The organism is Halomonas stenophila (assembly GCF_014192275.1).
GTDB lineage: Bacteria > Pseudomonadota > Gammaproteobacteria > Pseudomonadales > Halomonadaceae > Halomonas > Halomonas stenophila.
Genome location: NZ_JACHXR010000004.1, coordinates 112162 through 169499, shown reverse-complemented (window position 1 = coordinate 169499; position 57338 = coordinate 112162). Strand labels below are relative to the sequence as shown.

At 68.9% G+C, this 57338-nt stretch carries 46 protein-coding genes and 1 pseudogene (2 of these 47 only partly in view); 20 read left to right on the top strand and 27 right to left on the bottom strand.

Annotated features, from left to right (window positions below; translation table 11 throughout):
• From FHR97_RS20500 to FHR97_RS09195, 8 genes are all read right to left on the bottom strand, one after another.
• A protein-coding gene (locus tag FHR97_RS20500) for a tetratricopeptide repeat protein (RefSeq protein WP_183383506.1) crosses the window boundary here: on the bottom strand, window positions 1-2484 show its 5' portion. The gene continues 282 nt to the left of window position 1, outside the view; only the first 2484 of its 2766 coding nucleotides appear in the window; it begins with the start codon at window positions 2482-2484; its stop codon lies beyond the left edge, outside the window.
• A gap of 44 nt (window positions 2485-2528) precedes the next feature.
• A complete protein-coding gene (locus FHR97_RS09225) occupies window positions 2529-3788 on the bottom strand; it encodes an alginate lyase family protein (protein WP_221187747.1) in 1260 nt (419 codons plus the stop codon).
• A 63-nt stretch (window positions 3789-3851) separates the two neighbouring features.
• Window positions 3852-4742, bottom strand: a complete 891-nt coding sequence (locus FHR97_RS09220; protein WP_183383504.1) for a polysaccharide lyase — start codon at window positions 4740-4742, stop codon at window positions 3852-3854.
• Between the two features lie 65 nt (window positions 4743-4807).
• Window positions 4808-6379: a PilZ domain-containing protein gene (locus FHR97_RS09215; protein ID WP_183383503.1), complete on the bottom strand. Its 1572-nt coding sequence runs from the start codon at window positions 6377-6379 to the stop codon at window positions 4808-4810.
• Window positions 6380-6420: 41 nt separating this feature from the next.
• Window positions 6421-8358, bottom strand: coding sequence for a glycosyltransferase (locus tag FHR97_RS09210; RefSeq protein WP_183383502.1), 1938 nt, complete (start codon window positions 8356-8358; stop codon window positions 6421-6423).
• Window positions 8359-8369: 11 nt separating this feature from the next.
• Window positions 8370-9716, bottom strand: coding sequence for a UDP-glucose dehydrogenase family protein (locus FHR97_RS09205; RefSeq protein ID WP_183383501.1), 1347 nt, complete (start codon window positions 9714-9716; stop codon window positions 8370-8372).
• Window positions 9717-10289: 573 nt separating this feature from the next.
• A complete protein-coding gene (locus tag FHR97_RS09200) occupies window positions 10290-11951 on the bottom strand; it encodes a BCCT family transporter (RefSeq protein WP_425486076.1) in 1662 nt (553 codons plus the stop codon).
• 42 nt (window positions 11952-11993) lie between these two features.
• On the bottom strand, window positions 11994-12419 hold the full coding sequence (locus FHR97_RS09195; protein ID WP_183383500.1) for a universal stress protein: 426 nt from the start codon (window positions 12417-12419) through the stop codon (window positions 11994-11996).
• A 470-nt stretch (window positions 12420-12889) separates the two neighbouring features.
• Between FHR97_RS09195 and FHR97_RS09190 the strand changes: the two genes are divergently transcribed.
• From FHR97_RS09190 to FHR97_RS09140, 11 genes and pseudogenes are all read left to right on the top strand, one after another.
• Window positions 12890-14224 (top strand): flavin-containing monooxygenase, encoded by a 1335-nt coding sequence (locus FHR97_RS09190; protein ID WP_183383499.1) that lies wholly within the window; start codon window positions 12890-12892, stop codon window positions 14222-14224.
• A complete protein-coding gene (locus FHR97_RS09185; RefSeq protein WP_183383498.1) occupies window positions 14224-14652 on the top strand; it encodes a RidA family protein in 429 nt (142 codons plus the stop codon). Before FHR97_RS09190 ends, FHR97_RS09185 begins: the two co-directional genes overlap by 1 nt.
• Window positions 14649-15323, top strand: coding sequence for a DUF1028 domain-containing protein (locus tag FHR97_RS09180; RefSeq protein ID WP_183383497.1), 675 nt, complete (start codon window positions 14649-14651; stop codon window positions 15321-15323). Before FHR97_RS09185 ends, FHR97_RS09180 begins: the two co-directional genes overlap by 4 nt.
• Before the next feature lie 205 nt (window positions 15324-15528).
• The gene (gene argE, locus FHR97_RS09175; RefSeq protein ID WP_183383496.1) at window positions 15529-16752 is read left to right on the top strand and encodes an acetylornithine deacetylase; all 1224 of its coding nucleotides are present in this window, start codon (window positions 15529-15531) and stop codon (window positions 16750-16752) included.
• Between the two features lie 66 nt (window positions 16753-16818).
• A complete protein-coding gene (locus FHR97_RS09170) occupies window positions 16819-17769 on the top strand; it encodes a LysR family transcriptional regulator (protein ID WP_183383495.1) in 951 nt (316 codons plus the stop codon).
• Window positions 17770-17972: 203 nt separating this feature from the next.
• On the top strand, window positions 17973-19460 hold the full coding sequence (locus FHR97_RS09165; protein ID WP_183383494.1) for an aldehyde dehydrogenase: 1488 nt from the start codon (window positions 17973-17975) through the stop codon (window positions 19458-19460).
• A gap of 73 nt (window positions 19461-19533) precedes the next feature.
• A complete protein-coding gene (locus FHR97_RS09160) occupies window positions 19534-20946 on the top strand; it encodes an APC family permease (protein WP_183383493.1) in 1413 nt (470 codons plus the stop codon).
• Window positions 20947-21005: 59 nt separating this feature from the next.
• On the top strand, window positions 21006-22415 hold the full coding sequence (locus FHR97_RS09155; protein ID WP_183383492.1) for an aminotransferase: 1410 nt from the start codon (window positions 21006-21008) through the stop codon (window positions 22413-22415).
• Between the two features lie 41 nt (window positions 22416-22456).
• Window positions 22457-22647: pseudogene (locus tag FHR97_RS09150) on the top strand (IS1380 family transposase); the annotation flags it as partial.
• 688 nt (window positions 22648-23335) lie between these two features.
• Window positions 23336-24331 carry a DUF2795 domain-containing protein gene (locus FHR97_RS09145; RefSeq protein WP_183383491.1) on the top strand — a complete coding sequence of 332 codons (996 nt, stop codon included), beginning with the start codon at window positions 23336-23338 and terminating at the stop codon, window positions 24329-24331.
• A complete protein-coding gene (locus FHR97_RS09140) occupies window positions 24331-24846 on the top strand; it encodes a DUF2795 domain-containing protein (RefSeq protein ID WP_183383490.1) in 516 nt (171 codons plus the stop codon). The genes FHR97_RS09145 and FHR97_RS09140 overlap by 1 nt, the downstream gene beginning before the upstream one ends.
• Before the next feature lie 767 nt (window positions 24847-25613).
• On the opposite strand, the gene FHR97_RS09135 is transcribed toward FHR97_RS09140, so the two are convergent.
• Window positions 25614-26489, bottom strand: coding sequence for an AEC family transporter (locus FHR97_RS09135; RefSeq protein WP_183383489.1), 876 nt, complete (start codon window positions 26487-26489; stop codon window positions 25614-25616).
• 54 nt (window positions 26490-26543) lie between these two features.
• Window positions 26544-26786: a hypothetical protein gene (locus FHR97_RS20295; RefSeq protein ID WP_246403880.1), complete on the bottom strand. Its 243-nt coding sequence runs from the start codon at window positions 26784-26786 to the stop codon at window positions 26544-26546.
• A 255-nt stretch (window positions 26787-27041) separates the two neighbouring features.
• On the opposite strand from FHR97_RS20295, the gene FHR97_RS09125 reads away from it, so the two are divergent.
• Genes FHR97_RS09125 through proX form a run of 3 tightly spaced genes read left to right on the top strand, consistent with a single transcriptional unit; the run spans window position 27042 to window position 30332 of the window.
• Window positions 27042-28289, top strand: coding sequence for a betaine/proline/choline family ABC transporter ATP-binding protein (locus FHR97_RS09125; protein ID WP_183383488.1), 1248 nt, complete (start codon window positions 27042-27044; stop codon window positions 28287-28289).
• A 2-nt stretch (window positions 28290-28291) separates the two neighbouring features.
• Window positions 28292-29224 (top strand): ABC transporter permease, encoded by a 933-nt coding sequence (locus FHR97_RS09120; protein WP_221187745.1) that lies wholly within the window; start codon window positions 28292-28294, stop codon window positions 29222-29224.
• Window positions 29225-29276: 52 nt separating this feature from the next.
• Window positions 29277-30332: a glycine betaine/L-proline ABC transporter substrate-binding protein ProX gene (gene proX, locus FHR97_RS09115; RefSeq protein WP_221187744.1), complete on the top strand. Its 1056-nt coding sequence runs from the start codon at window positions 29277-29279 to the stop codon at window positions 30330-30332.
• A gap of 79 nt (window positions 30333-30411) precedes the next feature.
• Here the strand turns inward: proX and FHR97_RS09110 are convergent, their stop codons facing one another.
• Window positions 30412-30972 carry a PRC-barrel domain-containing protein gene (locus FHR97_RS09110; protein ID WP_183383486.1) on the bottom strand — a complete coding sequence of 187 codons (561 nt, stop codon included), beginning with the start codon at window positions 30970-30972 and terminating at the stop codon, window positions 30412-30414.
• A gap of 183 nt (window positions 30973-31155) precedes the next feature.
• Here FHR97_RS09110 and FHR97_RS09105 point away from each other — a divergent pair, with 183 nt between their 5' ends.
• From FHR97_RS09105 to FHR97_RS09090, 4 genes are read left to right on the top strand one after another with little or no spacing between them, the layout of a single operon-like run.
• Window positions 31156-32136, top strand: a complete 981-nt coding sequence (locus FHR97_RS09105; RefSeq protein WP_183383485.1) for a metal ABC transporter solute-binding protein, Zn/Mn family — start codon at window positions 31156-31158, stop codon at window positions 32134-32136.
• A 43-nt stretch (window positions 32137-32179) separates the two neighbouring features.
• Entirely contained in the window at window positions 32180-32962 is a 783-nt protein-coding gene (locus FHR97_RS09100; RefSeq protein WP_183383484.1) for a metal ABC transporter ATP-binding protein, read from the top strand.
• The gene (locus FHR97_RS09095) at window positions 32959-34107 is read left to right on the top strand and encodes a metal ABC transporter permease (RefSeq protein ID WP_183383483.1); all 1149 of its coding nucleotides are present in this window, start codon (window positions 32959-32961) and stop codon (window positions 34105-34107) included. The genes FHR97_RS09100 and FHR97_RS09095 overlap by 4 nt, the downstream gene beginning before the upstream one ends.
• A complete protein-coding gene (locus FHR97_RS09090; protein WP_183383482.1) occupies window positions 34107-35258 on the top strand; it encodes a metal ABC transporter permease in 1152 nt (383 codons plus the stop codon). Before FHR97_RS09095 ends, FHR97_RS09090 begins: the two co-directional genes overlap by 1 nt.
• A 98-nt stretch (window positions 35259-35356) precedes the next feature.
• Here the strand turns inward: FHR97_RS09090 and FHR97_RS09085 are convergent, their stop codons facing one another.
• The 11 genes from FHR97_RS09085 to FHR97_RS09035 all read right to left on the bottom strand — a co-directional run bounded on the left by FHR97_RS09085 (window position 35357) and on the right by FHR97_RS09035 (window position 48406).
• Entirely contained in the window at window positions 35357-36268 is a 912-nt protein-coding gene (locus tag FHR97_RS09085) for a ferredoxin family protein (RefSeq protein WP_183383481.1), read from the bottom strand.
• The gene (locus FHR97_RS09080) at window positions 36265-37116 is read right to left on the bottom strand and encodes an ABC transporter ATP-binding protein (RefSeq protein ID WP_183383480.1); all 852 of its coding nucleotides are present in this window, start codon (window positions 37114-37116) and stop codon (window positions 36265-36267) included. The genes FHR97_RS09085 and FHR97_RS09080 overlap by 4 nt, the downstream gene beginning before the upstream one ends.
• A 187-nt stretch (window positions 37117-37303) precedes the next feature.
• On the bottom strand, window positions 37304-38353 hold the full coding sequence (locus FHR97_RS09075) for a FecCD family ABC transporter permease (RefSeq protein WP_183383479.1): 1050 nt from the start codon (window positions 38351-38353) through the stop codon (window positions 37304-37306).
• Window positions 38354-38355: 2 nt separating this feature from the next.
• Entirely contained in the window at window positions 38356-39354 is a 999-nt protein-coding gene (locus FHR97_RS09070; protein WP_183383478.1) for a FecCD family ABC transporter permease, read from the bottom strand.
• Entirely contained in the window at window positions 39348-40430 is a 1083-nt protein-coding gene (locus FHR97_RS09065; protein WP_183383477.1) for an ABC transporter substrate-binding protein, read from the bottom strand. The genes FHR97_RS09070 and FHR97_RS09065 overlap by 7 nt, the downstream gene beginning before the upstream one ends.
• Window positions 40431-40442: 12 nt before the next feature.
• Window positions 40443-42587 carry a TonB-dependent receptor gene (locus FHR97_RS09060; protein ID WP_183383476.1) on the bottom strand — a complete coding sequence of 715 codons (2145 nt, stop codon included), beginning with the start codon at window positions 42585-42587 and terminating at the stop codon, window positions 40443-40445.
• A 353-nt stretch (window positions 42588-42940) separates the two neighbouring features.
• Entirely contained in the window at window positions 42941-43921 is a 981-nt protein-coding gene (locus FHR97_RS09055; protein WP_183383677.1) for a nickel/cobalt transporter, read from the bottom strand.
• A 47-nt stretch (window positions 43922-43968) separates the two neighbouring features.
• Window positions 43969-44658: a DUF1007 family protein gene (locus FHR97_RS09050; RefSeq protein WP_183383475.1), complete on the bottom strand. Its 690-nt coding sequence runs from the start codon at window positions 44656-44658 to the stop codon at window positions 43969-43971.
• 98 nt (window positions 44659-44756) lie between these two features.
• Window positions 44757-46763, bottom strand: a complete 2007-nt coding sequence (fhuB, locus tag FHR97_RS09045; protein ID WP_221187743.1) for a Fe(3+)-hydroxamate ABC transporter permease FhuB — start codon at window positions 46761-46763, stop codon at window positions 44757-44759.
• Window positions 46753-47622 (bottom strand): iron-siderophore ABC transporter substrate-binding protein, encoded by an 870-nt coding sequence (locus FHR97_RS09040; protein ID WP_425486075.1) that lies wholly within the window; start codon window positions 47620-47622, stop codon window positions 46753-46755. Before FHR97_RS09040 ends, fhuB begins: the two co-directional genes overlap by 11 nt.
• Before the next feature lie 16 nt (window positions 47623-47638).
• Window positions 47639-48406 (bottom strand): ATP-binding cassette domain-containing protein, encoded by a 768-nt coding sequence (locus FHR97_RS09035; protein ID WP_183383474.1) that lies wholly within the window; start codon window positions 48404-48406, stop codon window positions 47639-47641.
• Between the two features lie 146 nt (window positions 48407-48552).
• On the opposite strand from FHR97_RS09035, the gene FHR97_RS09030 reads away from it, so the two are divergent.
• Together FHR97_RS09030 and FHR97_RS09025 are read left to right on the top strand one after the other, a co-directional pair.
• A complete protein-coding gene (locus FHR97_RS09030; RefSeq protein WP_183383473.1) occupies window positions 48553-50358 on the top strand; it encodes an ABC transporter ATP-binding protein in 1806 nt (601 codons plus the stop codon).
• Window positions 50359-50478: 120 nt separating this feature from the next.
• Window positions 50479-50703: a hypothetical protein gene (locus tag FHR97_RS09025; protein WP_183383472.1), complete on the top strand. Its 225-nt coding sequence runs from the start codon at window positions 50479-50481 to the stop codon at window positions 50701-50703.
• Between the two features lie 241 nt (window positions 50704-50944).
• Here FHR97_RS09025 and fhuF read toward each other — a convergent pair whose 3' ends face one another.
• From fhuF to FHR97_RS09000, 5 genes are all read right to left on the bottom strand, one after another.
• Complete coding sequence (gene fhuF / locus FHR97_RS09020; RefSeq protein ID WP_183383471.1) at window positions 50945-51685, bottom strand: siderophore-iron reductase FhuF; 741 nt, start codon at window positions 51683-51685, stop codon at window positions 50945-50947.
• Between the two features lie 102 nt (window positions 51686-51787).
• Window positions 51788-53095, bottom strand: coding sequence for a lysine N(6)-hydroxylase/L-ornithine N(5)-oxygenase family protein (locus FHR97_RS09015; RefSeq protein WP_183383470.1), 1308 nt, complete (start codon window positions 53093-53095; stop codon window positions 51788-51790).
• Complete coding sequence (locus FHR97_RS09010; protein ID WP_183383469.1) at window positions 53088-54893, bottom strand: IucA/IucC family protein; 1806 nt, start codon at window positions 54891-54893, stop codon at window positions 53088-53090. Before FHR97_RS09010 ends, FHR97_RS09015 begins: the two co-directional genes overlap by 8 nt.
• Window positions 54893-55810, bottom strand: a complete 918-nt coding sequence (locus tag FHR97_RS09005; protein WP_183383468.1) for a GNAT family N-acetyltransferase — start codon at window positions 55808-55810, stop codon at window positions 54893-54895. Before FHR97_RS09005 ends, FHR97_RS09010 begins: the two co-directional genes overlap by 1 nt.
• On the bottom strand, window positions 55807-57338 hold the 3' portion of the coding sequence (locus tag FHR97_RS09000) for an IucA/IucC family protein (RefSeq protein ID WP_183383467.1). It continues 223 nt past the right edge of the window; only the last 1532 of its 1755 coding nucleotides appear in the window; the start codon falls outside the window, past its right edge; it ends in the stop codon at window positions 55807-55809. Before FHR97_RS09000 ends, FHR97_RS09005 begins: the two co-directional genes overlap by 4 nt.

Genomic DNA, 57338 nt, shown 5'->3' with positions numbered 1-57338 from the left:
CAGGGTGGCCTGGGCGCCGGAATGGCCCTGCTCGGCGGCCTGCTCGAGGAGCCGACGACCGCGCGCGACATCGGGCGTCATGCCTCCCCCGCCGCGGACCAGGGCCGTGCCGAGCAGAGTCTGGGCCGAGAGGTTGCCCGCGTCGCTGGCCTGGCCGAGCCACTTCTTGGCCTGCGCCGGGTCGACGGCCACGCCCTTGCCTTCCAGGTAGGCCTCGCCCAGCAACTGGGCGGCGTAGTCATCGCCGGCCTCGGCCCCGCTGGTCAGGAGCTCCAGGCCACGCTCGGTGTCCTGGGCGACGTGCTCGCCCGAGAGCAGCGCCTCGGCGAGGTCGAGGCGTGCGCCGCCGTGGCCCTGCGCCGCGGCCTGCTCGAGGAGCTGGATGCCGCGTTCGGGGTCGGCGGGCAGGCCGTTGCCGGAGATCAGGACCTGACCCAGGTCGGCGCGGGCGCCGGCATGGCCGGAGGCGACGGCACGCTGAAGGTACTGGGCGCCCTTGGTGGGGTCGCGGCGGACGCCCTGCCCCTTGAGGTACATGCGGCCCAGGTCGGCCATCGCCCCCCGGTGTCCCTCGCGGGCGGCCCGCTGCAGCCAGACGCGCGCATGGCTCAGGTTCTGCTGGACGCCACGGCCGGTGAGGAAGGCCTCGCCCAGGCTCGCCATGGAGCCGGGGTGGCCCGCCTCGGCGGCCTCGATCAGTGCCTCGATGTCGCCGGCGTCGCCCTGGTCGTAGCGCAGCTGTGCCAGGGCATCCTCGGCGGACGGATGGCCGGCCTGCCGGGCCCGGGTCAGCCAGTCCTTGGCGGTCCGCAGGTCCTGGGGCACGCCTTCGCCCTTGCGGTAGGCGCGGCCCAGGACCACCATGGCGTAGGCATCGCCCTCGCGGGCCGCTTGTTCCAGCAGGGCCACGCCGCGGGAGGGCTGCCGCTGCTTGAAGGTGCCCTCGAGGTAGCCCGCGCCGAGGGCCGTCTTCGCGGACACGTCACCGCTCTCCACCGCCCGCGTCAGCAGCTCCTCGGCCTGGGACGGGTGGTAGGGCAGCACCTCGCCTTCCAGATAGGCCTCGCCGAGCATGCGCAGGGCGGCGGTCTGTCCCTTGTCGGCGGCCTCGTTGAGCAGCGTGGCGGCCTGCTGGCCGTCCGCCGGCACCCCGCGTCCCTCCAGATAGAGCGCCCCCAACTGCTGGGTGGCGTAGGGATGGCCCAGCTGGTGGCCACGCTTCAGGTAGTCGAGGGCGACCAGCGGCTGGCTGCTCCCGGTCGTGTCATCGAGGTAGTAGTCGCCGAGCAGCGCCAGGGCCAGGCCATCGTTCTGGTCGGCGGCCTCCTCGAGCAGCTCGACGCCGCGCTGCGGGTGGGAGGGCAGGCCCTCGCCGTGCAGCAGGGCGCGGCCCAGGGTGACCTTGGCGTCGACCGAGTCCTGGGCGATGGCGGCGCTCAGCCAGTGCTGGGCCTGGTCGGGGCGCGCGGGAATGCCCTCGCCCTCGAGGAGCGCCTTGCCGAGGGTCTCCATCGCGGCGACATCGCCGTTCTGGGCGGCCTGCTCGAGCATGGTCAGGCCCTGGCGCGGGTTGCCGTCCTCCAGCAGGGCACGTCCGGCCTGGCTCAGGGCATCGGAGTCACCGGCGTTGGCGGCCTTGGTAAGCCACTCCATGCGCCGCTGCGGCTGGTCGCCGAGCAGGCCGTCCGCGGTGTACATGCCGGCGAGCTTGGCCATGGCGTCGACGTCGCCGGCGCCGGCGCGGCGCTCCAGGACCTCGGCATAGCGCTGGGCGTAGTCCTGGGCACGGCTCGGGTCCGCCTGCAGCCAGCCCCCGGGACGGTGGGCCTCGGCGAGGGCTTGCAGGGCCTCCTCGTTGCCGGCCTCGGCGGCCTTGCGGTAGTACGAGGCGGCCAGCGCCGGGTCGGCATTGACGCCTTCGCCGCCCCGGGCGAGAAGCTCGGCGAGCGCGACCTCGGCCCGGGGACCGACCTCCTCGTCCATGGCCTGCTGGATCAGGTGATAGGCCAGCACGTCGTTGCGCTCGACGCCCTCGCCCTCGCGATACAGCTTGGCCAGGTTCAGCGAGGCGTTGCCGAGGATGTAGGACGGCGTCTTGATGGCCTCGGCATAGAGATTGGCCGCCCGTACCGGGTCGGGTTCCACGCCCTTGCCCTGGTCGAAGATCTTGCCCATCTCGTAGTAGGCCTGGGGCAGGCCTTGCTGCATCAGTGACTCGATCTGGGCGATGGCTTCGAAGGGCTTGCCGGCCTCGATCAGCTGGTTGGCCTTCTCCACCTTGTTCTTGTGCATCCACTCGAGGTTGCGTGGTTGGCCGCCGTCGAACCAGTCCTCGTACTGGGCGGGGACGGGGCCGCTGACATGAGGGTCGGGCTGCTGGAGCGCGGCACAGCCACCCAGCCAGACCAGCAGGCCGGCCGAGGCGGCCAGTCGCAGCCCGGGAGACTGGCCGGTGCGGGTAAGTGTGGGTGTGGTCTTGGTCATGGTATCGGTCTGCCTCGAAGTAATGGATGGGGGCGAGGGAGTGATCACTGCTCTCCCAGGCCCTTGAACGCGGCGTCCTCGCGCTGCTTTTCATCCATGACGATATTCCGCTGTGCATCGGGCTCCATGAAGTAGAGCGTGATGTAGCCACCGGCACTGCGGTTGTAGATGGGGCGCATCCGGCGGATGAACTCGGCGATCTGCGGGTCGTGGTAGCGGGTCTGGTAGATCTCCATCCAGGAGAAGTACTGGTTGTCCTTGAGGAAGCCGGTGTACTGCTCGAGGGGCGCCATATCGCCCAGGGCCGCCGGGTCCTCGAAGATTTCCAGGGCGAAGTCCACCGCGTCGTGGATGGTGTTGCCCTCTACCTCCAGATCGAAGATGTCGTAGCCCTGACGGGAGATGATCTGCATGTTGGTGATCAGGTAGAGCAGGGCATAGTTCTGGTAGTGCGTCGCGCGCCGGCCGCGGGACACCTCCAGGGGCAGGGCGCCTTCCTCGGTGAGGTCGTGCAGGGCCGAGTAGATGGCGCTGACGCCGAAGCGGAACAGCTCGTCGTCCTCGGTCAGCACGCCGACCATGGTGCCGTAGAGGGCGCGGCGGTAGAAGTGGTTATTGCAGCAGCTACCGATCGATTGACCGGGGATGGCGGCATGCTGGTGGGCCAGGTCGTTGAGCCAGGCCTCGATGCGCTTCCGTTCCTCCTGCATGCCCTCGATCTCGGGCCGGACCACCGAGTAGGCCATGGCGGCCGCGAAGATCATCGATTCGGTGGCGAACCAGGCCTGGGGCTCGATGGGGTCGTAGTAGTAGTTGGTCAGGGCGTCCTCCTGGGCCCACTTGTCGAGGAAGCGCACCAGGCATTCGGCGTAGTAGTCATCGCCGGTGGCCACGTAGCTGCCAGCGAGCTGGGAGACGCTGTCCTCGAACTGGAAGAGGGGCTCCGAGGCCAGCTCCCATTCCTCGGGACTCGGGTAGTAGCCCGGGATCCGCATCCGCGTGTCGATGGGATCGTAGGCGAGCAGCTGCTGGCAGCTGGTCCCCGTCGACAGCTTGTCGATCTCCTGCAGCAGGATGGCGTTGTCGACGTCCTCGAGCAGCGTCATACGCGCCTCGACATCGAGGTACGAGGCATCCGGCGCCGTCACCTTGTACTCGGAGAGGTCGAGCTCGGCTCGCTCCTCGAGCGTCATCGCCTGAGCCGCGGGGAGCCCCCCCGCGCCCAGGCCGCACAGGGCCAGGGACAGCCCCGAAAGCAGACGCTGGGGCAGGGAGGCGCGGCGAAGGCCGGTGAACTGGGTCATGGGCATCGGAGCTCCTTGTGAAGCGGTGTCGGGACGGGCCGTCGGCGCGGCCCGTCGGGCCGGTCAGGATCGGGGGGCATAGAAGCGGAAGCCGGCGAAGTCGGCATGCTGGTCACGGGGCGTGCGCCAGTCCTCGCCATCTCCACCGAAGAAGGTGGAGAACATCAGGCCGTCGATGGTCACCGCCTCGCTGGTGCGATAGGTGATGCCCCGCTGCTCGAGGATCGGTCGCCCGTCCACCCACACGCGGGCCACGCCGTTGGCCTGGCCGGGGTCGTTGAGGATGATCTCCTGCTCGAGGGACACCCACTGCCCGGTAGGGAAGCTCCACAGGCCCCGGCCCACCGACTTGCCGTATTCCTTGTCCTGGTTGACGGCGTACTCGTAGAGTTCGCCCTGGCCGTTCTCGCGCCACATGTAGCGCATCGAGAAGCCGTTCTCGCCGTCGGCCTCCTCGCCGCCGCTGGGGGCCTCGCCGCCGAACAGGCCGGGCAGCTTGCCGCCCTTGACGAAGTCGAAGCCCGGCTCGAAGCGGACCCGGTACTGGAGGCAGGCGCGCTCGGCGCCGTCCAGGGCGTCGGGCGCCGCATAGAAACCGGCCCCCCCCTTCTCGGTATCGCCGGGAGACGAGGTGCCCTCGGGATAGAGGATCCGCAGGCCGGGCTCGTCGAGGCCGGTCTCGCTGGCCGAGAGCAGCGCGACGTTGTCCTCGGTACCCCAATCCTTCTGGGTGCCGAAGCCGTCACGCACGGCGGCCTTGGCATCCTCGGCCTGCGGCGCGGGCGCGGGGGAGGCGACCAGCGGATAGCGGGTCGAGCAGGCCGATTCGCTGGGCACCGACAGGTTCTTGCCGTCAGCGCTCTCGGCCAGGGCCGGGGTGGCCAGGCCGGGGAGCAGGGCCGCCATCAGCATGGCGAGGTGACGCTTGCCGTTCGGGAGAGTGTCGTGAGACATATCGGGCTCCGGTCGGGGCCGCCCGGCGGGCGGCCGCGGTCTTCAGTTGGACGCTGCGGACGGGCTCAGCCGGTCTGGCTGAGGGTGTCGCTGCGCTGGTCCTCTGGGTCGTCGCCGGTGAACAGGTTGAAGATGCCACCGAACAGCTGGCCGACGGCGCGCCCGCCCTGCCAGATCCACTCGGCGGTGGTGCCGATCAGCGGGGCCTCGGTGAAGCGAACGTCGACCGGCGTACCGACGGCGTCCGCCGGCAGCGGCTTCTCCGGCACCAGCAGCACGCTGGCCACGTTCTGCTGCTGACGGACCCAGCTGGGGAAGCCGGCACGCGGCTGGCGCTCGATGTCGAGGGCCACGCTGCGCACGCGGGCACTGATCGGCCCCGAGGTGTGCGGCAGCGAGATATAGGCCTTCTGGTTGGGATCGATGTTGTCGATGTCGTCCATGTGCACCAGGGCCTCGACCATGATGTCGTTCTCGCCGGTGCGGATGAGCGTCATGACCCGCTCGCTCTCGTTGATGTAGGTGCCGTCGGAGCTGCTCAGGGCCCAGGCCACCAGGCAGTCGCAGGGACTATAGATCTCGTTCTGGGACTGCCGGGCCTCCAGGGCGGCGATGCGCGAGCTCTGGAAGTCACGGGCGGTCTCGAACTGGTCGATGCGAGCGCGGGCGACCTCGGGGGGCACTGTCTCGAAGCTCATCGCCTCGCCGCTCGCCGGCTCGGCGGAGTTGGCCAGGCTGACCTGGCCGCTGCCGGAGTCGAGGCTGCTCTGCAGGTTCTCGATCAGCTGGCTGTTGAAGCGCTGGGCCGCCGTGGCCAGGATCAGGTCCGACTCCAGGTCGACGTTCTTGACGCTGGTCAGATTCGCGTCCCGTTCAACGCGGTCGCCGGCCTGGAGGTCATGGGCCTGGAGGATGCCCGGCCCCGGGGCCCGGATGTCGATCCGCGGGGCCGTCACCGCGGCGAAGTTCGGCTCGATCAGCATGAAGTTGCGATAGGCCGTGGCGGCCGCCACCAGGGCCAGCACGCCGAAGGCCATGAACAGTGCCACATAACGGCCCAGCGGCTTGGGCGGGCGCTGGGCGGACTGGGGCGTGGTCATACCCGCCCCGCTGCGGCGCTTGCGCGGCGTCTGGGGGTCCTCGCCGGCCATCAGGCCCTCCACGTCGACCTCGCGGCCGCTCAGGCTCGCGCGGATCACGCGGCGCAGGAGCTCGAGGTGGCCCGGGGCGATATCGGTGATCTCGAAGCCCACGGTATGGCTTCGGCCCTGAGCCGTCGCCGTGCAATGCCGGCACTCGGCGGACACGGGAATGATCAGCTCGGCACCGCCCGCCAGGATCAGCAGGGAGGCCTTGATCTTGGCCCCGGTGCGGATGGGGCGCTCGCTGTGGATCGCGAAGCCACCCTGGGAGAGATCGACCCCGTCGAAGCGGGTGCCGTCCTCCATCTTGACCTGGAAGGTCCGGGCCACGCGGATATAGCGCCGCTCGTCACGGCGCTCGTGGGCGATGCCCTCGCCCGGTGTCTGCGGGCGATGCTTGGCCGGGTGGCTCTCCGGGGGGGGTGGCGAGTCGTCTCGCTGACCGCCCAGCGTGGGCTCGCTGCGTTCGTGATCATCGGCGTAATAGTCGGTCATGGGTGTCTCCTAAGAGGGTCTCCTGGCTCCTGCCTGCGTCTTCAGGAGCGGCCCGGTTGCACTCTGATGTTCAGGTCGACGAGGCTCACCGTGCGGTCGTCGAGCGCGAGGGCGCAGCCCGGCGACGCGCTGCAGGTCGCGAGCCCGCTGCCGTCGAGGGGGCGACCATTGGCGTCGCGGATATGGCGGGCCAGCGCGGGGCTGATCTCCAGCGTGGTCGTCCGGTCGCCGGCCGCCCCCGTCAGGCGCTCGGTTCTCATGCGGTCGGTGGTGGCCAAGATCTCGAGCAGGCCCTCGTCCAGCCTCAGGCGTTCCGGCGGCAGCATGACGGCGCCGCTGGCCGAGCCATCGGCAAGGGTCATCGCCAGCCAGCGGTTGGCCGTTCCCGCGCCCGGCGTCTCGCTCGCGGCCTGCGCCTCGCCGGGGACCGGGCCTTGCAGGATGGCCATGGCGATGCGATCGGGAGGCTGCAGCACGCCGGTGGCAAGCAGCAGCACGTAGAGCATCACGGCGACGAAGAAGCCATGCAGCACGTGCCCCATGCGTCGCTGTCGGCTGACGGCGACCGGGTCGCTGGGCTCGCCGGCGGAGATCCCCTGGCGCGACCACTTCTGGCGATTGAAACGGAAGCTGACATAGGTCTTGAGCAGGGCCCCGAAGACCTGGTTGTAGTAGATCAGCGGGATCCACAGTAGGCTGAAACGACCGCGCTGCCAGGCCAGGATCAGCGTCGAGATGCTGCGCGTGAACAGGATCCACAGCGCATAGGCGAAGATGAACGACGGGCGCACGAACAGCGTCACCAGGATCGCCACCATGGGGCCGATCAGGGTCGTCCACATGGAGAGCCGCTGGTCGACCAGGCTCCACCAGGTGAAGATGCCCATCGGGCGGGGGCCCAGGGCGATCGCCCGGCCGCTGGTCCGCAGCATGTTGCCGTACCAGCGACGCATCAGGTCGGTGGTCGACTTGAAGAAGCGGCGGCGATCCGGCAGCTCCTCGAACCCGGAGACGTAGACATCCGGGAGGTAGAGCATCCGCCAGCCGTTCTTGAGCAGCCAGTACCAGGTGGACTTGTCGTCCCCCGAGAGGAACTTGAAGTTGCCGAAGCGCCAGTGCTCGACATGGTCGTTCTCCACCAGCTCGATGAAGCTCGGATGAGTGGCCAGGTCGAGGCGGAAGGCACTGTAGCGGCCGGTCAGTACCAGCAGGCGCCGCGACACCGACAGCGAGCTCATCACCAGGTGACGCTGGGCGTAGCGAAGGTCGTACCATTCCTTGGTGACATCGCCGCCGGTCACGATGGCGCTGTTGTTGGTGGTCAGTGCCCCCAGGTCCTCGTTGCTCTGGAAGAAGGACAGCGAGCGGGACAGGGTGTCCGGCTCGAGCAGGATGTCCCCGTCCATCGAGACCAGCAGGGCGTCCGGCGCCGGCGCGCGGCGCGAGATGGCACGCAGCACCTCGGCCATCGCGGAGCGCTTGCCGTCGCCCTTCTGGAACATGTAGCGCAGCTCGACGTTGTCCGGCCAGCCGAGGTCCTCCATCACGTGGGTGATGATGTCGACGTCGGTGCGGTCGGACAGCGAGGCGAAGATCGTCGTCGGTACCCCGTAGTCCCGGACCTCGCGCACCAGGGCCTCGTAGACCCGGTAGCTGACGTCGGGGTCGATGCGAAACGAGGTGCACAGCACGTACAGTTCGCTGGGCCTGGCGACGGCTCCGGCGGCATCCGCCGCGGCCCTCAGCTGCGGGAAGATGCGCCGGTTGTACCACACCGAGCGCAGGGCCTGGGCGAACCACCAGGAGTAGCGCCAGGCACCGACGACCCCGATGGCGAAGAAGAAGCTCTTCGACGCCGGGGAGAAGACCTCCGACGGCAGCTCGGTGAGCAGCACCACCAGCAGGGCCAGCAGCAGCAGCAGGGCGGTCAGCTCCGTCGCCTTGCTGGCGACGGAAGTGTGGTCTGGGAGCTTCGACATATCGATGCCTCTCAGGACACGACGGGACGGACGGAGGCGCCTCGGCCGATGGCGTAGTAGGTGAGTCCGGCCTCCCGGGCGCTCTGGGGCGAGAAGAGGTTGCGGCCATCGACCACCACCGGCTCGATCAGCCGCTCGCGCAGCTTGGCGAAGTCGACGGTACGGAAGGCCTTCCACTCGGTGCAGATGACCAGGGCATGGGCGCCCTCGAGGGTCTCGTCACGATGCTCGGTCACGTCCAGGTCGTTGCGGTTGCCATAGATGCGCAGGCATTCCTCGGCGGCCTCGGGATCATAGGCTTGCACCCGGGCTCCGGCCTGCCACAGCGCCTCCATCAGGGCGCGACTGGGGGCCTCGCGCATGTCGTCGGTATTGGGCTTGAAGGCCAGGCCCCACAGCGCGATGGTCTTGCCGGCCAGGTCGCCGTTGAAGGCCTGGCTGAGCATCTCGAACAGGCGGCTCTTCTGGCGCGCGTTGACCCGCTCGACGGCAGTGATCAGCTCGGCGGGGTAGCCGGCCGCCTCGGAGGTGTGCGCCAGCGCCTTGACGTCCTTGGGGAAGCAGGAGCCGCCGTAGCCGCAGCCCGGATAGATGAAGTGGTAGCCGATGCGCGGGTCGCTGCCGATGCCGTGGCGTACCTCCTCGATGTCGGCGCCCAGTCGCTCGGAGAGGTTGGCGATCTCGTTGATGAAGCTGATCTTGGTGGCCAGCATGGCGTTGGCGGCGTACTTGGTCAGCTCGGCACTGCGCACGCCCATGAACATCAGCTTGTCGCGCTGGCGGTTGTAGGGGCCGTAGCACTCGCGCATGACCTTGCGGACGCGCTCGGACTCGGTGCCCACCACGATGCGCGAGCCGCGCGAGAAGTCCTCGATGGCGGCGCCTTCCTTGAGGAACTCGGGGTTGGAGCAGACGTCAAACTCGAGGTCCACGCCACGGGCCTCGAGGGTCGCGGCGACCGTCCGCTCGACCTTGCTGGCGGTCCCCACCGGCACCGTCGACTTGTCGACGATGATGCGGTACTCGGTCATGTGGGTGGCGATGGTCTCGGCGACCTTCAGCACATGGGTCAGGTCGGCGCTGCCGTCCTCGTCGGAGGGCGTGCCCACGGCGATGAACTGGAGCTGACCGAAATCGACCGCCGCCTTGGCATCATTGGTGAAGTGCAGCCGACCCTCCTCCAGGTTCTCGTGGATCAGCGCCTCGAGCCCCGGCTCGTAGATCGGCACCTCGCCCTGGCTGAGGCGGGCCACCTTGTCGGCGTCCACATCGACGCACATCACCTCGTGGCCGACCTCGGCGAGGCAGGCGCCAGTGACGAGTCCTACATATCCGGAACCGAAGATGGTGATCTTCATGGGCGTCGTTGCTCCTTGTCTTGGGCGTGAACGTTCTGCGTTGCCTCGTGTCTCGATGGACAACGAGGAGTGAATGCAAACGTGTGTATGCCGGTAAGGGAGCAATAATCGCGCCAATAAAGAAATTCTCTTTACTATCAGGCTATTGCGTGGTGAGTTGATAAGGCGTGAAAGGAAGGAAGAGGCCGGAGGGGATGAAATCCGTCGCCTCTAGGCAACAGCTTGGGCTTTGGTTCAGGGGCGAGGCGAGCTTCCGGGGGCCAGAACCGGTGGGAAGGGAAGGCGCCATGCCGGGACGCCGCTCTCGCCGCAAGCCCCGCCATATGGGGGCCGGGGGGCGACCGGGGGAGGCCACAGGGGGCTCCGGCGGAGGGGCGATCGACGCCCGGCAACACCGGGTGTAGCGAACCGTCGACATCGCCCGCTGTCGAGTGACACCCGGTGTAGCGAACCGTCGACACCGCCCCTGTCCGGGCCGCTCGCTGCGAGCAGTCGTCGGCGAGGGGCCGGTCGACAACGAGAAAGGCGACCCGCGGGCCGCCTTTCGTGGGGGTCGAAACTACGGGTCGACGGTCAGGCGCTCCTGGGCTCGCTCATCAGGCCCTTGACGATGGCGTAGCAGGCCGCCAGCAGGACCAGGGTGAAGGGCAGGCCGGTGGTGATCACCGCCGTCTGCAGGGCGGTCAGGCCGCCGCCCAGCAGCAGGGCGATGGCGACGGCACCCTCGATGATCGCCCAGAAGATGCGTTGGGGCTTGGGCGCGTCGACCTTGCCGCCGGCGGTGATGGAGTCGATCACCAGCGACCCGGAGTCCGAGGAGGTGATGAAGAACACCATCACCAGCACGATGGCCACGAAGGAGGTGATCGCGGTCAGCGGCAGCTGGCCGAGCATCTGGAAGAGCTGCAGCTCCAGCGCCGCCTCCCGGACGCCGTCGAAGCCCTGGTTGACGGCCTGGTCGATGGCGGTGCCGCCGAAGGAGGTCATCCACAGCACCGAGACGATGGACGGCACCAACAGCACGGCGATCAGGAACTCGCGCACGGTGCGGCCGCGGGAGACCCGGGCGATGAACATGCCGACGAAGGGCGACCAGGCGATCCACCAGGCCCAATAGAAGGCGGTCCAGCCTTGGGAGAAGTTGGCGTCTTCACGGCCGAAGGGGTTGGAGAGCGCCGGGAGGTTCACGGCGTAGGAGAGCAGGTTCTCGAAGAAGCCGGTGGCGATCATCAGGGTCGGGCCGACGGCGATCACGAACAGCAGGAGCAGGGCAGCCAGGATCATGTTGAACTGGGAGAGGCGCTGTACCCCCTTCTCGACGCCGAGCACCACCGAGCCCAGCGCCACGGCGGTGATGCCCATGATCAGTAGCACCATGGTGGTGTTGGTGGCGGGGACGCCGAACAGGTAGCCCAGCCCCGCCGTGGCCTGGGTGGCACCCAGCCCCAGGGAGGTGGCCAGCCCGAACAGGGTGGCGAACACCGCCAGGATGTCGATGACATGGCCCGGCCAGCCCCAGATGCGCTCCCCCAGGATGGGGTAGAAGATCGAGCGCATGGTCAGCGGCAGGCCCTTGTTGTAGGAGAACAGCGCCAGGGCGAGCGCCACCACCGCGTAGATGCCCCAGGGGTGAAGGCCCCAGTGGAAGATGGTGGCGGCCATGCCCAGCGAGATGGCGCCCTCCTGGTTGCCGGCGGCCGCGCCCAGCGGCGACCAGTCGGTGCGCACCCCGTCCTCCATGGCAGTGCCGCCGATGGCAGTGTCGAAGTGCGTGATCGGCTCGGAGACGCCATAGAACATCAGGCCGATGCCCATGCCGGCGGCGAACAGCATGGAGAACCAGCCCAGGTAGCTGAAGTCCGGGGTGGCGTGGGCGCCGCCGATCCGAACCTTCGCGAGCGGGGTGAAGATCAACACGATGGACAACACCACGAAGATGTTGGCCGCCAGCAGGAAGAACCATGCCAGGTTCCCGGTGAGGAAGCTGAACATGGCATTGAAGATCGGTTCCACCTGGTCCTGCAAGGCCAGGGTGACGATCACGAAGAACAGGATCACCAGCGAGGAGAAGGTGAAGACCTTGCCATGCAGGTCGAGGTTGATCCCCAGGGGGCTGGCGGTGATGTTGTCCTGGCCGATCACGTAGTCGGTATCGATGAGGTTGGCCGGGCCTTCGGGGGCGGGTATGCCCTCGGAAGGCGCGGCCGCCTCTGGAGCTTTGTGGTTGTTCGTCACGGGAATCTCTCCTTGTCGACGTCGAGGTGCGAAGTGTAGGCGTCAATCCTGCAGGGGGCGCACCAGGAACACCGAAGCCTTGGTGTGGGTGGCGACCTTGCCGCCATGGGACGGGATGACGACGTCCAGGTGCTTCGGCGGATGGGTCGGCATGATCACCAGGTCGGCACCGACCTCGTCGATGGCATCGATCAGCACGTCGTCGAGGTCGGCGATGGGGTCCGGGCAGGTGATGACGCGCGCGCTCACCGGCTGACCGTGGACCTTGGCCCGCTCCTGGGCGAAGGCCTCCAGCTTCTGCTGATACTCCTCGGGATTATGGGCGACGCTGCTGGGCGTCGTGGCGGTGACCGCCACATAGCAGACCTCGGCGCCATAGTGCTTGGCCTGGTCTGCCGCCACCTGTAACGATGGCTCGATCACATCGAAGTGCGCCAGGTCCACTGGCACCATGATCTTCTTGTACATGCCTGCGCTCCTCCTGCGTATGGTATCGACTGACTCTCCTGACCAGTGTGGCCCGTTGAGCTCCAGGAAGCTTGTCGCACTTTCAACGGATTACGCCAGGAATCGGGACATGAAATCGCAACGTTCCGGTGGTACGTCATCGACGAGCGAGCGGACTCGATGCCTTCGGATAACGTATTCTAATCAATCGAGAAATCTCTGATAACCATAAATTAGATATTTCTCTAATGCGCTCGACTGCTTGTCTCGGTACGTCGCCATCATGTCAAGGGGCGCTCTCGGGGGTGAGCCGTTATCCTGCGTTGAAGACGTTGGAGCGCTACCGACCCCGAGAGAGGGGCCGCAGGGGCTGTGATCAGACAGGGAGTTTTTTTGAATAGTTTTTTCTGATTCTCTTTAAATAATAAATATATTTTAACTAATCAGGCGGTACTCCTAAGGTGGTCGACACGACAACAAGGAGACCTCCCATGACCGAGTTTGCTGTTGAAAGAGTAGAAATCGATACGCTTGTCGTTGGCGGCGGTCAGGCCGGTGTGGCCATGAGCGAACATCTGGGCAATCTCGGGGTGCCGCACCTGGTGGTGGAGCGCGATCGTATCGCCGAAGCCTGGCGCACCAGCCGCTGGGATTCGCTGGTGGCCAACGGACCGGCCTGGCACGACCGCTTCCCGGGCATGGAGTTCGACGACGTCGAGGCCGATGCCTTCGCCCCCAAGGAGCGTGTGGCGGCCTATTTCGAGGCCTATGCGCGCAAGATCGGCGCGCCCATCCGCACCGGTGTGGAGGTCAGGAAGGTCGAGCGCAATGAGGGCAGGCCGGGGTTCACCGTCGCGACGTCTCAGGGCGTGATCGAGGCCCACCGCGTGGTGGTGGCCACCGGCCCCTTCCAGCATCCCGTGATTCCGCCGATCGCCGCCGACGACGATCGCCTCATGCAGATCCATTCGTCCGAGTACCGCAACCCCCGGCAGCTACCCGAGGGCGCCGTGCTGGTGGTGGGTGCCGGCTCCTCCGGGGTGCAGATCGCCGAGGAGCTGCAGCGCAGCGGCAAGCGAGTCTACCTCTCGGTGGGGCCTCATGACCGCCCGCCGCGCGCCTACCGCGGTCGTGACTTCTGCTGGTGGCTGGGCGTGCTCGGCGAGTGGGATGCCGAGGTCATGCAGCCGGGCACCGAGCATGTCACCATCGCCGTGAGCGGCGCCGATGGTGGCAAGACGATCGATTTCCGGGAACTGGCGCACCAGGGCATGACGCTGGTGGGCCGGACGCAGGCTTTCGCGGACGGCGTGGTGACCTTCGAGGCCGACCTGGCCGACAACCTGGCGCGAGGGGACGAGAGCTACCTGGCGATGCTGGACGCCGCGGACGACTATGCCACCCGCAACGGCCTCGACCTGCCGGAGGAGCCCGAAGCACGCCGGATCCCCCCGGACCCGGTGTGCGTCACCCATCCAATTCGTGAGCTTGACCTGGCAGGTTCCGGCGTGACGGCGGTCGTCTGGGCCACCGGCTTTACGGTGGACTACGGCTGGCTAGACGTCGATGCCTTCGACGAGGACGGCAAGCCGCAGCATCAGCGCGGCGTCTCGAGCGAACCGGGCGTCTACTTCGTGGGCCTGCCCTGGCTCTCGCGGCGCGGGTCCAGCTTCATCTGGGGGGTGTGGCACGATGCCAAGCACATCGCCGATCACATCGCCACCCAGCGCAAGTACCTGGCCTATCACGAGGCCGCGCAGCGCCAGGCAACGAACACGCCATGGGAGTCATCGGTCAACGATGCCAGCGCAGAGAGGGTCAACTGATGCCGACGCATACGCGAATCCGCATGTTCAACACCCAGGAGACGTACCCCAACCAGTCGTTGGACAACGATCTCTGCCAGGCGGTGAGGGCGGGCAATACCGTCTATGTCCGCGGCCAGGTGGGCACCGACTTCGAGGGCCGGCTGGTCGGCCTGGGCGACCCGCGGGCCCAGGCCGAGCAGGCCATGAAGAACGTCGAGCAGCTGCTCGAGGAGGCCGGCGCCGATCTCAGCCACATCGTCAAGACCACCACCTACATCACCGATCCGCGTTTCCGCGAGCCGGTCTATCGCGAGGTGGGTCACTGGCTCAAGGGCGTCTTCCCGATCTCCACCGGCCTGGTGGTGGCCGGCCTCGCCCAGCCCGAGTGGCTGATGGAGATCGATGTCATCGCCGTGATTCCCGACGACGAGGAGGCCAACTCATGACCTTTTCCATCGCCGGCTTCTGCCGCGAGACCGGCCAGCTCGGCACCGCCATCAGCTCCTCGAGCATCTGCGTGGCGAGCCGCTGCCCCTTCATCGCCCCCGGCAGGGGGGTGGTGCTGACCCAGAACGTCACCAACCCCGCACTGGGCCAGTTGGGCGTGCAACTGCTCGAGGAGGGGCTCGACGCCGAGCGGGTGCTGGAACGGCTCCGCGAGCACGAGGCCTACCCCGAGTGGCGTCAGCTGCAGGTGCTCGACGCCGAGGGCGCGAGTGCCGTGCACAGCGGCGAGGAGGCCCTGGGCCTCCACGCCACCCGGCAGGGTCGGGACTGCGTGGCGGGCGGCAACATGCTGGCCGACGAGGCGGTGATCGAGGCCATGGTCGCGGCCTTCGAGGCCCAGGAGGGCGAGCTCGCCGAGCGGCTGCTGGCGGCCATGGACGCCGGCCTGGCCGCCGGCGGCGAGATGGGGCCGGTGTATTCGGCGGGGCTCAAGGTCGCCGACCGGGCCAGCTGGCCGGTGGTCGACCTGCGGGTCGACTGGCACATCGCGCCGCTGGCCGAGCTGCGCATGATCTGGGAGCACTATCGGCCCCAGCGCGACGCCTATGTGCTCCGGGCGGTCCGGCCCGACGCGTCGCCGTCCTACGGCGTGCCGGGCGACGAGCGCTGAAATCACCCTGACCAGACCGCCCGCGCTGGACAAGACTAGGGGCGCCGGGGACAGGCCGAAGAGGAGGTCCTACGCCAAGGATGGCGTCGGTAGCGCCCATGGAAGGGTTTACAGCGCCTCCTCGAAGGCCTGTCGACGGATCAGCCCCGAGCCGGTGCGATCATCATGGCTGTCTTTTTCCTTCCCTGACCATTCGGGTGTTCCCATGTCCCAGGATTCCGTCGTCGACCTGCTCGCCGAGCTGGTCGCCTTCGACACCACCAGCCATCGTTCCAACCTGCCGCTGATCGCCTTCGTCGAGGACACCCTGGCGCGCCACGGCGTGGCCTCGCGGCGCGTCCTCGATGACTCCGGCGAGAAGGCCAACCTCTACGCCACCATCGGCCCGGCGGACCGGCCCGGGGTGATGCTCTCCGGGCACACCGATACCGTGCCGGTCACCGGCCAGGCCTGGAGCGTGGAGCCCTTTCGCTTGACCGCCGGGGGCGAGCGCCTGTACGGCCGAGGCACGGCCGACATGAAGGGCTTCCTGGCCGCGATGCTGGCCGCCGTGCCGGCCCTGGTCGAGGCCGATCTCGCCGTGCCCGTGCACCTCGCCTTCTCCCATGACGAGGAGGTGGGCTGCCTGGGCGTGCGCTCCCTGCTCGCCGATCTGGCCCACCAGCCGGTGCGCCCGGCCGCCTGTCTGGTCGGCGAACCGACTTCCATGCGGCTCGCCACCGCCCACAAGGGCAAGCTGGCCGTGCGGCTGCACGTGCGTGGCAAGGCCTGCCACTCCGGCATGGCCCCGGAGGGCGTCAATGCCATCCACGCCGCCACCCGCCTGGTCAGCTGGGTCGAGGAGACGGCCATGGCGAAGGCGACCCGGGGACCCTTCGACGAGCGCTTCGCCATCCCCCACACCACCCTCCAGGTGGGCACCATCCAGGGCGGCGCGGCGCTGAACATCGTGCCCCAGGATTGTCGGCTGGACATCGAGATCCGCAACGTCGCCCAGGACGATCCCGAGGCGCTGCTCGGCGAGCTGATGGCCGTCGCCGGCTCCCTGGAGGCCGAGATGCGAGAGACCTCCCCCGAGGCCGGGATCCGGCTGGAGCGCCTCAGCGACTACCCGGGGCTGTCGATGGCCGACGACCATGCCCTGGTGGACTTCATCCTGTCGCTGCTCGACGAGCGGGCCATCGAGCGCATCGGCTACGGTACCGAGGGTGGGCTCTTCCAGCGCGAGCTGGGCATCCCGACCCTGGTCTGCGGCCCCGGCAGCATGGCTCAGGGCCATCAGCCCGACGAGTTCGTGACCCGCGACCAGCTGGCGCGCTGCGAGGCCTTCCTGGCCCGGCTGATCGAGGCCCTTTCGGGCCCCGAGGCGCGGCGGCGCCTGGCCGAGGGCGAGCCGCTGGCCACCGAGACGCCCGACCTCGGCGCCTGATATGCTGGCGGGGCTCGCCCCGCGCCCGTCGCGGGGCGCCTGTTCGTCAGCGGCGGAAACGACCCGATGCGTCAATTCACCCTCAAGCAGCTGCGCTACTTCGTGGTCGCCGGAGAGCTCTCCAGCGTCACCCAGGCGGCCCGCAAGCTGCATGTCTCCCAGCCCTCCATCTCCGCGGCCATCCAGCAGATCGAGGAGGTCACCGGCCTGCAGCTGTTCGTGCGCCATCATGCCCAGGGATTGTCGCTGACGCCCTCGGGCAAGCAGCTGCTGACCCGGGCACGCAAGCTGCTGCGCGATGCCGAGGGCCTGGAGAAGTATGCCCTCTCGCTGGGCGAGGAGATCGGTGGTGAGCTTCGCCTGGTGGCCTTCCCCACCTTCGCGCCGGTCTTCCTGCCCCAGCTGCTGCGCCGCTACGCCGACCGCCATCCCTCGGTGAGCCTCTACTGCGACGAGATGAACCAGGTGGACATCGTCCGTGGCCTGGGTCAGGGCGACTACGAGCTGGCCTTCACCTATGACCTCCAGGTGCCCGAGGAGATCGATTTCACGCCGCTGTACCGCTTCCCCCCCTATGCGGTGGTCGCCGCCGATCATCCGCTGAGCCGGCGCGACAGCATCGGCCTCGCCGAGCTGGTGGGCTATCCCATGGTGCTGCTCGACTGGCCACTGAGCCGCGAGTACTTCCTGTCGATCTTCACCCATCACGGCCTGTCGCCCGCCGTCGCCCACCGCGCCAAGTCGATGGACATGCTGCGTGGCCTGGTGGCCAACGGTTTTGGCTTTTCCCTGTTCAACACCCCCCTGACCGCCCTCGAGGCTCTCGATGGGGGCGGTCTCAAGCCATTGCGGCTCGAAGACGATGCCCCACCCCTGTCCATGGGCATCGCCTGCCTGCGCGGACTGCGCCTGAGTCCCGCGGCCGAAGCCATGCATCGCCTGGCCCGTGACAGCGAGGCGAGAGGCGACGTCTTCGCGCGGCTCGGCGGCGGACTGGCCCAACCGATCACCCCCTGAACAGGCCGGCACCACCCCCAGGGACGAAGCAACGCAAGGAAGGCATCCGAGCCGACGTGTGTCTCCTTTGCATAGGAATTTATGATTCTGTTCTTCGAATAATAATATTTTAGTTAACCAGGGGGCCGGGACTATCGTGACTCTACGGTCGTGACACACGACGCGATCCCGACAACAACGACACTGACAACGGAGACCCCCCGATGGCGGCACATGATCTGTCCTTCTGGCGTGACCTGCGTACTCGGCTGTCTCTGCCGGACGGGGCCTTCATCGATGGTCAGCGCGTCCAGGCCGGCGACGGCGCGACCCTGACCACCTGGAACCCGGCCACCGGCGAGGCCCTGACCGAGGTCGCGGCCTGCGGCGCCGAGGACGTGGAGCGTGCCGTGGCCGCGGCCCGGCGCAGCTTCGAGGCCGGCGACTGGTCGCGGGCCGCGCCGGCCAGCCGCAAGGCCGTGCTGCAGCGCCTGTCGGCGCTGATGATGGAGCATCGCGAGGAACTGGCCCTGCTGGAAACCCTGGACACCGGCAAACCGATCCGCGATGCCTTCGAGCTCGACATCCCCGGCGCCGCCGGCTGCTTCGGCTGGTACGCCGAGGCCACCGACAAGCTCTACGGCGAGGTGGCGCCCACCGACGGCGACAACCTGGCCACCATCACCCGCGAGCCCGTCGGTGTGGTGGCCGCGGTGATCCCCTGGAACTTCCCCCTCGACATCACCGCCTGGAAGCTGGCTCCGGCCCTGGCCGCCGGCAACAGCGTGATCCTCAAGCCCGCCGAGCAGTCCCCGCTCACCGCGCTGCGCCTGGCCCAACTGGCCCAGGAGGCGGGCATCCCCGACGGCGTCTTCAACGTCCTGCCGGGCCACGGCCATATCACCGGCCAGGCCCTGGGGCTGCATCTCGACGTGGACTGCCTGGCTTTCACCGGCTCCACCGCCACCGGCAAGCGCTTCCTGGACTATGCCTCGCGCTCGAACATGAAGCAGGTCTGGCTGGAGTGCGGCGGCAAGAGTCCCAACCTGATCTTTGCCGACAGCGACCTGGACGCCGCGGCGAAGACGGCGGTGCAGGGCATCTACTTCAATCAGGGCGAGGTGTGCTCGGCCAACTCGAGGCTCCTGGTCCAGCGCGACGTCAAGGACGCCTTCATCGAGCGCTTCGTCGCCGCCGCCGCCGAGCTGGTGGTCGGCGATCCCCTGGATCCGGCCACCGACGTCGGCTCGCTGATCGACACCGGCCATGCCGGCAAGGTGCGTGGCTACATCGCCCTGGGCCTCGAGGAGGGGGCGCGCCTGGCGCTGGGCGAGGCACCGAGCGGCGAGGAGCAGGATGCTGTCGTCGCGCCGACGCTGTTCGAGGGCGTGAGCCCTGAAATGACCATCGCTCGCGAGGAGATCTTCGGGCCGGTGGCGGCGTTGATCGAGTTCGCCGACGAGGACGAGGCGGTGGCCATCGCCAACGACTCCATCTACGGCCTGGCCGCCTCCGTCTGGACCCGGGACCTGTCGCGGGCGCATCGCGTCTCGCGTCGCCTGCGGGCGGGCACGGTCTCGGTGAACACCGTGGACGCCATCGACTTCACCACGCCCTTCGGCGGCTACAAGCAGTCCGGCTTCGGCCGCGACCTGTCGCTGCATGCGCTGGACAAGTTCACCCAGCTCAAGACCACCTGGCTGCGCCTCTGAGCCGCCCCTGACCCCGCTCGCCGGTGCCTCGCCGGCGGCTGCGAACCCCCACAACAACAAGAGGGTGACGACAATGCAAGATGCCATATCCAAATCGTCGGCGGCCACGACAGCCACCGACAAGAAGGCCCGAGGCGTCCTGGGCCTCAAGTCCCTGATGGCCGTCGCGGTCGGCCTGGTGGTATCCCAGGGCGTCATGGTGCTGATGCTCCAGGGCGTCGGCATCGCCGGGGCCGCCTTCATCGTGCCGTTGGCCATCGCCTGGGTACTGGCGCTGTGCTATGCGGCGTCCTTCTCCGAACTGGCCCTGCTGGTGCCCCGGGCGGGGAGCCTTAGCGCCTACACCGAGGTGGCCCTGGGGCACTTCCCGGCGATCCTCTCGGTGTTCTCCGGCTATGTGGTGGTGGCGATGTTCGCGCTGTCCGCCGAGCTGATGCTGGTCAACTACCTGCTCGGCGTGCTTTATCCGGCCGTGGAAGGGACCCACTACGTCGCCTTCGGCATCCTCGGCGCCTTCACGGTGCTCAACCTGCTGGGCATCGATGTCTTCGCCAAGCTGCAGAACGTGCTGGCCTTCGCCATGGTGGTGGCCCTGACCCTGCTCGGCGTCAGTGCCCTGACGGGCGGCTTCGCGCCCCATCAGTTCGAGGCCGCCGAGTTGGCCGCTGGCTTCAACCTGGGCGAGGGCGCCTTCACCCTGATCGCCCTGGCCATCTGGGGTTATGTGGGCGCCGAGTTCGTCTGCCCGCTGGTCGGTGACACGCGCCGTCCCGAGCGCTATATCCCGCGCTCCATGTACCTGGGGCTCACCGTGATCTTCGCGGTCTTCGCCCTCTACTGCCTGGGTGCGCTCTTCTACCTGCCGCGCGACGTGCTGATGACCGCCGAGCTGCCGCACCTGGAGTATGCCAGCGCCGCCTTCGGCGGATCGGGCACCTTACTGCTGGCCGTGGCGGCGATCACTGCGACCTGCAGCACGGTGAACACCTCGCTGGCCGCCGTGCCGCGGATGCTGCAGGGCATGGCCGAGCAGGGCCAGGCCTTCCCGATGCTGGGCTGGCTGACCCGGTCCACCCGCGCGCCCTGGGTCGCAGTGTTGTTCACCGCCGGCGTCACCGGCCTGCCGCTGCTGATCTGGGGCAACGACGCCAGCACCGTGGGCCTGTTGCTGATCTCCGCGGCCATCGCCTGGTTGATCGCCTACATCATCGCCCATGTCAACGTCATCGCCCTGCGCATTCGCTACCCCGAGGCCGAGCGTCCCTACCGTTCGCCCCTCTATCCGCTGCCGCAGCTGATCGGCATCGCCGGCATGGTCTACGCCATCGTCTATGCCTCGCCGGCGCCGGAACTGACCGCGGAGATCTTCACCAACGCCGGCGTGGTGCTGGGCCTGGTCAGCGTCGTCGCCGTGGCCTGGATCAAGCTGGTGATGAAAAAGCCGCTGTTCAAGCCCGAACCCCTGGACCAGATCGCCAAGCACTGAGAAGACAACTACGCGAGGCGACGCCCGCCGCCACCTCCCGACCCCGAAGGAGAATCACGATGACCAGTCAGAACGTGTCCGCCCAGCTCGAGAAACAGGAAATCTGGCATAAGGATCGCGACCACTTCATGCATCCCTGGACCGACTTCTCCACCTTCAAGGAAAGCGGGTCCATGGTCTTCCGCCAGGCCGACGGCGTCTCCCTTCAGGATGCCGACGGCAAGCGCTACCTGGATGGCATCGGTGGGCTCTGGTGCGTCAACATCGGCTATGGCCGCGACGAGATCGCCGAGGCCGTCGCCGCGCAGATCCGCGATATCCCCTACTTCTCGACCTTCGGCCACCACACCACCGCGCCGGCCGCGCGCCTGGCTGCCAAGCTCGCCGACCTGGCGCCGGGGGATCTCAACCATGTCTTCTACGGCTGTGGCGGCTCGGTGGCCAACGACACCGCCGTGCGCATGATCCACTTCTATTTCAACCAGCTCGGCAAGCCGAGCAAGAAGCAGATCATCTCGCGCAAGGACGGCTATCACGGCAGCACCTACATGGCGATGTCGATCACCGGGGTCGAGGTCGACCACATTGGCTTCGACATCGAGCGCCAACTGGTGCACCACATCTCCAGCCCCAACCCCTACCGTCGCCCGGAGGGCCAGAGCCTGGAGGCCTTCTGCGACGAGAAGGTCCAGGAGCTGGAGGACAAGATCCTCGAGCGGGGCCCGGACAATGTCGCGGCCTTCTTCGCCGAGCCGATCCTGGGCGCCGGCGGCGTGATCGTGCCGCCCGAGGGCTACCACAGGAAGACCCTGGCGGTGTGCCGCAAGTACGATGTCCTCTATGTCTCCGACGAGGTGGTCACCGCCTTCGGCCGGCTGGGACACATGTTCGCCTCCGAGGACGAGTTCGGCATCGTCCCGGACATCATCACCTGCGCCAAGGGGCTGACCTCCGGTTACCTGCCGCTGGGGGCGACCATCTTCTCCGATCGCATCTATGAGGTGATCAGCGAGCCCCAGGCCGATGGCGCCATCTTCACCCACGGCTTCACCTACTCCGGCCACCCGGTGAGTTGCGCCGCAGGGCTCAAGAACATCGAGATCATGGAGCGTGAGAACCTCTGCGATCACGTCAAGGACGTGGGCGCCTACTTCGAGGAGCGTCTCCATGAGCTCGAGGACCTGCAGATCGTTGGCGACGTCCGTGGCCGCAAGTTCATGATGTGTCTCGAGAACGTCGCCGACAAGGCGACCAGGGAGCTGATTGCCCCCGACGCCAAGGTCGGCAATCGCATCGCCGACGAGTGCCAGAAGCGCGGCCTGATCGTGCGCCCCTTGGCGCACATGAACATCCTCTCTCCGACGCTGATCCTGAGTCGCGAGCACGTCGACTTCGTGGTGGCCACGCTGCGCGAGAGCATCGAGGCCGCGACCGAGTCGCTCAAGGCCGACGGCTACCTGCCGCGCTGATCCGGCAACGCCCGCCTTGGAGGAGGCGGGTGCTTCCATCTGGCCTGCGCTGCCTGTTGGAGCGTCAAACCCAGCGCGGGTGGAGCCTGATACAGGTGCGCGGGCAGGTGCTCAAGGTCGCGGCCACGCTGACGGTGCACGCCCGGCGGATCACGGTTCATCTCGGCGATGCCGCCGACAAATGTGGCCCACCTTGCTGAAGGGGCTGCCCCGGTTGACGGCCCTGGTCTGATCCCTGGTGTCACCACGATCCACGCAGCAAGCCAGGGGGCCACAACGGAGGCCGACGACCACGGCTGCGCTGACGGCCGATATCAATTCCTGAAAGTTATGAAAAGACCAGGTTGAAGCCGATTCAGATATAGATCAATCAGCTACCAAGCGGCCTGATGACGTTGACGTGGGCCGCTACCGGCAACCACTGGGTCAAAAGGCTCGTTCGTCAGCCTTATGAATGAGGCGGGATAAGCCCAGTTATGGCCAGCTCTTTTGAGGTTCGGCCCGCCCGAACCAGCTCAATGAACTATTGCCGGAACTCGGCAGGATAAGGGGCACGCGCCCGTGATATGGTGGGCTCTTCCTTCTCAAAGGGCCGAGTGTCCACCGAACCGGAGTAACTCCACCAGTATCCGATACGTTTTGTTAACATCGTGGGTAATGAGTACCAGCCGGGAGCATCTTGCTCGCTACCGGAAATTCCGCAAAATCTACAAAATTTAACATTCAGAAACCTCGTGTGACTTGTACTGTTGACATGGGTGGCCATATTGCGTTAACGCAAGTTAATAAACAAATTACCACAAGAAATTAATCAATATACAACATTCGCTTTTCTTCATTTGCATGGTAGAAAATTCTCTGCTACTAAGAAAGAAGGTCTCTCTTCCCCTACATACCCGATCTGGCGCAGGAGGTGCCAAATGACGGATTACGTGGAGAAAGGCGATATCTATTTTTTATACCGGCCCAAGGTCAATGCAGAAAAGATGCAGAGTCTCGATGACGTTCAGCGCCTGCACGTGGTGCTGGCGCCAGATGATCAAAAGACTGCTCGGCTGTTCCTGGTAGGTAAGAAACGACTGCCGGAGATCACCAGAGAGCAGCCTAAATCCACTGCGCGCGAGTGGATGATGAACGCCATGACAGGCAAGCCGAAGGATATCGGCGCGGCACTGGCACCGCTCGAGTACGAGACCAAGACTCGGGGCAAGCAGGAACAGGGCGAGGGCATTCCTGTCGGCGAGGGGCGTTATGCGATTTTCGAGCGCGACAGCAGCTCGCGACTGGCCTACCGCCTCACAAGTCCGAACAAGCCTGGTAAGGCGCAAGAGAAGTTGGGCATCCTTGCCGAGGCGAGCTACGTGATCTCGGTGCGCAACCCTGCGCTTGATGTGCCCGGCTTTCCGCATGCCGAACCGAATTATCCCAAGCGCTTGCAGGACAAGTTCGCCGACAGACGCTGGATTGATATCGATGACAGCAAGCTGCTCGATTACGAGAACGCTCAGCTCCTGATGGTGGGAGCAACTAACGACCTCAGCGAGGAGCGGGTCAACCTCAGCGGCAAGGGGGCACTGTTCAAGACGCTGGGACTGAATCGGCGGCAGTGGCCAACCGAAGCGCTGGAAGGCGGCAATCTCACGGAACCCCGCATGGAGCCCGAAACTCTCGAGCCCGCGCGTGATCGCAGCAAGGGCGGTGAGCGTGGCGGCAAGTCGGCCACCAGCACGTCTTCGGCGGCCGGCATTGCCAAGGCTCTCAAGGGGATCGACTTTCCTTGCCGCAAGGCCGACCTGCTCGAGCAAGCCAAGGCCAACCAAGCTGCGGACGAAATCATCGAGGTGCTGAACGATTTTCCCGGCCGGCAGTTCGAGACGATGGCGGACATTCAGAAAGCGGTTGGGGAGGTGCGCTGATGGCACAGTTCGTTTGTGAAATCTGCGGCGCCACGTTCGAGCAGAAGAGCCGCCATGAGCAGCATATGCTCACGTCCCACCCGGAACAGGCCGTCTCTGCTGCCGATATCGAGAAGGCGCTGGAAGGGGTAGAGTTTCCGAAAGCGCGCAGCGAACTGGTCGATGCCGTGGATGTTGACGAGCGGGAGGTACGCGATATCCTCGAGCGGTTGCCGGAACGGGAGTATCGGGATGCCGCCGAAGTCGCGCGGGCCTTCGGTGAACTGCGTACCCACGAGAACGCCCCCGCGAACCAGCCAAGCAAGACCGGTGGCGAGCGTGCCATGCAGGCGCCATCCGCCGCGCGCTTCGCCAGCCTGTTCGCCGGCATGCGCTTTCCGGCCACCCGCGAAGAACTCAAGCACCATGCCCGCTCGAAAGCCAGCGAAGAGGAGATGCAGGCCTTGGAGAGTTTCGGTGACCACACTTACGATAGTATGGCCGATATCACCAAGGAATTGGCGAGAGTGTCCTGACTCACCTGCTCCGAGCAGGCTGTACTGGTCAAGTTATAGCGAACACTATCGTTAAGCTGCCGCCGCGATTTTCTCGCTTCCTCGACGCTTGGTAGCATCTTTTTGATGTCTAACAACGGAGGTCAGCCATCACGAGCGCCCGACCCGCGAGCGGTCGACTGCATCGACATGTTAGCCCGGCTTATTCATGAGGCAGGCCTGAAAACGAAGATAGTTGGATAGACCGGGCGATTGCTCGACCCGGCCCCCACAGATCCGGACATCTGCAACTAACGCATCCGGCTCTTCAACCACTAGTTTCGCGGAAGGATCAGCACTGTTGCACAATCCTCGCCTTGGGGAACGGCAGCACCTTGAAGAGTTGATACGCTTTCCGCCACACAATATTCGCCTTCTGGGATCGCCGGCTCAGCCATTTGATCCAGCATCTCTCCACCCGATGGCGGAACGTCTGTATGGATCGAATGTTGCCACGAATACCATAGTAGGCAACGTGCCCATGAAGTTTACCACTCAACTTCCTATGCTGGTTTGCAGAGCGACAATCAAGATGAGAGCCGGAATGTCGCAGCCCCTTCGCTGTTACCCTGCCTCGCCAGGTGAGCCAGGCAGGTCCGTCGAGCCATTGTCGCTGGTCGACACGGAGTGACTCGTCTTGAGTGTCGCTGGCTTCTCATCCAGATTGACGCGCTACACACCAAGCCTATTCGGGCAAGCGCGGCCCCTCGTCGCCCTCGACCCACAGGCGTCGCGAGGGGCGCCGCTGGCTACATCAGCAGGATCAGCAGCAGTGGCAGGTAGAGCAGCGACAGCAGGGTGGAGCAGAACACCAGACTCGCCACGTACGCCGGCTCGCGGCGGGCGCGCTGGGCGAACAGGTAGTTGAAGACCGCCACCGGCATGCTCATCTGCAGGACCAGGATGGCATGACCCGTGGGCGGCAGCGCGAGCAGGCTGCCAATGGTCCAGGCCACCCCGGCGGCGAGCGGCAGGCGCAGCAGGCTGAAGCCGAGCCCCGAACGCAGGCTGCGTACCTGGATATTGGCCAGCGAGACCCCCAGGGTGATCAGCATCAGCGGCACCGTGAAGCCGGAGATCAGCTCCACGCTGTTGGCCAGCCAGCGTGGCAGGTCGGTATCGGTGAGCAGCAGGGACAGGGCGATCAGGATGGCATAGACCGTCGGCGTCGTGGCCAGGATCTTCAGTGGGTTGCCGCGCCCGGCCATCAGCGAGCCCAGGGTGAACTGGAACAGCGTCACGGTGACCATCACCGTGATACCGAACACGAAGCCGGCACTGCCGAAGGCGTAGAGCACCACCGGCAGGCCCATGTTGCCGGTGTTGGGATACATCATCGGGGCCAGCAGTACCCGCCAGTCGCGGCGCAGCAGGCGTGCCATCAGGCCGGTGGCCGCCGCCATGCACAGCAGGACCAGGGCCGTGGCCAGCATGGTCCGGCCGAAGCTGCCCGCATCGATCTCGGCCTCGGCCAGCGAGGCCAGCACCAGGGAGGGCGTGCCGATGTTGAAGACCAGCCGGGTGACGAAGGCCACGGGATAGTCGTGGCCGAGGCGGACCCAGCCGAAGCCCAGGCCGGCACCGGCGAGGACCGGGGCCATGACGGCGAAGAGTTCGGCAAGCATCAGGATCTCCCGTGCAGAGGATGAGTGGCGGCGCGGTCCCTGTCCGCCCGGATGTCAGGTCGGCGCCAAGAAGGTGGCCGTGGCGGGCGGCGACTGGGCGGTCCGCGCCCATTCGGCCTGAAGGTGCAGCGCCAGGTCGAGGCGTCCCACCAGCCCGGCGATCATCGCCCGATGACGCGGGCTCAGCGCCTGGCGATCCTCGAGGGCCGCCACCAGGGCGGCGGCCAGCCCGATCAGGGCATAGAGCAGCAATGGCGACAGATAGAGGCCGCCGATGGCGATTTCCCGGAGTCCCATGTCCGCTCCCGACTGGATAATTAGGCCGCTATCTTAACAAGCCCCGGTGTGGTCGGCACGGGCCGGCGTCTTGACGCTCGTCGGGGGGCTTCCTAGATTTTGGTGTACAGAACCCGTGTCGCCAGGGTGACACGGGTTCCGGCCTGCGTCCGGGCGCGCGATGCTCGGTGCTCCTCCTTGCGACCATGTCGGCAGGAAGCCGGCCGCCCGAAGCGGCGTCGAGCCTCCGTTCGCCTTGCGCGCGAAGGGGGTGGCGTGAGCGCTGTTACCACATCGCACCAGAAGGTTCGCGTGGAGCACCTGTACAAGGTCTTCGGCCCGGATCCCGAGGAGACGATCCGCCGGGTGGAGGCCGGCCAGGAGAAGGATCGCATCTATGCCGACACCCACTCCGTGGCCGCCGTCGCCGACGTCTCCTTCACCGTGGAGCAGGGCGAGATCTTCGTGGTCATGGGACTCTCCGGGTCCGGCAAGTCGACCCTGATCCGCTGCATCAACCGTCTCATCGAGCCCACCCGAGGCCGCATCCTGCTGGATGGCGAGGACGTGGTGGCCATGGACGCCGATGCCCTGCGCGAGCTGCGCGCCCACAAGCTCTCCATGGTCTTCCAGCACTTCGCCCTCTTCCCCCACAAGACCGTCGGCGAGAACGTCGAATTCGGCCTCAAGGTGCGCGGGGTGCCGTCCGGCGAACGCCGCGACAAGGCCCATCGGGCCCTGGAACAGGTGGGGCTCGAGGCCTATGCCGACGTGCCGCCGGCCACGCTGAGCGGTGGCATGCAGCAGCGGGTGGGCCTGGCCCGGGGGCTCGCCGTGGATCCCGATATCATGCTGATGGATGAGCCCTTCAGCGCCCTGGACCCGCTGATCCGTCGCGACATGCAGGACGAGCTGCTGGCCCTCCAGGAGCAGCTGCACATGACCATCCTGTTCATCACCCACGATCTCCACGAGGCCCTGCGCATCGGTGACCGCATCGCCATCATGAAGGATGGCCGCTTCGTGCAGACCGGCACGCCCGAGGAGATCGTCGCCGATCCCGCCGACGACTACGTCGCCGCCTTCACCCGGGACGTGGACCGCGGCCGGGTCTTCCGCATGGGGCGGCTGAGCCATGAGGCGCCCACCGTGACCCCGGACGACGACTCGGCGACGGCCCGGCGGCGCTGCGACGAGCACCGGGTGGCGGGCCTTCACGTGGTCGACGCGGACGGCTACCCGCTGGGCATCCTGGTGCGCGCGGACCTGGTGTCGGCCGAGGACGGCGCCCTGCGTGAGTTGATGCGGCCCGACTATCCGGCGGCCCGGGCCGACCAGGAGCTGATCGAGCTCTATGGCGCCTGTGCCCAGGGCCTGCCCATCGCCGTGCTCGACGAGGCCGGGCGCCTGCAGGGCACCGTCGACCCCCTGCGGGTCTTCGCCTTGCTGGCCGGGGATCAGGGCGAGGACGAGACGTCCCGCCGCGCCACGGCCGCCGCGTCCCTGGCGGCGAGGGAGGAATGACCATGGCCGACAGCATCTCCGACTTCTATACCCTGCCCCTGGACGACTGGATCGAGGTCGTCGTCAAGGAGTGGCTGGTGCCGAATTTCCGCCCGGTCTTCCAGGCGCTGCAGTGGCCGATCGATCAGGTGTTGAGCGGCCTCGAGGGTTTCCTGTTGTGGCTCCCCTTTCCGGTGTTCGTGGTGGTGGTGCCGCTGATCGCCTGGCGGGCCGCCGGCACGGGGGTCGCCATCTTCGCGCTGTCGGCGGTGCTGTTCCTCGACCTGCTGGGGATCTGGCGGGAGACCATGGTCACCCTGTCGATGATCATCACCGCGGTGGCCTTCTGCGTGATCGTCGGCGTGCCGCTGGGCATCCTCGCCGCGCGCAGCGACCGCTTCGCCGGGCTGATCCGGCCGGTGCTCGACATCATGCAGACCATCCCGCCCTTCGTCTATCTGGTGCCCATCGTCATGCTGTTCGGCGTGGGCATCGTGCCCGGCGTCATCGCCACCATCATCTTCGCGCTGCCGCCGATCATCCGCCTGACCAACCTGGGCATCCGCCAGGTGCAGGGGGAGCTGGTCGAGGCCGGCCTGGCCTTCGGCGCGACCCGGCGCCAGCTGCTGTTCGAGATCCAGATCCCGCTGGCGCTGCGCACCATCATGGCCGGGCTCAACCAGACGTTGATGCTGTCGCTGTCGATGGTGGTGATCGCCGCGCTGATCGGCGCCGGCGGCCTGGGGCTGACGGTGTTCACCGGGCTGGGCCGGCTGGATATCGGGCGCGCCTCGCTGGGCGGCATCGGCATCGTGCTGCTGGCGATCCTGCTGGACCGCGTCACCCAGGCGCTGGGGGAGGGCGCCCAGGTCACCGCCACGGGCGAGAAGCGGACCTTCAAGGGGCTGTTCAAGGGACTCGGGAAGGGGAGGCAGGGAGGCAACGACTCGTCGTGAACCGGACGCGATGCGGCGCACCGCGCGTGTCCCTCAAGCAGGAGGACGTCTCATGCATCCGATCGTGAGTGCCACAGGTATGCTGAAAGGGGCCGGGCTTGCCCTGTCGCTGGCAGTGCTCCCGGCGCTGGCCGCCGCCCAGGATACCCCCGGGGAGGGCGCGATGGTGACACCGGCCCGGGCCACCTGGGATACCGGCTGGTTTCCCGCCGCGGTCTACAGCCGGCTCCTCGAGGAGCTGGGCTACGACGTGCAGCGCCCGACCACCCTCGACAATCCGCCCTTCTACCAGTCGGTGGCCCAGGGTGACGTCGACTTCTGGGTCAACGGCTGGTTCCCGTTGCACAACACCTACCGCAGCACCTTCGAGCAGGGCGCCGAGCTGATCGGCTATGTCGCCCAGGGGGGCGCCCTGCAGGGCTACCTGGTCGACAAGAAGACCGCCGACGAGCACGGCATCACCAGCCTGGAGGACTTCAAGGATCCCGAGATCAAGGCGCTGTTCGACAGCGACGGCAACGGCAAGGCAGAAATGGTCGCCTGCCCGCCGGGCTGGGGCTGCGAGCTGGTGATTGCCCATCACCTCGAGGCCTATGGCCTCGGCGAGCATGTCGAGCCGATCAAGGCGAGTTACTCCGCCTCCATGGCCGATGCCCTGGGACGCTACCAGGAGGGCGGCTCGATCTTCTTCTACACCTGGACCCCCAACTGGACGGTGGGACTGCTCAAGCCGGGCGAGGACGTGGTCTGGCTCACCGTGGACGAGGCCAACCTGCCGGAGGACCAGAAGGAGTTCGAGGACGCGACCGTGGTCGAGGGCCTCGAGGGCTGCGTGGAGGATCCCTGCAACCTGGGCTGGCCGGCCAACGATATCCGTCCGGTGGTCAACAGCGAGTTCGCCGCGAACAACCCGTCGGCGGCCAAACTCTTCGAGGTGGCACGGATTCCCATCGAGGCGATCTTCGCCCAGAACGCCAGGATGTTCGACGGCGAGGACAGCGAGGAGGACATCCGGCGTCACGCCGACGAGTGGATCATGGGCCACCGCGACGAGGTGGATGCCTGGCTGACCCAGGCCCGGGAGGCCGCGATGGCCGAGGGCGAGTAGGCGCCGGCCGCTCGGCACGCCCCGCCGGGCCGAAATCGGCCCGACAGGGGCGGTCAAGTGGCGTGGCCGAAGGACGGCGTTACTGGGTAGCGTCGTCGGCCGCCTGCTGGGTCTTCTCGCCAGCCGCCTTCAGGGCGTTGCCGATGCGATCCAGAGCCTTCGAGGCGCCTTCCTGGGTGGTGTCCCAGGCACTGGCGGCGCCTTGCTTGGTCTCGCTCCAGGCCCGCTGCATGTTCTGGCGGGCCTCGCTCCACCAGGTGTCGGTGTATTCCGGCTGCTGGGTGATGGCCTGCTCGCTGAGGTCGACGTGGACGCGGTACTCGATGGCCTCGAGACGATCGCCGTTGTGGGTCTCCACGGTGAAGTGGCCGGTCTCGATGACGTATTGCTTCCGGCCCATGTCGAGCAGGTTGCCGGTGTCGATGACCAGGGCGCGCAGGCGCATGTCGTTGTCGAGCAGCACGTCTTCCACCTCGCCGATGTCCACGTCGGGATTGGCCTGGGTGTAGACATCGGCGTCGAGCAGTTCGTCGGCGGAGTAGAGGCCCTGGGTCTCGGCCTGGGCGGTCGCGGTGACGGCCATGCCGCCGGCGATCAAGGCGGCGGTCAGGGTGCGGCTAAGCGGTGTGTCGAGGGTCATCCTGTCTCTCCTTTCATGAAGGTCCATTCATGACGCCTGATGTGGCCAGGCAATCGTTAGTGTCCCCATCGGCGCCCGGGGTTCAGTCGGTCCGGTAACGAAGTGTTAAATGCGGCGCTTTTACTCGGGGCCACGGCGGATGCTATACCTGCCTCGTCAATGCATGGCTTCGGGAGAGACGCGATGAGAGTCCGCCGGACGGCGATGGGGATGCTGGTGCCGCTATGGCTGGCGGCCGGCGGGGCCGGCGCCCAGCCGCCCGCGCCCGTGGAGGCGGTGGTCACCACCGGCATGATCGGCGACGTGGCCGCCCGGGTCGGGGGGGACTGCGTGACGGTCACGGCCATCATGGGGCCGGGGGTCGATCCCCATCTCTACCAGGCCAGTGCCCGGGATGTGGCGACCTTCCAGGAGGCCGAGCTGATCCTCTACTCGGGCTATTCCCTCGAGGGCCAGCTCGGCGAGGTGCTGGGGCGTTTCTCCGAGATCAAGCCGACCCTGGCGGTGGCGCCGTCCTCCATCGAGCCCGCCGACCTGATCACCGTGCAGGACGTCTACGGCATCGACCCCCACCTGTGGATGGACGTCTCGCTGTGGGCCAGGACCCTGCCCACCATCGCCGCGGCGCTCAGCGAGGCGCGACCCGAATGCGAGGCGGCGATCCAGGCCAATGCCGAGCGCTACGGCCGGGAACTCGAGGCGCTGCACGGCTGGATCGGCGAGAGCATCGCCACCATTCCCGAGGATCAGCGCATCCTGGTCACCGCCCACGACGCCTTCAACTACTACGGGCGCGCCTACGGCATCGAGGTCGCCGGCATCCAGGGCATCAGCACCGAGACCGAGACCGGGGTCGCCGACATTCGCGCCATGACCGAGGTGGTGGTGGAGCGTGAGGTGCCGGCGGTGTTCATCGAGAGCACCATCAACCCGCGCACCGTCCAGGCGGTGATCGACGCCGCCCGCCGGCGGGGCCAGGACGTGGAGATCGGCGGCCAGCTCTATTCCGATGCCATGGGCGAGGCCGGCACCGCCGACGGCACCTATATCGGCATGCTCTACACCAATACCCGGCACATCGTCGAGTCCCTCGGCGGCACCCCGGCGCCGCTGCCCGAGGCCCTGGACGACTGGGCCGCGCGCTGGAACATCCCCGCGCCATGATCCACCTCGCGACCTCGATCCGCCGAGCACGGGAAGACACGCCATGACCCAGTCGCTGCATGAACCGGGCCTCGCCCTGCACGTCGAGGACCTGACCGTCAGCTACCAGAGCAAGCCGGTGCTGTGGGACATCGACTTCGACGTGCCGCCCGGCGTCATGGCCGGCATCGTCGGTCCCAACGGCGCCGGCAAGAGTACCCTCATCAAGAGCGTGCTGGGGCTGGTGCCGTCGGTGGCCGGCCATGTGCGGCTGTTGGGGCTGCCCTACAAGGCGCAGCGCCGGCGGGTGGGCTACGTGCCCCAGCGCTCCAGCGTCGACTGGGACTTCCCCACCACTGCCCTGGACGTGGTCACCATGGGGCTCTATGGCCGGCTGGGCTGGCTCAAGCGCCCCGGCCGACGCGAGCGCGACGAGGCCATGGCGGCCCTGGAACAGGTCGGCATGACGGACCTGGCGCGTCGCCAGATCAGCCAGCTCTCCGGCGGCCAGCAGCAGCGGGTGTTCCTGGCCCGGGCGCTGGTCCAGCAAGCCGATGTCTACTTCCTCGACGAGCCCATGGCCGGGGTCGACGCCACCACCGAGCGGGCCATCGTCGATATCCTTCGCCGCCTGCGCGACGACGGCAAGACGCTGATCGTGGTGCACCATGATCTGCAGACGGTGCGCAGCTACTTCGACTGGCTGCTGATCCTCAACGTGCGGGTCATCGCCCAGGGGCCGGTGTCCGAGGTCTACACCGCCGAGAACCTCAAGCGGGCCTACGGCGGCCAGATCGCCCTGCTCGACGAGACCGGCTTCCTGTCCGATCGGGCCTCCGGCTCATGACGGCCTTCCTCGCCCTGCTGCAGGACTACACCATCCAGAACGTGGTGGCCGGGGCGGCCCTGCTGGGGCTGATCAGCGGGGTACTGGGCAGCTTCGCGGTGCTTCGCCAGCAGAGCCTGCTCGGCGATACCATGTCCCACGCCGCCCTGCCGGGCGTCTGCCTGGGCTTCATCATCGCCGGCACCCGCCACATGGGCAGCATCCTGCTCGGGGCGCTGGTCACCGGGGCCCTGGCCGCCCTGGTCATGCTGCTGCTGACCCGCATGAGCCGGCTCAAGACCGATGCCGGCCTGGGCATCGCCCTGAGCGTCTTCTTCGCCCTGGGCGTGGTGCTGCTGACCCATATCCAGGGCATGAACAACGCCGCCCAGGGGGGGCTCGACGCCTTCCTGTTCGGCCAGGCGGCGGCCACCCTGCGTTCGGACGTCTGGATCATGGGCGGCATCACCCTGGCCGCGCTGGCGCTGGTGGCGGCGCTGTGGAAGGAGTTCAAGCTGGTCACCTTCGACCCCGAGTTCGCCGCCTCCCTGGGCATGCCGGTGGTCTGGCTCGAGGTGCTGCTGACGGTGATGATCGCGCTCGCCGTGGTGGTCGGCCTGCAGATGGTGGGGGTGGTGCTGATGGCCGCCATGGTCATCGCCCCGGCGGTGGCGGCGCGCCAGTGGAGCCATCGCCTCGAGGACATGGTGTGGCTCGCCGCGGCCATCGGCGTGGTCGGCGGCGTGTTCGGCGCGCTGCTCAGCGCCCTGTCCCGGGGACTGGCCACCGGCCCGCTGATCATCCTCAGTGTCTCCGTGGCGGTGCTGGTGTCGATCACCCTGGCCCCGGGGCGCGGCCTGGTCTGGGAGGCGATGCGATTGTGGCGGGGGCGGCGCCGGCTGCGCGACCAGCAGGTGCTGACCACCCTCTATCGGCTCGCCGCCCACCACGCCGATCCCGTCTATCGTTCCGAGCAGGGCATGCTCGACACCTATCACGGCCTGGGCACCCGGGCCGCGCTGCGCAAGCTCGAACGCCGCGGCCTGGTGGAGTGGGGCCAGGCGCGCCCCGGCGAGCCCGGCCCCGAACGGCGCTGGGTGCTGACGCCGGCCGGCATCGCCGAGGCCGAGCGCATCCTGGCCTCGCTGAACGGGGAGGGCGCCTGATGCTGGCCGCGCTATTCGACAACGTGCCGCTGATGATCATGCTGGTGGGCGCCCTGGTGGGGATCGCTTCCTCCCTGGTGGGCACCTTCCTGGTGCTGCGCGGCAACAGCATGCTCTCCGATGCCATCGGCCACGCCATCGTCTTCGGCATCGTCATCGTCTGGCTGCTCACCCACCAGCAGAGCGGCCCGGTGCAACTCGTCGGTGCCGCCCTCACGGGGCTGCTCACCGTGGTGCTCACCGAACTGCTGGTGCGGACCCGCCGGGTCAAGCAGGACGCCGCCATCGGCCTGGTCTTCCCGGTGCTGTTCTCCATCGGCGTGCTGCTGCTCAACCTCTACGCCCGGGACGTGCACATCGACACTCACACGGTGCTGCTCGGCGAGATCGGCTTCGTGTGGCTGGACACCGTCACCCTCGGTGATGTCCGAGTGCCCCAGGCGCTGCTGTCCATGGGCGCCATGACGCTGCTCAACGCCGCCTTCGTCGGCCTCTTCTACAAGGAGCTCAAGCTCGCCACCTTCGACGAGACCCTGGCCCGGGCCCTGGGACTGGCGCCCGGGGTGCTCTTCTACGGCCTGCTGCTGCTGACCAGCGGCACCGCGGTGGCGGCCTTCGATGCCGTGGGGGCGGTGCTCTTCGTGGCCTTCGTCATCGTGCCGCCGGCCACCGCCTACCTGCTCACCGACCGGCTATGGCTGATGTTCGGCTACGGCACCCTGGTATCCATCGCCGCCAGCGTCAGCGGCTATTACCTTGCGGTGGCCTGGAACGTCTCCATCGGCGGCATGATGGCGGTGATGACCGGCGTCCTGCTGATGCTGGCCTTCCTCGCCGGGCCCCACTACGGGCTCGTCGCCCAGTGGCTGCGCCGCCGCGGCCAACGCCGGCTCAACGAGATCCGCACCCTGGCCGTGCACCTCTACAACCACGAGGGCAGCCCCGAACAGCACGAGGAGAACGTCACCCGGGCGCTGCGCGAGCACCTGCTGTGGGACGACGCCAGGGCTCGCCGGGTGGTGGAGCGCAGCTGCGAGCGGCACCTGATCGTACGCGCCGGCGAGGCCCTGACCCTGACCTCGGCCGGCCGCGAGCTGGCCCGGGAAATCCTCGAGCCGGGTCGGCAGGGCGCGCGCGCGGGAGGGCGTTAGCGGCCGGGGTCGGCCTGACCAAGGTCGGCACCGGGCAATGGCAGAGGCCGATCGGATACGCCCGCGAAGCGGGCGTGTTGGGCGGACCGATATGCCGCCTATGTCGGCAGGGGCTCGACCCCGGTGGCGCGCCACACCTCGCTCGGCGTGGCGCCATCGCCTTCCAGATCGGCGCAGGTATCGAGGCGCACCACCGTGTCGGTGCGGCAGGTCACGGCGAGTCGGCCTCCCCGGGCGCCGTCCCGCCAGTCGAACACCAGGCGCCGGGCGTCGGCATCGCCGGCGTCGTCCGCCAGCTGCGGGGTGGCCGAGTGCCCCCGAGCGTCGAGCCACTCCAGCGCGGCCAGCTGGGCGCACTGCTGCACCGGCGTGAGCCGGGCATCCCCCCGGTAGCAGGGCAGGTAGGGGCGGCCGCCGGCCTCGGCCTCGAGCAGGGGCCGCACGTCCCGCTCGCCGATGCGCCCATACTTGCGCAGGGCCGGGAACAGCATGGCGCTGGCCGCCAACCGGCAGCCGCCCAGGTGGCTGCTCTCCCACACCTCGAAGGGCAGGTCGCGATCCGCCACCGTCGCGGCCAGGGCCTTGTAGGTGGCGAAGCCGAACTTGGCGCAGCACTTGTCCTTCTTGCCGTGGGTGCAGCACAGCAGCAGCGCGCCCGCGGGCGGGTCGGTTTCCCAGGGGGTGAGCGAGTCGCCGCGTTCGAAGGCCGTCAGGAAGTCGGGCAATGCCTCGCGCTCGACCTCGAAGCCGCGGTTCTCGGGCATCAGATAGACGCGGTGGCGGTGGCTGGGCCGGTCTCGACGGTGGATCAGGTTGACTCGGCGACCCGCGGCGGCCAGGGCATCGAGCCGTTCGGAGACGGCCTCGGGCATGTCGCTGGCGTGGCGCAGGTTGCGGCGCCACTTGGCCCGCGGCCAGGCGAGCAGCAGGTTGCGTTCGGCGTGGGTGGCGGTGCCTGCCAGCGGGTCGCCGACGGCGGGGCTCTCGACGGCGCAGAAGCGTTGCTTCATATCGCCACCCGGGCGTCGTGTGCAGGGGCCGTGGCCGAGGGGCCTCGCCCCGACCTGGCGGGCACGCACACCAGGGCCTGGCCGTGGGGGTCGCGGATGACGTGGGCGTCGAGGTCGAAGACCCGCTTCAGGTTGTCGGCGGTGAACACCGCCTCCGGCGTGCCACTGGTGACGATGCGCCCGTCGCGCATCATCACCAGTCGATCCGCGTAGGCCGCCGCCAGGTTCAGGTCATGCAGCACCAGCAGCAGGGTGCGGCCGTGCTCGTGGGCCAGGCGGGACAGCAGGTCCAGCAGGTCCACCTGCACCTTGAGATCGAGGAAGGTGGTGGGCTCGTCGAGCAGGATCAGGTCGGTCTCCTGGGCCAGCACCATGGCGATCCAGCAACGCTGCCGCTGGCCGCCGGAGAGCGCGTCGACATCGCGGTCGGCAAGGTCCGTGACATCGGCATAGGCCATCGCCTCGCGGATGGCGCGGGCATCCTGCGCGGCATCCTGTCGCCACAACCGCTGGTGGGGGAAGCGTCCCATGCCGACCAGTTGCCTGACCGTCAGTCCCTCCGGGGCGGAAGGGCCCTGCGGCAGGATGCCCAGGCGGCGTGCCACCTCTCGCGTGTTGCGGCGGTGGATATCCTGGCCATCGAGACAGACTCGCCCGGCACTGGGCGTCAGGGTTCGCGCCAGCGTCTTCAGCAGTGTCGACTTCCCGCTCCCGTTGGGGCCGAGCAGCACCGTCAGCTTGCCCTCGGCCACCGCCAGATCGACGCCATCCAGGACGCGTCGGGCATCGTACCCGGCGCACAGGGCTTCGCCCGTCAGTCGAGGCGGCGTGGCAGGTATCGAGGGCATGGGAGGGGCTCGCCGGTGTGGTTCCTGAGTCGGAGCACGGTAAGGCAAAACATTCTCATTTGCAATGTCTGGCAGTGCGTCAGGGCTATCGCCGTTGGGCATGACGAGGGGCGCCGGGGACAGATCGAAGAGGGGGTCTTTTGCCATGGACGGGTCCACAGCGCCCCCTCGTAGATCTGCCGACGGATCAGCCCCGAGTGACAACGCGGGTTCGATACAGCAGATAGACGAAGAAGGGCGCGCCCACTCCCGAGACGAAGATGCCGGCGGGCAGGTCCTTGGGCAGGAACGCCACCCGCCCCAGCAGGTCGGCGTAGAGCACGATCAGGGCCCCGATCAGGGCGGCGGCGGGCATCAGCCGGGCGAAGCCCCGTCCCACCAGGCGGGCGGCGATATGGGGCGCGATCAGGCCCACGAAGCTGAGCCCGCCGGCGAAGGCCACGGCCGCGCCCGCCAGCGCCACGCTGCAGGCCATCAGCACCAGCCGGCTGCGCAACACGTTCACGCCCAGCCCCTGGGCCACATGATCCCCCAGCGCCATGGCATCCATGTGCCGTGCCTGGGTCAGGCACAAGGGGATGGCGGCCAGCAGCCAGGGCAGCATGCCGAGCACGTCCTGCCACTGGGCGGCGTAGAGGCTGCCGGTCAGCCACACATAGGCGACCATGGCGGCGGCATCGTCGCTGATCACGATCAGCAGGGTGGTCACGGCCCCCATCGCGGCGGAGAGCCCGATGCCGACCAGCACCAGGCGCGAGGGCGTGATGCCACGCTGCCAGGCCAGCAGGAACACCAGCAGGGTGGACAGCAGCGCGCCGAGCAGCGCGGAGACCGGCAGCCAATGGATGCTCAGGCCGGTGCCGAACAGCGCCAGGAAGGCCACGGCGGCCAGGGCGGCGCCGCTGGTGATGCCGATCACGTCCGGCGAGGCCAGCGGGTTGCGCACGATGCCCTGCAGGATGGCCCCGGCGACGGCCAGGGCCGCCCCCACCAGCACGGCCAGCACGATGCGCGGCAGGCGCAGCTCCCGGACGATGAAGGCGATGTCGCTGTCCTGGGGCGTGGCCAGCGCGTGCAGCACCTCGCCGAACGGGGTGGGGAAACTGCCGAGGGTCAGCGACAGGCCCATGCTGGCCAGGAGTACCAGCCCGAGCAGGGCGGCGAGGCCCAGGTCGCGAGCCCGGCGGCTCTCGACGGCGCCGTCGCCCGGGGGATTCAGGGAAGCGGAGTGGGTCATGGTCAGGCCGGTTTCCTGCGCGCCAGATAGATGAAGAAGGGCGTGCCGATCAGGGCGGTCATCACCCCCACCGGGACATCCTGAGGGGGCATCAGGAAGCGCGAGGCCACATCGGCCAGCAATAGCAGGCTCGCGCCCAACAGGGCGCAGGCCGGCAGCAGCCAGCGGTGGTCGACGCCGAAGAGCCCCCTCGCCATGTGCGGCACGATGAGGCCGACGAAACCGATCATGCCGGCCAGCGCGACCGAGCTGCCGGCGAGCAGGATCACCGCCAGGCCGAGCAACAGCTTGATGGTGCCGGCGCGCATGCCCAGGCCCTCGGCCATGTCATCGCCCAGCATCAGGGCATTGGCGTGCCGGACGAGCAGCACGCACAGCAGCAGGGCGACGCCGAACAGCGGCAGCAGCGGCACCACCAGCGACAGCTCGCGTCCGGACACGGAGCCGGCCAGCCAGTACAGCACGCTCTCGAAGCTCTGGCGGTCGATGATCAGCAGGCCCTGACTGAACGAGACGAACATGGCGGTGACGGCCACGCCCGCCAGCACGACCCGCAGCGGCGACAGCTCCCCCTGGCGACCGCGACTCAGCACCACCACCAGGCAGGCCGCGACCAGGGCGCCCAGCAGCGCCGCCCAGACGTACTCGGCGGGGGAGTGGACGGGCAGCAGCGAGACCGCGATCACCACGAAGAACATGGCCCCGGCGTTGATCCCCAGGATGCCCGGCGAGGCGAGGGGGTTACGGGTCAGGGTCTGCATCAGGGCGCCGGCGATGGCCAGGCTGGCGCCGACCAGGGCGGCGATGACCGCCCGCGGCAGGCGCTCCGTGCGAATGATGATATGCGCGACCCGGGCGGGGTCGTAGTGCAGCAGCGCCTGGGTGAAGGTCGGCGGGGCGATCTCCGTGGTGCCCAGCATGACGCTCGTCGCGAAGGCCGTCGCGACCAGCGCCATGCCCAGCAGCAGCCCCGCGACCCGTGACACACGGCCATTCAGCATGCGGCGGGCTCCTCGTCATGGCCTCGGGCAACCGCGGACGTCTCCCCGGCGCAGGCATCGGCAGGCGCCGCGTCGGGTACTGCCGCCCCGGCCGGCATCGCCGGCCGAGGCGTCGCGTGCCCGCGGTGGGGATCCAGCCCGTAATGGCGGTAGAGGTCGTCCAGCATGGCATTGGCGGCCAGGAGGCCGCCGCCCATGATCCAGTTCACCGCATCCACCTCGAAGACGCGCGCGTCCTGCACGGCGTCCAGTCGCCGCCAGAGGGGATGGGCTGTCCAGTGCCGATAGTTCTGCGCGATGGCGGGATCGTCCGGCTCCAGCAGCACGAAGATCACGTCGGCATTCATGACCGGGATGTTCTCCTCGCTGGTCAGCTTCATGCCCCAGCCCTGGTCATGCACGGCATCCGGCTGTTCGAAGCCCAGCTCATCCAGGATGGAGCCGGCGAAGCCCGTGGAGTAGATCCGCACATGGTCGCTCTTGAAGCGGATCACGGCGGCCTTCTGCGGCCAGCCGTCGCCCAGTTCGTCGGTGATTTTCCGGCGAAAGTCCGCCACGCGCTCGTCCCAGTCCCGCAACAGCTCCCGGGCGCGGGCCTCCCGGCCCGTGGCCTCGGCCAGCAGCGCCAGGCTGGCCTTGAAGTCGAAGACGGTGCCGGTGGCGACCGTCGGCGCGATCTTCTCCAGCAGCGGCCTGACCCGCTCGTGGCGAAAACGCGTGGCCACGATCAGGTCGGGATCCAGCCAGGCCACCTTCTCCAGGTTGGGCTGGGTCTCCAGGCCGACGTGCTCCACGCCGGCCAGCGCGTCACGCAGGTAGCGATACATGGGCTTCTCCAGCCAGGAGTCGACGATACCGACCGGCGTGATGCCCAGCGCCACCGCGCTGTCCGTCGCGCCCTGGTAGAGGGTCACGACGCGCTGCGGGGTGGCGGGGAGGCGCGTGTCGCCGAATGCATTGGCGACGCTGCGCCTGCCTTGGGTGTCGCCGGCGGCGAGGGCGGCGGATTCCCAGGGGATGAGGGCCACCAGCAGCACCGTCAGCCAGCGGCGTCGGGTCCGTGTGCAACTCTTCACTCCGGCCTCGCCTCAGAAGTCGAGCTGGTAGCCCAGGGTGAGGGTGCGGCCGCGGCCCTTGAAGTAGTAGTCGTCGCTGACGCGAGCCGCCTGGGAGTAGTAGGTGAAGTAGTCCTCGTCGGTGAGGTTCTCGATGCCCAGGCTGGCGCGCCCCACCGGCAGGTGGTAGGTCAGGGAGGCGTCGGCCAGGCCGTAGCCCTCGAACTCGAGCTCGGGGTCGTCGACGCTGCGGTCGAAGTAGTAGCGGTACTGCAGGTGCGAGGAGAGTGTCTCGTTCCAGGCGGCGCTCCAGCCCAGCTTCAACGTGTCCGGGGCGATGTTGATGCCGGTCAACTCGGTGTCCAATGTGCCGTCGCCGTCGGTGTCAGACTCGCCTTCGGCATGGGTATAGGACAGCCGCAGGCGATGGGCATCGCTCGGGCGAGCCTCGCCGGTGATCTCGAAGCCCTGGATCTCGGTCTTCTCGCGGTTGCCGACCCAGGTGCCGTTCTCCTCGGTGAGGCGCTCGCCGAAATCGGCGTTCGACTCGTAGTAGCTCAACTCGAGGCCATAACGGTCCCAGTCGAAGCGTGTACCGATCTCGCGATTGTCGGTGACGATGGGCTGCAGCGTCAGCAGGGTGTCGACATCCTGGCCGGGGGCGTCGATGCCGCGCAGCACCCGGCCCACGTCGGGCATGCCGAAGCCCTCGGAGTAGTTGGCATAGAGCTGGGCCCAGTCGGTCGCCTGGTAGACCAGGCCGGCGTTGAACAGCGTCTCGTCGAAGTCGGGGTTGCCGCCGTCGACGCTGACGTTGTCCTGGGTGACGTTACTGCGGTCGATGGTCGAGAAGTCGTCGACGTCGAGCTCGGCCTGCTCGTGGCGTACCCCGGCGTGCAGGCTCAGCGCCTCGGTCAGGTCATAGTCACCCTGCAGGAAGACCGCGTAGTTGCGAAACTGGCTTTCCGGCACATAGGTGCGCTCGGTGTGCACCAGCATCTGGCGGGTCTCGTCCTGGAGCAGGTCGAGGCCGGTCGTCAGGGTCAGGCGATCGTCCAGCAGGCCGTCCCGGGACAGGGTGAACTTGGCGCCGACCTTGTCGGATTCGTTGCGGGTCTGGTCGAAGCGGGTCTCGCCGTTGGCCTGGAAGGGGAAGTAGGGCGTGGTGGCGAACCGGGCGCGGAAGCGCTGAGTGTAGAGCTGGGCGTCCAGGCTGTTGCCCAGCCAGTCGGCATGGGAATACGACAGCCGCGCCGTGGTGACATCGTTGTAGCCGGGATCGCCATCCGGGTCGCCCCTGCGTGCGGTGGTCGCGATACCGGCGTCACGATCGCCGGGGACCGGCACGTAGTCGCCTTCCCCCTCCAGCTCGAAGCGATTGATCGCCACCTCGAGGTTCTGATCGTCGTCGAACCAGTAGCCCGCCTTGGCCAGCAGGTCGTAGCTGGTGGAGTTCTGGAGCTCGCCGGGGTAGGCGATGCCCACGCGCTGATCGTTGCCGTCGTAGAAGACGCCGCGTTCCTGGCGGCTGGCGGCCACCAGGTAGTCCCAGTCGCCGTCCTGGCCGCTGAGGCGATAGTCCAGCTTGTGGCCGAAGCCATCCGACTCGAAGTCGTCGTCGCTGGTCAGGCTGACGCCGGCATGCTGGCGGACCCCGGCGCCGTCGGGCCGCTTGGTCACGTAGTTGATGATGCCGCCGGTGGCCCCCAGGCCGTGCTCGGCGCTGGCACCGTGGATGACCTCGATGCGCTCGACCATGGAGAGGTCGATGGTATAGCTGTCGCGGGCGCTGTCCCGCAGCGGATTGCTCTGGGGCACGCCATCGACCAGGAACAGCGGCGAGCGACCGCGGAAGGTCTCGCCGGCGTTGGAGAGCTTCTGGCGGCTGGGCGAGTAGGAGGGGATCAGGTTGCTGAGCACCTGGCCCGGGTCCTGGGTGATGGCCAGCTGTTGCTCGATCTGCTCGCGGGTGATGATGGTGACCTTCTGCGGGGTCTCGCCGGCGAGGCCCTTGTTGCGGGTCGCGGTGACGACGATGGGGTTCAGCTCATCGCCTCCGGAGGTGGCGCGCTCGGATTCGGTGTTCGCGTCGGTCTGGGCGAGGGCCGTGGCGGGCAGGGCGGAGCACAGCATGAGGGGAAGCAGCCGCGCATGACGGGGCTGTCTGGTGATGGGCATAAGCGACGGAGGTTCCTTGTCTGATCCTGGGTGAACGGCATCGGCTTGGGGGATGGTTGTTATGGCCAATGCCTGCGTGGCTTGGTGGGTGTTTATGCGCATCTGAATGATAATGCGTTGCATTAACAAGTGCAACGAGGCGCCTTGCCACCGTTGGCCCCGCGGGAGGCTTCGAGCGATCAGGAAATGCCGCCATGACGCGGCGCGACGAGCCATGCGTCGCCAGCGGCGACCAGTGGCGCTGGCAGGGCGAGTCGCGCAGCGGGATCGGCAGCCCGGCCCATCGCGTCCGAGCCGGTTGCCCGTCGAGGCAGGAGCGACGCCTGGCCCGTCGCCAGGCGTTCGACAGGGAACTAGCCGCCGAACGGCGAGGAAGAGGGCGAAGGGCCCCGGGACGGTGCCTCGAGGAGTGGCATGTCCGCGGGAGCTCGAACGCCGGCCATGAAGAGAGACAGGCCCAGGATCAGGATGAGCAGCCCCCCCGCGAAGCCGGCCACCCGCAGGCATCGCGCGAGCCCTGTCCCGTGGAGTGAGCGCTGCAGGCGACGCTCGGCCCATTCCCTGGCCATCACGCTGGCCAGGGCCAGCGCCGAGACCGTCAGGGCCGTCCCCGCGGCCATGGCCAGCACCGCCAGCACCCCGGCCCAGTAGTGGTCCAGCAGGGAGGCGGCCCCGACCAGCAAGACGCTGCCGCTGCAGGGGCGCATGCCGATCGACGCCACCACGGCCAGGGCGCCACGCCAGTCCTGGGCCTGTCGGGGCGTCAGATGATGAGCGCAATCACACTCGTCATGGTCATGGTCGGCCGCCTCGTGGCGGGAAGGCAGGTGGGCCAGCGCGCGCCAGCACAGCCAGAGCCCCAGCATCGCGACCAGCAGATAGCTGGCCTGCTCCAGCCAGACCACCGACCCCATGGCCTGGCGCGTCAGCCACCCCAGGCCATGGACCAGCAGCGTGACCAGGGCAATGGCCACCAGGGCCTGCAGCAGCGAGGCCAGGCAGGAGAGCAGCAGGGCTCGGCGCAGGGCGCCGCCCTGGCTGAGCAGATAGGTGGTGAGCACCGCCTTGCCGTGGCCGGGGCCGGCGGCATGGAAGACGCCGTAACCGAAGCTGAGGCCGAGCAGGCTCACCCAGGCGGTCACGCTCGGCACGGCGTCGAGGTAGGTGATCGCCTCCGTCAGCGCGCGGTGGAGATCGCGCTGCCAGGCGACCAACTGCAGGCCAACGCCCTGGCCGCTGGTGAACCAGGCCAGGCCGATCACCGCCAGCGACAGCACGCCGAGTCCGACGAGCCAACGCCACCGGGGAGACGGGCGTGCCATGGTGTCACGCATGGCCGTCGCGGGGTCGCGCGCCGGCGGCGCGGCGCCCCGGGAGGTGTCTAGGGGAGATCGCATCGCACCTCTCCGGTCTCGGCGAAGAAGCGTCCCAGCCCCTCCGGTGCCTGCTCGGTGCGATCCAGGGTCGCCGCCTCGGCGACCTTGGCCGGGTCGGGATCGGCGGCCATGATGCGCGTGGCGCAGTCGGCTCCCGTCACGCGCAGCGCGTCAGGCCGGGGGGCTTCGTCATCCGCCTCATGCAGCACCTCGATATAGTAGGTCGGGTCATAGATCCGGTAGCGCATAGCGGCCTGGTCCAGTGGCAGGGGCTCGGCCAGCGGCAGCCGGAACATGAGGACGACGCGGCCGTCGCGCTCCAGGGTGGTGAACTCGTCGACCTCGCCCAGCGCGACCGCCTCCCCGTCCCGGGTGACGTGGGTGAAGTAGTGCTGTGGCGACAGGTTGTGACGTATCTCCACGCCGAGCTGGTCGAGGCGAGCCTCCATCGAGGCCTCGCCCTGGGCGGCCCGCAGTTCCTCCAGCAGCAGCTGGCTGTAGAAGGGATCGAGGCGCCAGCGTTGCTGGAGGGCCTCGACCCGGCCGCGCTCATCCATCTGCACGCGCACCGTGACGTCCACCCAGCCGTGAGGATGGGCCGGGCTCGGCCGTGGCCAGAGAGACAGGGCGCAGGCGAGGCAAAGGGCGAGGAGGCGGCGCCCGGCCCCGGCCGGTGTTGAACGTGGAGTCAGCATGGCCGATATCCTATGGCAGCAGCGGGAGGGCGGCAACGCGGGGCGATGCCGCCCCAGGGTTGACGCAGTTAAGGCTGTCGCTCTCGGTCGTACATCGCTCAGAGTCGCCGCAGCCCCCACATGAAGTAGGCGCCGCCGAGCAGCGAGGCCACCAGGCCGGCGGGGATCTCCTCGGGGAACAGCAGCTGGCGGCCCAGCCAGTCGGCCAGCACCATCAGCAGCGCCCCGGCCAGGGCGGCGCCGAGCAGGTGCGCGCCGGCCCGGGAGAAGCCGAGCAGCCGGGCCAGGTGCGGGGCCAGCAGGCCGACGAAGGACAGCGGGCCGACCACCAGGGTGGCGCCGGCGGTGAGCAGCGCCACCAGCAGCAGCAGGACCAGTCGCGCGCGGGCCAGGGGCAGCCCCAGGGCGGAGGCACTGGCGCCGCCCAGCGGCAGGATGTCCAGCCAGCGGGCCAGCGGCGCCGCGGCCAGGGCCAGCAGCAGGGCCGCCCCGATCACCGCCAGGGCGCTGGTCGGGTCGACGTAGTAGGTGGACCCGGACAGCCAGGCGATGACCTGCTGGCCCCGGGGGTCGCCGCCGGCCAGTACCACGGCCCTGACCGCGTCGAACAGCGCCGTGATGGCCACCCCGGTGAGCAGCAGCCGCTCCGGCTGGAAGCCGCTCCGGCGGTTCAGCCCCACCAGTACCACCAGGGTGACCAGGGCGCCGAGGGTGCCGGCGGCCACCAGGGTCGGGTTGCCGGGGGCGGGCAGCAGGAAGATGGCGCCCATCAGGGCGATGGCGCTGCCGCCGCTGATGCCCAGCAGCTCCGGGCTGGCCATGGGGTTGCCGGTGAGCCGCTGGATCAGGGTGCCGGCGATGGCCAGCATCACCCCGCAGCCGGCCGCGGCCAGCATCCGGGGCAACCGCCACTGCAGCAGTTGCCAGTCGGCGGGCGCCGCCCAGTGCCAGCCGGCCCCCGTCTGGCCGGCGAGCAGCGCCACCACGGCGAGCCCGGCGAGGCCCAGGGCCAGCCAGGTGGCCAGGCGCCCGGGGGCGGGGTGGCGGGTACCGAGGGCTCGGGCCTCCCGGGGCGGGGCCTCGCCGCCCAGGCGCAGCCGGGGGATCAGCCACAGCAGCAGGGGCGCCCCCAGCGCCGCCGTGGTGGCGCCGGTGGGAATCAGCGTGGGCAGCGCCCCGGAGAAGCGTTGCAGCAGCAGGTCGGTGGTGGCCAGCAGCAGGGCGCCCAGCAGGGTCGACCAGACCAGCCGCGCGCCCAGGCGGCGGGCGCCGGCCAGGCGTACGATGTTGGGCGCGGCCAGGCCGATGAAGCCGATGATCCCCACCACGCTGACCACGCAGCCGGTGAGGAAGACCGCCAGGCCCAGGCCGGCCAGGCGCAGGTGCTTGAGCGAGACGCCGAGGCTCCTGGCGCCGGCCTCGTCGAGTTCCAGCACCGCCAGGGGGCGCAGCAGCCAGGCGGCGGCCAGGGCCCCCAGCGCCAGGCGCGGGGCCAGGAAGGCGGCGTCCTGCCAGCCGTTCTGGGCCAGCGAGCCGGCCCCCCAGATCAGCAGCCCCTTGAGCTCCTCCTGGTGGAACAGCAGCAGTACCATGGAGAGGGCGCCGAAGTAGAGGTTGACCACCAGCCCGCCGAGCACCACCACCACCGGCGCCAGGCCGCGTCGCCAGGCCAGGGTGAAGACCAGTGCCATGGCCAGGCCGCCACCGGCCAGCGCCACCCATTCCCGCCCCAGGCCCAGCAGGCCGGGGGCCAGCAGGGTGGCGGCCATCAGCGCCAGGTTGGCGCCGCTGGCCACCCCCAGGGTGGTGGGCGCGGCCAGGGGGTTGCGCAGCACCTGCTGCATCAACACCCCGGCCAGCGCCAGGCCGCCGCCGGCGAGCAGGGCCATGGCCAGGCGTGGCCACCAGGCGAAGTGCAGCACCAGCGTCCCCGTCGCCTCCCCGGGCGTCCCGACCAGTGCCGCGAGGCCGGGGAGCAGCCCGCTACGGGCGTCGAGCTCGACCAGCGCCAGGGCCAGCACGGCCAGGCCCAGGACGAGGCAGGCGCAGCCCGGAGTCATGCGCGGCCGGGGCAGGCGGGGGCGGGCGAGGGCGTCAGACGGCATCGGCGTTCTCCAGGGCGGTCACCAGCAGCTCGGCGAAGCGTCCCGCCGAGGGCAGGGCGCCGAAGCTCCACACCGGGGGCAGGACGATCGGCGTGCCCCGGCTCGTCTCGACCAGGTGCCGCCAGAGGCCGCTGTCGGCCAGGGTCTCTTGGACGCCGGCGGGGTAGGGCTCCACCACCACCAGGCGGGCGTCGAGGTCGGCCAGCGCCTCGATGCCCACCAGCGAGAAACCCCAGGCGTTGGTCGCTCCCGTCCAGGCGTTGTCCAGGTCCAGGCGGTCGAGCACCGCCTGGAAGAGGCCGCCCGCGCCGAACACCCGCACGTGGCGGCTATCCATGAATTGCACCATCAACAGGGGCGGTTGGTCGGTACCCAGCTCCTCGCGCAGCCCGGCGAGCTTGGCTTCCGTCGTCTCGATCAGCCGGGTCGCCGCCTCGGGGCGGTCCACCAGTTCGCCGATCGACCGCGTCAGCTCGCGCATCTCCGTCCAGGTGTCGAGCCCGGGACGGTAGAGCGTCAGGTTCTCTACCGGGGCGATGCGCGACAGGCGCGGGGTGAGGTTGGCGAACATCGGCGAGATCAGGATGCGGTCGGGGTCGAGACTCGCCAACAGCTCCAGATTGGGTTGGCTGCGCAGCCCCAGGTCGGTTGTGGTGTCGGGCAGGGCGGGTTCGACCACCCAGGCGTGATAGGCCTCCACCTGGGCCACGGCCCGGGGCGGCGCCTCCAGGGCCACCAGGGTCTCGGCCAGGGTCCAGTCGAGGGTGGCGAGGCGGGGCGGGGCGGCCATGGCCGCGGTGGTCAGGAGTCCGGTCAGCAGGGCGGCGAGCCATGCCAGGGCGCGTCGAGGGCGAAACACGGGCGACTCCAGCAAACTAGTGGGCGATGGCGACGCGGTGATCGCCGGTCGGGTGGGCCATGACGTGCATGGGGATGCCGTAGATGGCCTTGAGGGTGTCGTCGTTCATCATCTCCGCCGGCGTGCCCTGGGCCAGCAGGCGACCGCCATGCAGGGCCACCAGGTGGTCGCAGTAGCGGGCGGCCATGTTGATGTCGTGGAGCACGATGACCACGCCGAGACCCAGTTCCCGGCACAGGCGGCGGGTCAGCGCCAGCACCTCCACCTGATGGGCGATGTCCAGCGCCGCCAGGGGCTCGTCGAGCAGCAGGAAGCGGCTGCCCTGGGCCAGCAGCATGGCCAGCCAGACCCGCTGGCGCTCGCCGCCGGAGAGGGTATCCACCTGGCGGTCGGCGAAGGGCTCGGTGTGGGTCAGCGCGAGGGCGCGGTCGATGGCCGCCTCGTCCTCGCGGCCGTGCCGGCCCAGCAGGCCATGCCAGGGATAGCGGCCGAAGCCCACCAGCTCGCGGCCGGTGAGGTTCTCGGCGGCGGGCAGGTGCTGGGGCAGGTAGGCCACCTGGCGGGCGAAGGCGCGATGCCCCCAGGCCCTCAGCGGCTTGCCGTCCAGGTGCAGTTCCCCGCGGCTGGCGGGCTGCTGGCGGGCGAGCAGCTTGAGCAGGGTCGACTTGCCCGAGCCGTTGTGACCGATCAGGCCATGGATGCGGCCCTCCTCGAAGGCGAGGTCGAGGGGATGCAGCAGGCATTGGCCGTTGACCTCGAAGGAGGCGGCGCGCGTTTCGATCATGGGGGGCTCCGCTAGCGGGTTGCCGCCGAAGGGCGGCCCGGTGCGCGGCCAAGCGTAAGACAAACGAGAATTCTTATCAATGTTGTCGGTTGGTCCGGCGCCGTGCATGCCGTAGGCTTGGGCCTCCGCTTACCAGGAAAGTCCCGATGTCGTCCTCCACCGCTTCCAGCTTCCAGGCCCTGGGGCGCCTGTTGCGCTATGCCCGGGGATACCGGCGGCGCATCATCGCCGCCAGCCTCTGCTCGATCCTCAACAAGCTCTTCGATATCGCCCCGGAGATCCTCATCGGCGTGGCCATCGACGTGGTGGTCAACCAGGAGGAGAGCTTCGTCGCCGGGCTGGGCTTCACCACGGCCCAGCAGCAGATCCTGGTGCTGGGTGCGTTGACCTTCTTCATCTGGGTCGGCGAGTCGCTGTTCGAGTACCTCTTCCAGATCCTCTGGCGCAACCTGGCCCAGCGGCTGCAGGCCGACCTGCGCCAGGACGCCTACGAGCACGCCCAGCGCCTGGACATGGGCTTCTTCGAGTCCCGGAGCTCGGGGCAACTGGTGGCGACCATGAACGACGACGTCAACCAGCTCGAGCGCTTCCTCGACGGCGGGGCCAACGCCATGATCCAGGTCGGGGTCACCGTGGTGGCGGTGGGTGCGGTGTTCTTCGTGCTCTCGCCGCTGATCGCCCTGCTGGCCTTCACCCCCATCCCGCTGATCGTCTGGGGCGCCTTCTACTTCCAGCGCAAGGCCGGGCCCCTGTATGCCGACGTCCGCGAGCGGGTCGGCGACCTCTCCAGCCGGCTGGCCAACAACCTGGCGGGCATCGCCACCATCAAGAGCTTCACCGCCGAGGCCCGCGAGGCCGAGCGGCTCAAGGCCGCCAGCGAGGCCTACGTGGAGGCCAACCGGCGGGCCATCCGCATCAGTTCCGCCTTCATCCCGGTGATCCGCATGGCCATCCTCACCGGCTTCCTGGCCACCTTCACGGTGGGCGGCATGATGGCGCTGCGCGGCGAGCTCAACGTGGGCGCCTACGGCGTGCTGGTGTTCCTCACCCAGCGCCTGCTGTGGCCGCTGACCGGCCTGGCCCAGGTGATCGATCTCTTCGAGCGGGCCATGGCCAGCACCCGGCGCATCCTCGACCTGCTAGCCACCCCCATCCGGGTGCGAGACGACGCGGGCAGGATGCTGGCCGAGCCGGTACGCGGCGAGGTGCGCTTCGAGGACGTGGCCTTCCGCTACGGCGCGTCCGGGGCCGGCGTCGAGGGCATCGACCTGGCGGTGCCGGCGGGCCATACCCTGGCCCTGGTGGGCGCCACCGGCTCCGGCAAGTCGACGCTGATCAAGCTGCTGCTGCGCTTCGTTGAGCCCGCCGCGGGGCGGGTGCGGATCGACGGCCAGCCGGTCGACTCGGTGAGCCTGGCGTCGCTGCGTCGGGCCATCGGCCTGGTCAGCCAGGACGTCTACCTGTTCGAGGGCACGGTGCGCGACAACATCGCCTACGGCCGTCCCGAGGCGTCCGAGGCCGAGATCGTCGAGGCGGCCAGGACGGCCGAGGCCTGGGACTTCATCCGGGCGCTGCCCCAGGGGCTCGACACCCCGGTGGGCGAGCGCGGCGTGCGCCTGTCCGGCGGCCAGCGCCAGCGGCTGTCGCTGGCCCGGGCGCTGCTCAAGGACCCGCCGATCCTGGTGCTGGACGAGGCCACCAGCGCCGTGGACAACGAGACCGAGGCGGCCATCCAGCGCTCGCTGGCGCGCATCGGCCATGGCCGCACCGTGATCATGATCGCCCACCGCCTCTCGACCATCGTCCATGCCGACGAGATCGCGGTCATCGAGGCCGGCCGGGTGGCCGAGCGGGGCACCCACGGCGAGCTGCTCGCCCGGGACGGCCGCTACGCCGCCCAGTGGCGGGTGCAGACCGGCGAGATCCAGGCGGCACCCGCCCCCCTGGCCTGACGGTTTCCCTCGTTCCCACCCCTTCTTCGCCCGGCGGCTCCCAGGGCCGCCGGTGCCTTCGTGCTGATGTCCCCTGCCCTGCTGGCCCAGTAGACCGAGTCCGCCGAGGAACTCGAGACGGTGACCGTCGAGGCCGAGGCGCTGTCGATCGTCCCCGAGGGGGCCGACGACTATCGGGTCTCGTGCACCAGTACCGCGACCAAGCTCGACCTGACGCCTCGCGAGACCCCCCGGTCCGTTTCGGTGGTGGCCCGGGCCCAGATCGAGGACTTCAACCCCCACACCATCAACGATGTCCTGGAATCCACCCCCCCCGGGGGTGACGGTGGAACGGCTGGAGACTGACCGGACCTACTTCACCTCGCGGGGCTTCGAGATTTCCAACCTGCAGATCGACGGCCTGCGTGTGCCGATGCCCTACAACAACCTCCAGGGCGATGTCGACACGGCCGTCCACGACCGAGACGCCTCAGGCATCCGTCTCGGGCCCCCTGGGCAGCTGGGAGCATCGTCGCCTCGAACTGGATGTCTCCGGCCCACTCGACGTCACGGGGCGTGTGCGGGCGCACCTCGGCGGCGGGCGGGCTCATCCAGCCGCCTTGCCGGCGCGCCGGCATGCCAGCGGGCAGTTGCCGCAGTAGCCGAGCTCGTCGATCAGGTAGCGGATGCAGCACAATCGGCGCACCCGGGCGGGCCGGTCCGGCTCGGCGGGGGTGACGTAGCGCACCGGCCGGTAGAGCGGGTTGCGGCGGCCGTCGGGCAGGCTGCGGCTCTCCATCAGCGCCCGGGCGGGCTCGCTCACGTCCGGCGAGGCCATGGGGTGGTCGGCCAGGGCGCCGGCGAAGTACTCGAAGTAGTTGCCGGCGTTGCTCCAGAACACCTTGGGTGAGGCCCCGCTGGCCGCGGCCAGGGCCTCGACCAGCGGCGTCAGGTGGCCGTCAAGCAGGGTGGCGAAGCGGGGATAGGGATCGAGCTCGGCCAGGGGCCGGCCGGCATGGCGCAGCGCCAGGCCGGTGGTCTGCCCCACGGCGGACTGCTCGAGGTGCAACTCGTCCAGGCCCAGCGGCAGGTCGCGCTCCAGCAGCAGGTTGGCGGCCAGGCCATGGGCCGCCAGGGCGCTGAAGTGCCACTTGGACCACAGCGAGGCCACCGCCCGGCGGTCGCCATGACCGTACCGGGCGCCGAAGCGCGCGAGCAGCGCGTCCAGGTAGGCCGGGTCGAGCAGCTCGCGGGCGGCCAGGGTCTCGGGCCCGGGCGCCGCCGACACCCGGGGCGGTGTCAGGCCCTCCAGGGGGCCGATGTAGAGTGGGGAGAGCGCGGAGGTCATGGGCGAGCGGGACCGAGCCAAAGGGAAACATGCTAATCGAAGCGATAACGGTTATCAATTGAGGTGTCACGGCCTCGCTTCCCGGCCATGACACCTCGGCTCCTAGATGACCTGGGCCCAGTCGGCGGCCGCCGGGGGCTGCCAGTCGATGGGGCCGGCGTCGTCGCGCAGGTCGAAGACCTCCCGGCCGACGGCATGATTGAGGATGGTCGCCGAGCGCCAGGGCATCAACGAAAGCTGGGGTTCGGCGATGCCGTGGCTGTGCCGGCCGGCATTGACCGCATAGAGGCGGTGGGCGGCGGGGCCGTCCCAGCGCGCCTCGAAGTGCGGTCCCAGCACCAGCTCGCCATGTTCGTCGTGCTCGAGGCGTTCCGCCAGGGGCGCCAGGCATTCCGGCAGATGGGAGCGGAAGCCGGTGGCGAAGATGACGATGTCGGCCGCGAAGTCCTCCCGTTGGCCGGTGAGGCCATGGGAAGTGGCCAGCTCGAACCCCAGGCCATGACGCTTCAGGTCGATGGCCTCGCGATGGGGGAGGAGGCGCGCCCAGCGGGGCTCGCCGAGCACGTCGAAGCGGTGGTACAGCTCGCGGTACAGGGCCTGCAGGGCGGCCGGGGTAATGCCGTCGCTGGCCAGCTTCTGGGCCGCCACCTCGCGCTCGCGGACGTCGCGGGGCAGGCCGTGGAACAGCCGGGTGTAGTCCGGGGTGAAGTATTCGTTGGTGAAGGCCGTCTCGTCCAGGGGCTCGAAGTTGCGCCGCCGCGATACCCAGCTCAGTTCCCTGGGCTGCCCCCAGTGACCGCGCAGGGCATTGAGGAAGACGTCGGCGCCGCTCTGCCCGCCCCCGACGATCACCACGCGACGTCCGCTGAAGTCGCGGCGATGGTGGGCGATGTCGGCGGCATGCAGGCAGTGGGGCCCCTGGTAGGCACTGGCGAAGTCCGGCAGCCAGGGCCGCTTGCCGGTGCCCAGGCTGAGGTGGCGGGCCCGATAGTCGCCGTGGTCGGTACGCAGCCGGAAGCCGGCCCTGTCCAGCGTGACCTCGCGCACCGGCTCGCCCAGGCTGACGTTGTCCAGGCGCCGGGCGGCCCAGCGCAGGTAGTCGGAGAACTCGGCGCGGCTCACGGTGCCCGTCTCGGTGTTGAGGAAACGGTAGAAGCGCCGATGGGCGACCAGGTAGCTGAGGAAGGAGTGGCGGTTGTCCGGGGCCACCGCGGTGACCAGGTCCTTGAGGAAGCCGGTCTGCAGATGGGTATCGGGCAGCATCAGGCCGGGGTGCCAGGACGGGTCGCGGCGGCGCTCGAAGAAGCGGGTGGCGAGGTCCGGCAGATGCGAGTCGGCCAGGGCGGCGATGCTCAGGTTGAAGGGACCGGCCCCCAGGCCGGCCAGGTCGAGAACGCGGGAATCAGTCATCGGACACCTCCTGTGCGAGGGGCGCGTCGGCGGCATTCGGCCGCGCGGCGAGATGCAGCGGGTTGTCGACCCTCAGGTCCATCTCCGCCAGCATGCGCTCGGCGGCGCTGTCGGTGGGGTGCAGGAACTTGGCGCGATTGAGGGTCAGGCGCAGGATGCGCGGCGCGAACAGGTCGAAGCGGGCGAAGCGCTCGGCCAGCGCCGGGTGACGGGCCCGATAGGCGTCGAGTGCCTCGCCGCACAACTGGTAGAAGCGGGCTTCCGAGACGCCACCATGCGCCGCCAGGGGGGCGATGAAGCGCAGGGTGGTGACGAAGTGCCCCGTCTGCAGGTCGTGGATCAGCTTCTCCGGGGGCAGGCGCACCGTGACCGCCTTGAGCTCGGCGGGGAGGTCGGCGGCCTCGGGGAAGTCCTCGTCGACCAGGCGCAGGTCGCCCTGGAAGTCCTTCAGCGCCAGCCGGTGCGGCCAGCCGTCGCGCAGGATCAGGGTGAGGTTCTGGCCGTGAGCGATCAGCGACATCCCGTAGCGGCACATCAGGTGCCAGAGGGGCACCACGCTCACCTCGAACATCCGGCGCAGCCAGGCCTCGGCCGCCTCGCCTCCCTCGGCGCCGGCCGCCGCCAGGTAGGCGGCCAGCCAGGGGCGCCCGGCCTCGTCGCTCTGCATCAGCTCGGCCATCAGCAGCGCCTGCTCGTTGGCGGCCAGGCGCGGGGCCAGGGCCTCGCGCCAGATCACCCCGAAGAGTTCCCGGTAGCGGTACGGCGCCTGGTCCAGGCGGGCGTACTGGGCATGCGGCAGCACGGCCCCGGCGGGCTCGGCGAGCACCTCCAGGTGGACACGGGCGAACTCCTCGTCGTCGCGGCTCCTGGCCTCGAGCCAGGCCGAGGCGGCCGGCCCGGCGAGCAGGAAGCGGCCGGGGATGCCGCGGTAGCAGGAGGTGTTCATGATGGTCAGCGGCAGCTTGATGTCGTAGGCCGCCGGCCGGCTGACGTTGGTCAGGGTCCGCAGCGATTGCTGGGGGGCGTAGGCATCGCCGAACTCGCCGAGGTAGTGCAGGCGTCCCCGGGCGATATCGGCGACGTGCAGGGGGCCGAGCCATTGTTGCCACTGCCAGGGGTGGACCGGCAGCAGGCGGTAGGCGGCGGGCTCGGCGACCCGGGCGGCCAGGGCCTGCTCCAGGCGGGTGCGCTCGGCGGCGTCCAGGGCCGAGTCGAGCAGGGCCGCGGCATCCACCGGCCCGCCGCCACTCGCCAGGGCCTCGTCGGCCACGGCCACCCAGCCGAGGCGGAAGCCGGCGCCGTGTTCGGGGGCGAAGCGTGCCAGGGCCTCCAGCCCCCAGCCGCGGCGACCCTTGTTGAACAGGAACTTGGGGTGGCCGTCGAGGAGGCGCTGGCGCTCTGGCTCGGCCAGGCGAATGGCGTCGTCGGCGCTCAGGTCGCCACGCGCCTCGCGCAGCCGACAGTCGGCCCGCAGGGTGGCGAAGAGATCCTCCAGGTGCTCGGCCACCTGGGCGTCGCTCATGCCCAGCACCGGGGCCAGCTGGAGGAGAAAATCGGCGGCCTCGAGGCCGGCATCGGGCGGGGGGCTCAGGCTGTCCGGGTCCACCCGCAGCTGGCCCCACAGGTTCGGCGTGGCCCGAAAGCGCCAGGTGGCGCCGTCGAGGTCGAGCCGGAAGCCCTCGCCCTCGGCGGCGGGGCCGATCACCTGCTCGTAGCCCAGCTCGCCGATCATCTTGGCGATCAGGGCGCGGTTGGCCGCCGTCCAGTGGGGCGCCAGGCTGTGGTCGAGGCTCTCCATCACATCACCTCCGCGAAGAAGCGTTCGCGAAGGCCCATCACCAGGCTGGAGCGCTTGTGGGGGAAGTCGAAGTCGCGCAGCCGCATCAGGCCCAGGCGCTCCAGGTGTCGGAAGAGGCGCTGGTTGTCGTGACGCGGCTCCAGCACCAGGCGCCGGGTGCGCGGCTCGGCCAGGTAGGCGTAGTGGGACAGCCCGCCCAGCCAGGCGTCGACGAAGGCCGGGCCGCGCACGTCCTCCTCGCCCACCAGCAGGTGCAGGCCGCGGTCGAAGGGGGCCCAGGCGTAATGGGGCGCCAGGCGATCCTCGGCGGCCCAGTAGACCTCGAAATAGCCGAAGGGCCGGTCGTCGAACTCGCCGATCAGCGGCAGGGTATGCGGGTCGGCGAGGCGCTCGGCGAGGAAGTCAGCGAGCTCGGCCTCGGGCCAGGCCTGCTCCCAGAACTCGGCGACCCGCGGCAGGTGCATCCAGCGCACGAAGCGCTCCAGGTCCCGTTCGGGCTCGATGAGCCGCAGGGAGAAGGTGCGCCCCAGGCGGGGGTCGAAGCGCCGGTAGAGGGGGCCCTGGGGTTGCGGCGGGCGTCGCGGATGCCCGGCCTCGGCCTGGAAGGGCGTGTCCTGCGGCGTCGCCGGCGGGTGCTGGAGCCAGTGCCAGGGCCGCTGATAGAAGTCGCGGCGCAGGATGCGTCCGCCGCCGAGCGTCTCGCACAGGCGGGACCAGTCGGGATGCGAGCGCCAGGCGTCGTCCAGCACCAGCAGCGACAGGCCCGGGTGGAGGGCGAAGACGCCGTCGAGCCGGTCGATCAGGGCGTTCGGCTGGTCGCCGTCGGCGTCGCGGCGCTGCAGGCGGGCCGCGTCGTCCGGCAGTGGCGACAGGGCGGTTTCCGGGGCTCGGGCGGGGGTGTCCAGGGTGAGGGTCATGCGGGGACTCCTGTGTCGCGGGTGAGCGAGGCGACGTCGGTGGCCGCCAGGGGGTTGTCCAGCGGCAGGTAGAGGCGGGCCGGTTCGGACAGGGTCGCCTCGTTGACGCCGCTCAGGTAGCAGAAGAAGTTGCCCTTCGCGTCCAGGCGCGGCGCGTTCAGGGCGTGATCCAGGCAATCCGGGTCGCCCTCCAGGCGCTCGCGCAGCGCCGCCAGGTGGGCGCGCAGGTCGTCGAGCAGCAGGCCCTCGTCGATCAGGCCATCGGCGGCCAGGGCGCTGGTGACGGCGAAGGTCGAGTTGATCAGCAGGTAATAGTGGAAGTAGCGGCGCACAGTGGCCGGCGACCAGTGGTTCTCGGGAGGCGTCGTCAGGGCCGGTCGCTGCGCCAGGAAGCGGTCGCTGACGCCGCTGCCCTGACAGTCGCGATAGAGCATGCCCACCGGCCAGCCATCGTCGAGCCGCACCACGATGTTCTGCTGATGGGCCAGCAGCACGATGCCGTCCTCCACCGCCAGCCCCAGCAACGGGGTCAGCACATGCTCGCAGAAGGCGGCGAACCAGCGGCGGGTCACCCCGGCCGGCGACTCGTCCCAGGCCTCGGCGATGGCGCGCAGGCGCGCGGCGAGCAGCGTCTGCCCGCCGGGTGTCAGGGGCTGCTGGGTCAGGGTGGCGAGGACCACGGCCTCGCTGTCCGGGGCCTTGGCGAGCCGGTTCTCGCGCAGGAGCACCAGGCTCTCCGGGTCCACCTCGCCGTCGTCGCCGCGCCAGCCCAGCCAGGCCGGCTCCTGCATCACGGCAAAGCCCGGGAAGCGTCGCTCCACCTCCAGATCGCGCATCCAGGCGTCCAGGTTCAGGCCGCGCTGGACCTCCTTGACGCTGAGCAGGCGCAGCGAATTGGTCAGCCTGGCCGACAGCGAGCCCTTGACCATCCAGGGGGCTCCGGGGGCGTAGAGCGAGCGGTGCGACGAGGTCGGCAGCCACTGGGGCTCGCCGAGGCCCAGCCATTGCAGGCGACCTTGCCGCTCCTGCTCCGCCACCCAGGGCCGGCGGCGCAGCCGCTGGGCCTGCCAGGGGTGCATGGGCAGGGCCACGAAGTCGCTCGGCAGGCGCGCGGCGAGGGCGGCCGGCAGCAGCTCGCGGGCCAGCTCGGCGGCCCCGCTGGCGCGGCTGGAGTCGCCCGCCGCCAGCTCCGGGGCCACCGCCCACCAGGCGAGCCCGAAGCGGGCGCGGTGCTCGGGGCAGAAGTCGCGGGCCTCGGCCTCGCTGAAGGGCGCCCGCGACTTGGGGGCCGGGTGGAAGGCGTGCCCCACCAGCAGGCCCTGTTCCGCCTCGGCGAAGGTCAGCGGACCCCGCTGCAGGTGCGCGATGTCGTCGCGTTCCGCCAGGCTGGCCCGGGTGTTGGCCCGGCTCTCCAGCACCCGAGCCTGGAAGGTGGCCCGGCTCTCGGCGTCCAGCTCGCCGACCAGGGCGGGCGTGGCCAGGATCCGGGGCAGGGCCTGGTCGAAATCGATGGGCCGCGTCTGGCCCT

What these genes read in the sequence shown, in the direction of transcription:
- FHR97_RS09075 (WP_183383479.1), bottom strand. Translation starts at nt 38,353, where the DNA reads ATGACCCACTCCGCTTCCCTGAATCCCCCGGGCGACGGCGCCGTCGAG.
- FHR97_RS09035 (WP_183383474.1), bottom strand. Translation starts at nt 48,406, where the DNA reads ATGATCGAAACGCGCGCCGCCTCCTTCGAGGTCAACGGCCAATGCCTG.
- FHR97_RS09120 (WP_221187745.1), top strand. Translation starts at nt 28,292, where the DNA reads ATGGCCGACAGCATCTCCGACTTCTATACCCTGCCCCTGGACGACTGG.
- FHR97_RS09160 (WP_183383493.1), top strand. Translation starts at nt 19,534, where the DNA reads ATGCAAGATGCCATATCCAAATCGTCGGCGGCCACGACAGCCACCGAC.
- FHR97_RS09080 (WP_183383480.1), bottom strand. Translation starts at nt 37,116, where the DNA reads ATGCCCTCGATACCTGCCACGCCGCCTCGACTGACGGGCGAAGCCCTG.
- FHR97_RS09185 (WP_183383498.1), top strand. Translation starts at nt 14,224, where the DNA reads ATGCCGACGCATACGCGAATCCGCATGTTCAACACCCAGGAGACGTAC.
- FHR97_RS09140 (WP_183383490.1), top strand. Translation starts at nt 24,331, where the DNA reads ATGGCACAGTTCGTTTGTGAAATCTGCGGCGCCACGTTCGAGCAGAAG.
- FHR97_RS09225 (WP_221187747.1), bottom strand. Translation starts at nt 3,788, where the DNA reads ATGACCCAGTTCACCGGCCTTCGCCGCGCCTCCCTGCCCCAGCGTCTG.
- FHR97_RS09190 (WP_183383499.1), top strand. Translation starts at nt 12,890, where the DNA reads ATGACCGAGTTTGCTGTTGAAAGAGTAGAAATCGATACGCTTGTCGTT.
- FHR97_RS09180 (WP_183383497.1), top strand. Translation starts at nt 14,649, where the DNA reads ATGACCTTTTCCATCGCCGGCTTCTGCCGCGAGACCGGCCAGCTCGGC.
- fhuB (WP_221187743.1), bottom strand. Translation starts at nt 46,763, where the DNA reads ATGCCGTCTGACGCCCTCGCCCGCCCCCGCCTGCCCCGGCCGCGCATG.
- FHR97_RS09145 (WP_183383491.1), top strand. Translation starts at nt 23,336, where the DNA reads ATGACGGATTACGTGGAGAAAGGCGATATCTATTTTTTATACCGGCCC.
- FHR97_RS09210 (WP_183383502.1), bottom strand. Translation starts at nt 8,358, where the DNA reads ATGTCGAAGCTCCCAGACCACACTTCCGTCGCCAGCAAGGCGACGGAG.
- FHR97_RS09195 (WP_183383500.1), bottom strand. Translation starts at nt 12,419, where the DNA reads ATGTACAAGAAGATCATGGTGCCAGTGGACCTGGCGCACTTCGATGTG.
- FHR97_RS09220 (WP_183383504.1), bottom strand. Translation starts at nt 4,742, where the DNA reads ATGTCTCACGACACTCTCCCGAACGGCAAGCGTCACCTCGCCATGCTG.
- FHR97_RS09135 (WP_183383489.1), bottom strand. Translation starts at nt 26,489, where the DNA reads ATGCTTGCCGAACTCTTCGCCGTCATGGCCCCGGTCCTCGCCGGTGCC.
- argE (WP_183383496.1), top strand. Translation starts at nt 15,529, where the DNA reads ATGTCCCAGGATTCCGTCGTCGACCTGCTCGCCGAGCTGGTCGCCTTC.
- FHR97_RS09030 (WP_183383473.1), top strand. Translation starts at nt 48,553, where the DNA reads ATGTCGTCCTCCACCGCTTCCAGCTTCCAGGCCCTGGGGCGCCTGTTG.
- FHR97_RS09010 (WP_183383469.1), bottom strand. Translation starts at nt 54,893, where the DNA reads ATGGAGAGCCTCGACCACAGCCTGGCGCCCCACTGGACGGCGGCCAAC.
- FHR97_RS09165 (WP_183383494.1), top strand. Translation starts at nt 17,973, where the DNA reads ATGGCGGCACATGATCTGTCCTTCTGGCGTGACCTGCGTACTCGGCTG.
- fhuF (WP_183383471.1), bottom strand. Translation starts at nt 51,685, where the DNA reads ATGACCTCCGCGCTCTCCCCACTCTACATCGGCCCCCTGGAGGGCCTG.
- FHR97_RS09100 (WP_183383484.1), top strand. Translation starts at nt 32,180, where the DNA reads ATGACCCAGTCGCTGCATGAACCGGGCCTCGCCCTGCACGTCGAGGAC.
- FHR97_RS09005 (WP_183383468.1), bottom strand. Translation starts at nt 55,810, where the DNA reads ATGACCCTCACCCTGGACACCCCCGCCCGAGCCCCGGAAACCGCCCTG.
- FHR97_RS09085 (WP_183383481.1), bottom strand. Translation starts at nt 36,268, where the DNA reads ATGAAGCAACGCTTCTGCGCCGTCGAGAGCCCCGCCGTCGGCGACCCG.
- FHR97_RS09215 (WP_183383503.1), bottom strand. Translation starts at nt 6,379, where the DNA reads ATGACCGACTATTACGCCGATGATCACGAACGCAGCGAGCCCACGCTG.
- FHR97_RS09205 (WP_183383501.1), bottom strand. Translation starts at nt 9,716, where the DNA reads ATGAAGATCACCATCTTCGGTTCCGGATATGTAGGACTCGTCACTGGC.
- FHR97_RS09050 (WP_183383475.1), bottom strand. Translation starts at nt 44,658, where the DNA reads ATGCTGACTCCACGTTCAACACCGGCCGGGGCCGGGCGCCGCCTCCTC.
- FHR97_RS09095 (WP_183383483.1), top strand. Translation starts at nt 32,959, where the DNA reads ATGACGGCCTTCCTCGCCCTGCTGCAGGACTACACCATCCAGAACGTG.
- FHR97_RS09105 (WP_183383485.1), top strand. Translation starts at nt 31,156, where the DNA reads ATGAGAGTCCGCCGGACGGCGATGGGGATGCTGGTGCCGCTATGGCTG.
- FHR97_RS09070 (WP_183383478.1), bottom strand. Translation starts at nt 39,354, where the DNA reads ATGCTGAATGGCCGTGTGTCACGGGTCGCGGGGCTGCTGCTGGGCATG.
- proX (WP_221187744.1), top strand. Translation starts at nt 29,277, where the DNA reads ATGCATCCGATCGTGAGTGCCACAGGTATGCTGAAAGGGGCCGGGCTT.
- FHR97_RS09110 (WP_183383486.1), bottom strand. Translation starts at nt 30,972, where the DNA reads ATGACCCTCGACACACCGCTTAGCCGCACCCTGACCGCCGCCTTGATC.
- FHR97_RS20295 (WP_246403880.1), bottom strand. Translation starts at nt 26,786, where the DNA reads ATGGGACTCCGGGAAATCGCCATCGGCGGCCTCTATCTGTCGCCATTG.
- FHR97_RS09170 (WP_183383495.1), top strand. Translation starts at nt 16,819, where the DNA reads ATGCGTCAATTCACCCTCAAGCAGCTGCGCTACTTCGTGGTCGCCGGA.
- FHR97_RS09090 (WP_183383482.1), top strand. Translation starts at nt 34,107, where the DNA reads ATGCTGGCCGCGCTATTCGACAACGTGCCGCTGATGATCATGCTGGTG.
- FHR97_RS09060 (WP_183383476.1), bottom strand. Translation starts at nt 42,587, where the DNA reads ATGCCCATCACCAGACAGCCCCGTCATGCGCGGCTGCTTCCCCTCATG.
- FHR97_RS09155 (WP_183383492.1), top strand. Translation starts at nt 21,006, where the DNA reads ATGACCAGTCAGAACGTGTCCGCCCAGCTCGAGAAACAGGAAATCTGG.
- FHR97_RS09015 (WP_183383470.1), bottom strand. Translation starts at nt 53,095, where the DNA reads ATGACTGATTCCCGCGTTCTCGACCTGGCCGGCCTGGGGGCCGGTCCC.
- FHR97_RS09055 (WP_183383677.1), bottom strand. Translation starts at nt 43,921, where the DNA reads ATGCGTGACACCATGGCACGCCCGTCTCCCCGGTGGCGTTGGCTCGTC.